This is a genomic window from Paenibacillus faecalis (assembly GCF_900289175.1).
Taxonomy (GTDB): domain Bacteria; phylum Bacillota; class Bacilli; order Paenibacillales; family Paenibacillaceae; genus Paenibacillus_AQ; species Paenibacillus_AQ faecalis.
Genome location: NZ_LT985747.1, coordinates 1006472 through 1051744, shown reverse-complemented (window position 1 = coordinate 1051744; position 45273 = coordinate 1006472). Strand labels below are relative to the sequence as shown.

General features: G+C 47.5%; 41 protein-coding genes and 1 riboswitch (1 of these 42 running past the window's edge). Of the genes, 31 read left to right on the top strand and 10 right to left on the bottom strand.

Annotated elements, in window-relative coordinates; translation table 11 throughout:
* From C8268_RS22610 to tkt, 3 genes are all read left to right on the top strand, one after another.
* Positions 1–210, top strand: a 210-nt coding sequence (locus C8268_RS22610) for a hypothetical protein (protein ID WP_158702678.1), incomplete at its 5' end; no start/stop codon positions are given.
* A gap of 171 nt (positions 211–381) precedes the next feature.
* Positions 382–1425 (top strand): 2,3-butanediol dehydrogenase, encoded by a 1044-nt coding sequence (locus C8268_RS05110; RefSeq protein ID WP_106766684.1) that lies wholly within the window; start codon positions 382–384, stop codon positions 1423–1425.
* A 317-nt stretch (positions 1426–1742) separates the two neighbouring features.
* Entirely contained in the window at positions 1743–3758 is a 2016-nt protein-coding gene (tkt, locus tag C8268_RS05105; RefSeq protein ID WP_106766683.1) for a transketolase, read from the top strand.
* A gap of 90 nt (positions 3759–3848) precedes the next feature.
* Here the strand turns inward: tkt and C8268_RS05100 are convergent, their stop codons facing one another.
* Entirely contained in the window at positions 3849–4799 is a 951-nt protein-coding gene (locus tag C8268_RS05100) for a copper amine oxidase N-terminal domain-containing protein (RefSeq protein WP_106766682.1), read from the bottom strand.
* Between the two features lie 150 nt (positions 4800–4949).
* Positions 4950–5843, bottom strand: a complete 894-nt coding sequence (locus tag C8268_RS05095) for an NAD(P)-dependent oxidoreductase (RefSeq protein ID WP_106766681.1) — start codon at positions 5841–5843, stop codon at positions 4950–4952.
* 214 nt (positions 5844–6057) lie between these two features.
* On the opposite strand from C8268_RS05095, the gene C8268_RS05090 reads away from it, so the two are divergent.
* From C8268_RS05090 to C8268_RS05080, 3 genes are all read left to right on the top strand, one after another.
* The gene (locus C8268_RS05090; RefSeq protein WP_106766680.1) at positions 6058–7413 is read left to right on the top strand and encodes a glucose-6-phosphate isomerase; all 1356 of its coding nucleotides are present in this window, start codon (positions 6058–6060) and stop codon (positions 7411–7413) included.
* A gap of 100 nt (positions 7414–7513) precedes the next feature.
* Positions 7514–8146: a YigZ family protein gene (locus tag C8268_RS05085; RefSeq protein ID WP_106766679.1), complete on the top strand. Its 633-nt coding sequence runs from the start codon at positions 7514–7516 to the stop codon at positions 8144–8146.
* A gap of 6 nt (positions 8147–8152) precedes the next feature.
* Complete coding sequence (locus C8268_RS05080; RefSeq protein WP_106766678.1) at positions 8153–8746, top strand: TetR/AcrR family transcriptional regulator; 594 nt, start codon at positions 8153–8155, stop codon at positions 8744–8746.
* A 220-nt stretch (positions 8747–8966) separates the two neighbouring features.
* Here C8268_RS05080 and C8268_RS05075 read toward each other — a convergent pair whose 3' ends face one another.
* Entirely contained in the window at positions 8967–9368 is a 402-nt protein-coding gene (locus C8268_RS05075) for a secondary thiamine-phosphate synthase enzyme YjbQ (RefSeq protein ID WP_106766677.1), read from the bottom strand.
* Between the two features lie 194 nt (positions 9369–9562).
* Between C8268_RS05075 and cysT the strand changes: the two genes are divergently transcribed.
* From cysT to C8268_RS05055, 4 genes are all read left to right on the top strand, one after another.
* Positions 9563–10375, top strand: coding sequence for a sulfate ABC transporter permease subunit CysT (cysT, locus tag C8268_RS05070; protein ID WP_106766676.1), 813 nt, complete (start codon positions 9563–9565; stop codon positions 10373–10375).
* On the top strand, positions 10372–11169 hold the full coding sequence (locus tag C8268_RS05065) for a sulfate ABC transporter permease subunit (protein ID WP_106766675.1): 798 nt from the start codon (positions 10372–10374) through the stop codon (positions 11167–11169). Before cysT ends, C8268_RS05065 begins: the two co-directional genes overlap by 4 nt.
* Before the next feature lies 1 nt (position 11170).
* Complete coding sequence (locus C8268_RS05060; RefSeq protein ID WP_106766674.1) at positions 11171–12235, top strand: sulfate/molybdate ABC transporter ATP-binding protein; 1065 nt, start codon at positions 11171–11173, stop codon at positions 12233–12235.
* 130 nt (positions 12236–12365) lie between these two features.
* The gene (locus C8268_RS05055; protein ID WP_420094270.1) at positions 12366–13379 is read left to right on the top strand and encodes a sulfate ABC transporter substrate-binding protein; all 1014 of its coding nucleotides are present in this window, start codon (positions 12366–12368) and stop codon (positions 13377–13379) included.
* Positions 13380–13570: 191 nt separating this feature from the next.
* On the opposite strand, the gene C8268_RS05050 is transcribed toward C8268_RS05055, so the two are convergent.
* On the bottom strand, positions 13571–14140 hold the full coding sequence (locus C8268_RS05050) for a GNAT family N-acetyltransferase (RefSeq protein ID WP_106766673.1): 570 nt from the start codon (positions 14138–14140) through the stop codon (positions 13571–13573).
* Positions 14141–14378: 238 nt separating this feature from the next.
* Between C8268_RS05050 and C8268_RS05045 the strand changes: the two genes are divergently transcribed.
* Positions 14379–15410 carry a TIR domain-containing protein gene (locus C8268_RS05045; protein ID WP_106769839.1) on the top strand — a complete coding sequence of 344 codons (1032 nt, stop codon included), beginning with the start codon at positions 14379–14381 and terminating at the stop codon, positions 15408–15410.
* Positions 15407–15637 carry a hypothetical protein gene (locus C8268_RS05040; protein ID WP_106766672.1) on the top strand — a complete coding sequence of 77 codons (231 nt, stop codon included), beginning with the start codon at positions 15407–15409 and terminating at the stop codon, positions 15635–15637. The genes C8268_RS05045 and C8268_RS05040 overlap by 4 nt, the downstream gene beginning before the upstream one ends.
* A gap of 77 nt (positions 15638–15714) precedes the next feature.
* Here the strand turns inward: C8268_RS05040 and C8268_RS05035 are convergent, their stop codons facing one another.
* Positions 15715–16518, bottom strand: a complete 804-nt coding sequence (locus C8268_RS05035) for a Cof-type HAD-IIB family hydrolase (protein WP_106766671.1) — start codon at positions 16516–16518, stop codon at positions 15715–15717.
* A gap of 372 nt (positions 16519–16890) precedes the next feature.
* Here C8268_RS05035 and C8268_RS05030 point away from each other — a divergent pair, with 372 nt between their 5' ends.
* Positions 16891–17604 carry a metal-dependent hydrolase gene (locus tag C8268_RS05030; protein WP_106766670.1) on the top strand — a complete coding sequence of 238 codons (714 nt, stop codon included), beginning with the start codon at positions 16891–16893 and terminating at the stop codon, positions 17602–17604.
* Between the two features lie 167 nt (positions 17605–17771).
* On the opposite strand, the gene C8268_RS05025 is transcribed toward C8268_RS05030, so the two are convergent.
* On the bottom strand, positions 17772–18773 hold the full coding sequence (locus C8268_RS05025; protein ID WP_106766669.1) for a lipoate--protein ligase: 1002 nt from the start codon (positions 18771–18773) through the stop codon (positions 17772–17774).
* Between the two features lie 285 nt (positions 18774–19058).
* On the opposite strand from C8268_RS05025, the gene C8268_RS05020 reads away from it, so the two are divergent.
* The 8 genes from C8268_RS05020 to C8268_RS04985 all read left to right on the top strand — a co-directional run bounded on the left by C8268_RS05020 (position 19059) and on the right by C8268_RS04985 (position 29232).
* Positions 19059–20495 carry a PTS mannitol transporter subunit IIBC gene (locus C8268_RS05020; protein ID WP_106766668.1) on the top strand — a complete coding sequence of 479 codons (1437 nt, stop codon included), beginning with the start codon at positions 19059–19061 and terminating at the stop codon, positions 20493–20495.
* 56 nt (positions 20496–20551) lie between these two features.
* The gene (locus tag C8268_RS05015; protein ID WP_106766667.1) at positions 20552–22621 is read left to right on the top strand and encodes a BglG family transcription antiterminator; all 2070 of its coding nucleotides are present in this window, start codon (positions 20552–20554) and stop codon (positions 22619–22621) included.
* A gap of 25 nt (positions 22622–22646) precedes the next feature.
* Positions 22647–23084 carry a PTS mannitol transporter subunit IIA gene (locus C8268_RS05010; RefSeq protein ID WP_106766666.1) on the top strand — a complete coding sequence of 146 codons (438 nt, stop codon included), beginning with the start codon at positions 22647–22649 and terminating at the stop codon, positions 23082–23084.
* Positions 23081–24238 carry a mannitol-1-phosphate 5-dehydrogenase gene (locus C8268_RS05005; protein ID WP_106766665.1) on the top strand — a complete coding sequence of 386 codons (1158 nt, stop codon included), beginning with the start codon at positions 23081–23083 and terminating at the stop codon, positions 24236–24238. The genes C8268_RS05010 and C8268_RS05005 overlap by 4 nt, the downstream gene beginning before the upstream one ends.
* Positions 24239–24328: 90 nt before the next feature.
* A riboswitch (cobalamin riboswitch) is annotated at positions 24329–24533 on the top strand.
* Positions 24534–24813: 280 nt separating this feature from the next.
* Complete coding sequence (locus C8268_RS05000; RefSeq protein WP_106766664.1) at positions 24814–25815, top strand: ABC transporter substrate-binding protein; 1002 nt, start codon at positions 24814–24816, stop codon at positions 25813–25815.
* Positions 25812–26858: a FecCD family ABC transporter permease gene (locus C8268_RS04995; protein WP_106766663.1), complete on the top strand. Its 1047-nt coding sequence runs from the start codon at positions 25812–25814 to the stop codon at positions 26856–26858. The genes C8268_RS05000 and C8268_RS04995 overlap by 4 nt, the downstream gene beginning before the upstream one ends.
* Positions 26855–27637 carry an ABC transporter ATP-binding protein gene (locus tag C8268_RS04990; RefSeq protein WP_106766662.1) on the top strand — a complete coding sequence of 261 codons (783 nt, stop codon included), beginning with the start codon at positions 26855–26857 and terminating at the stop codon, positions 27635–27637. Before C8268_RS04995 ends, C8268_RS04990 begins: the two co-directional genes overlap by 4 nt.
* 200 nt (positions 27638–27837) lie before the next feature.
* A complete protein-coding gene (locus tag C8268_RS04985; protein ID WP_106766661.1) occupies positions 27838–29232 on the top strand; it encodes an L-cystine transporter in 1395 nt (464 codons plus the stop codon).
* A 146-nt stretch (positions 29233–29378) separates the two neighbouring features.
* On the opposite strand, the gene C8268_RS04980 is transcribed toward C8268_RS04985, so the two are convergent.
* Entirely contained in the window at positions 29379–30467 is a 1089-nt protein-coding gene (locus C8268_RS04980; RefSeq protein ID WP_106766660.1) for a M24 family metallopeptidase, read from the bottom strand.
* A 173-nt stretch (positions 30468–30640) separates the two neighbouring features.
* On the opposite strand from C8268_RS04980, the gene C8268_RS04975 reads away from it, so the two are divergent.
* From C8268_RS04975 to C8268_RS04965, 3 genes are all read left to right on the top strand, one after another.
* Entirely contained in the window at positions 30641–31216 is a 576-nt protein-coding gene (locus C8268_RS04975; RefSeq protein WP_106766659.1) for a GNAT family N-acetyltransferase, read from the top strand.
* Positions 31217–31304: 88 nt separating this feature from the next.
* Complete coding sequence (locus tag C8268_RS04970) at positions 31305–31778, top strand: Rrf2 family transcriptional regulator (protein ID WP_106766658.1); 474 nt, start codon at positions 31305–31307, stop codon at positions 31776–31778.
* A 156-nt stretch (positions 31779–31934) separates the two neighbouring features.
* Entirely contained in the window at positions 31935–32801 is an 867-nt protein-coding gene (locus C8268_RS04965) for a VOC family protein (RefSeq protein ID WP_106766657.1), read from the top strand.
* Between the two features lie 63 nt (positions 32802–32864).
* Here C8268_RS04965 and C8268_RS04960 read toward each other — a convergent pair whose 3' ends face one another.
* Positions 32865–33380 carry a hypothetical protein gene (locus tag C8268_RS04960; protein ID WP_106766656.1) on the bottom strand — a complete coding sequence of 172 codons (516 nt, stop codon included), beginning with the start codon at positions 33378–33380 and terminating at the stop codon, positions 32865–32867.
* A 192-nt stretch (positions 33381–33572) separates the two neighbouring features.
* On the opposite strand from C8268_RS04960, the gene C8268_RS04955 reads away from it, so the two are divergent.
* The 7 genes from C8268_RS04955 (at position 33573) to C8268_RS04925 (ending at position 43661) form a co-directional block, all read left to right on the top strand.
* Positions 33573–34370, top strand: coding sequence for an MBL fold metallo-hydrolase (locus C8268_RS04955; RefSeq protein WP_106766655.1), 798 nt, complete (start codon positions 33573–33575; stop codon positions 34368–34370).
* 194 nt (positions 34371–34564) lie between these two features.
* Entirely contained in the window at positions 34565–36826 is a 2262-nt protein-coding gene (locus C8268_RS04950; protein ID WP_106766654.1) for a helix-turn-helix domain-containing protein, read from the top strand.
* Between the two features lie 171 nt (positions 36827–36997).
* Positions 36998–37933 carry an ABC transporter permease gene (locus C8268_RS04945; RefSeq protein WP_106766653.1) on the top strand — a complete coding sequence of 312 codons (936 nt, stop codon included), beginning with the start codon at positions 36998–37000 and terminating at the stop codon, positions 37931–37933.
* Positions 37934–37950: 17 nt separating this feature from the next.
* Entirely contained in the window at positions 37951–38835 is an 885-nt protein-coding gene (locus C8268_RS04940) for a carbohydrate ABC transporter permease (RefSeq protein ID WP_420094234.1), read from the top strand.
* A 51-nt stretch (positions 38836–38886) separates the two neighbouring features.
* On the top strand, positions 38887–40509 hold the full coding sequence (locus C8268_RS04935; RefSeq protein ID WP_106766652.1) for a type 2 periplasmic-binding domain-containing protein: 1623 nt from the start codon (positions 38887–38889) through the stop codon (positions 40507–40509).
* Positions 40510–40590: 81 nt separating this feature from the next.
* Positions 40591–42099, top strand: coding sequence for a sulfatase family protein (locus C8268_RS04930; RefSeq protein WP_106766651.1), 1509 nt, complete (start codon positions 40591–40593; stop codon positions 42097–42099).
* A gap of 62 nt (positions 42100–42161) precedes the next feature.
* The gene (locus tag C8268_RS04925) at positions 42162–43661 is read left to right on the top strand and encodes an arylsulfatase (protein ID WP_106766650.1); all 1500 of its coding nucleotides are present in this window, start codon (positions 42162–42164) and stop codon (positions 43659–43661) included.
* Between the two features lie 100 nt (positions 43662–43761).
* Here the strand turns inward: C8268_RS04925 and speD are convergent, their stop codons facing one another.
* Entirely contained in the window at positions 43762–44574 is an 813-nt protein-coding gene (gene speD, locus C8268_RS04920) for an adenosylmethionine decarboxylase (RefSeq protein WP_106766649.1), read from the bottom strand.
* A 230-nt stretch (positions 44575–44804) separates the two neighbouring features.
* On the bottom strand, positions 44805–45273 hold the end of the coding sequence (locus tag C8268_RS04915) for an RluA family pseudouridine synthase (RefSeq protein WP_106766648.1). 599 nt of this gene lie beyond the right edge of the window; only the last 469 of its 1068 coding nucleotides appear in the window; its start codon lies beyond the right edge, outside the window; it ends in the stop codon at positions 44805–44807.

Genomic DNA, 45273 nt, shown 5'->3' with positions numbered 1-45273 from the left:
GCAGCGGCGGGCGCTCGGCAAGCCCGCCGCCGAAGCCATCCGGCGGCAAGGCGCAGGCTGCGGATGAGCAGGGCGAATCCGCAATGGATCGCCTGCTCAGAGCGAAAAATCGGAATTCACGTTAAATATGGTGGGATAGCTTATCGTCATTTTCTACTCCCGTCTTTGCAGGTAGGTTCATCCACTTGCAAGGGCGGGAGTTTTTTTTGAATAATGTGTGAAGTGCGTCGATTTTTAAATGATTTTGTCGATATTAAACAATTAAATGTAAAAAATTGAACTTAATTAACATTAGTATAATAAATTGCATTTGTTTATTTTTTAAATAGTTAGTAGAGTTATTATTGTGAGCGTTCAAAAAATAATCGGGAGATGATTTTAATGAAAGCTTTGAGATGGCATGCTGCTAAGGATTTGAGATTGGACAACATTGAGGAGCCAAAGCCCTCCAAAGGCCAAGTTAAAATAAAAGTGGAATGGTGCGGTATATGCGGCAGTGATTTGCACGAATATACGGCCGGGCCGATCTTTATCCCTACTGAGAATCATCCGCTTAGCGGCGATAAAGCTCCGATTGTCATGGGGCATGAATTTTCCGGACAAGTCGTTGAGGTGGGTGAAGGTGTAACAAGAGCAAGCGTTGGGGACCGCGTCGTGGTTGAGCCGATTTATTCATGCGGAACATGTGATGCGTGCAGACAAGGCAAGTATAATCTGTGCGATAAGATGGGCTTTTATGGATTGGCGGGCGGTGGCGGCGGATTTTCTGAATATGCATCCATACCAGAAGTGATGATACATAAAATTCCGGAGGCGATCTCTTTTGAGCAGGGAGCCCTGGTTGAGCCAGCTGCCGTTGCTCTGCACTCGGTGCGAAGCAGTAAGCTCAAAGTGGGTGACAAGGCGGTTGTATTTGGAACAGGCCCGATCGGTTTGCTTGTCATTGAGGCGCTGAAAGCATCCGGAGCATCCGAGATTTATGCGGTAGAGCTTTCGGAGGAGCGGAAGCAGAAAGCTGCGGAATTCGGTGCGATTGTTATTGATCCAAAGCAATATGATGTGGTGGAAGAATTACATAAGCGGACCGATGGCGGTGTCGATGTCGCCTTTGAAGTTACCGGTGTTCCAGCGGTATTGAGTCAGGCGATCCATTCCACTAAAATTGGCGGAGAAACGATGATTGTCAGCATTTTTGAACAGGAAGCATCCATCCAGCCGAATATTATCGTGAACAAAGAACGCTCTGTAACCGGGATTATCGGATATCGGGATGTATTCCCGGCTGTGATCAGCTTGATGGAGAAAGGTTTCTTCTCCGCTGATAAACTGGTAACCAAGAAAATTACATTGGACGAAGTGATTGATCAAGGCTTTGAAGCATTGCTCAAAGAGAAAAATCAAGTGAAAATTCTTGTTAAAGCGTAAATAAGGGATATGACAGACCGGGATTCCAGAAGATGGGGTTCCGGTTTTTTGCTGGATCGAAGCCGCCCTTTGCTTCAAATGGTTCTCTTCCGGTTATAACCCCTCATATAAAGGACATAATGCATGAAGGATGTTCCTAGTCCGTATAGAAATTAATATCGTATTGTGGAAAAGAATCCATACAGATGGTACAATAAGAGTCAAAATGATATACTCAACTTTCCTAATTGCTTTTATACCCGAATGAACAGTTTTCGGGTAACCTGGGCGAAGTGTAAGAAGCTTGTAATGAGCAACGTAATTGAGGAGGACGAATCATGACAACCAATACAAAAATTGACAACCTGTCCATTGCTACGATCCGGACGCTGGCTATCGATGCTATCGAAAAAGCAAAATCCGGTCATCCCGGCATGCCGATGGGTTCGGCACCTATGGGCTACCAGCTGTTTGCCAAAACGATGAAGCATAACCCGGACCAGCCTGAATGGATCAACCGCGACCGCTTTGTATTATCCGCTGGCCACGGCTCGATGCTGTTGTACAGCCTGCTTCATCTATGCGGATATGATCTTTCGATTGAGGATTTGAAGCAGTTCCGTCAGTGGGGCAGCAAAACACCAGGCCATCCGGAATACGGGCACACAGCTGGCGTTGATGCAACGACAGGTCCGCTGGGGCAAGGTATTGCTATGGCTGTCGGTATGGCAATGGCGGAAGCGCATATGGGTGCAGTTTACAACAAAGATGACTTTAAGGTTATCGATCATTTCACGTACGGTATTTGCGGTGACGGCGATTTGATGGAAGGTGTGTCAGCAGAAGCCGCTTCTATGGCTGGTCATATGAAGCTTGGCAAGCTGATTATGCTGTATGATTCCAATGATATTTCACTTGATGGTGAACTGAATCTTGCTTTCTCCGAAAATGTAGCTAAGCGCTTTGAAGCCTACGGCTGGCAAGTGCTCCGCGTAGAAGATGGAAACGATTTGCCTGCGATCGAAAAGGCGATTGAAGAAGCGAAAGCTGATCTGAGCCGTCCGACATTGATTGAAGTGAAGACGATCATCGGTTACGGAAGCCCGAACAAGCAAGGTAAAGGTGGCCACGGCGGTACGCACGGTTCTCCGCTTGGAGCCGAGGAAGCCAAGCTGACGAAGGAATTTTACAATTGGGTTTATGAAGAGGATTTCTATGTGCCTGAAGAGGTTCGTGAGCATTTCAACCAGGTGAAGGAGCAAGGTATCGCATCCTTTAAAGCATGGGAAGAGCAGTTTGCGAAATACAAAGCGGCTTATCCGGAGCTTGCAGCACAGTTTGAACGGGCGGTAGCAGGTGAACTGGCTGAAGGCTGGGATAAGGACTTGCCTAAATATACGGTGGAAGATAAAGCGATGTCTACCCGTATTGCTTCCGGTAAAGCCTTAAACGGTTTGATTGAAGGCGTACCGAATCTGCTGGGCGGCTCTGCTGACCTGGAGAGCTCCACGATGACGCATCTGAACGGCCTCGCTTCCTTCACGGCAAACAGCTACGAAGGACGCAACATTTATTATGGAGTTCGCGAATTTGCGATGGCAGCAGCTATGAATGGTATTGCCCTGCATGGCGGACTGAAAATTTTCGGCGGTACATTCTTCGTATTTACCGATTACTTGCGTCCGGCTGTACGTTTGGCTGCGCTTATGAAGCTGCCTGTCACGTATGTGTTGACACATGACAGCATTGCGGTTGGGGAAGACGGTCCGACTCACGAACCGATCGAGCAGCTTGCATCCTTGCGCATCATTCCAGGTTTGACTGTACTCCGTCCTGCTGATGCGAATGAAACATCGGCTGCATGGGCTTATGCGGTTCAGAATCAGGATCGTCCTGTAGCGCTTGTACTCACTCGTCAAAACTTGCCGATTCTTGAAGCTACGGCTGAAAAAGCACGTGAAGGTATTAAGCGAGGGGCTTATGTAGTCGCGGATGCGAAGGAAGGCAAGCCGCAAGCGCAAATTATTGCAACAGGTTCCGAAGTTCAATTGGCGGTAAAAGCACAAGAAGCGCTTGCTAAGGAAGGTATTCAAGTTCGCGTGATCAGCATGCCAAGCTGGGATCTCTTTGATCAGCAGGATCAGGCTTACAAAGATTCCGTTCTGCTGCCTGATGTGAAGGCCCGTCTGGCTGTCGAAATGGCTCATCCGTTCGGATGGGAGCGTTATGTCGGTGAAAAAGGCGACATCATGGGTATCTCCACATTTGGCGCTTCCGCTCCTGGCGATCGTGTAATTGCAGAGTACGGATTTACAGTAGAAAATGTGGTTAGCCGCGTGAAATCGCTGCTCTAATCACCAAAATCGATCAATATCATGATTAGATAGCTATCGGCACTCGCAATTTTGCGGGTGCCGATCTATCTATTGCTTATTTAGAGGTTGTTATTTGCTTTCAGACTCCTCAGGAATATCGACGATCACGCCTTTGTAGGATGGATCATCTTTATTCAATTCGATCCAGCCGCTGGTGATTGTACCTTGGCTGTTGATCAACTCGTAGGAGGTCACACCGACCGGATAGCGGAAAGTAAATTCGGCAATCGTCCAATTTTTCACGTTAGGCTGGGTGCCGATTTCTTTCTTGATATCGGTCTTCAGAAAGAATAAGTTACTGTGCTTTTTGCTTTTGTTATCAAGTTTGGCCTGCCATTTCAGTTCAGCTATATTTCCCTGAATTTCATAATAGCTGACAAGATCGTTGTCTAGAATAAAGTATTTATCCCATTCGTTTTTAGGGAAATAATAATTTACACCCTGCATTTCCATATAGGTTCTTTCTAACTCTGCCTGAGGCAGCTTCGATATATGTGGAAGTGTAATAACTGCATTTCTTGCGGTGGCAAGATCCTTGCTCTTTAAATCGGCAATGGTCTCGGAACGAGGCTTGGTGATATACGCGGTTTTGGCAGGACCGTTCCAATATACATATGCGTCAAAGGCATCAGCTACGGCGCGTAGCGGAATCATCATTTTACCTTTGTGAAGAAACGGCGCGACCTTTAACGGTACTTTGCTGCCGTTGTTCTGCATGGTTTTGCTGCCGGCGGTAACCATGACCGTCGTACCTTTTCCGGTAATGGTTACTTCCTTTTTCACGTTATCGTATTGGTAGACGTAGTCTCCGAGTTGTTTAAGATCGGTTAGCGTGACAAAGGTGTTTCCTTCACGAATCAACACTACACCGTGGGCTTGATTGCCGTTTATGTAAGCCTGTGGAGCTGTGGTTGAAATCGTGTTCGAGGCTGCCTGCGCATGCAGGGGACGGAGCGAGGGGATCAGCATAGCTGCGGATAAGACGGCTGCGGCCAATATTTTGAATCTCTTGGTTTTCATTTTGTTCATTCCTCCCTGTAGTATTAATGACGTAATATTCCACAAAATGTTACAGTCAGGCAAAAGAAAAAACCTGCCGTCTCGGGCGACAGCCTTTAAAAGTCAAGGATACAATCGCAGAAAGCAGGTATGGGCTGTTAATTTATGATTTCATTTTTGTCCGCCGATGGTTTGGCCGATCCATGCTTCGTAGCATTTCACGACAGCCGAAAGATCTTCTTCACTATAGCCTTCGGTTGCACCGGCTTGGAACAAGCTTTTTGCCAGGTTCAACATAGGTGAAGGCATGCCGATGCCGTCTGTAAGGGAAGAGGCAAGCTTCAGATCTTTTAGCATCAGGCCAAGAGAGAACTGGTTGCTGAAATCACCTTCGATGATTTTATGGCCCTTGAGTTCAGCAGCTTTGCTTCCAGCAGAGCCGAGCTTAACCAGCTCAAGGAAGTTGTCCGCTGGAATGCCGGATTTCGCAGCAATGGCAAATCCTTCGGCCAGAGCGAGATTGTTGATTCCAACGACTGTATTATGGGCCAGCTTGGCTACAGCTCCGCTGCCGTTTGGTCCCATATGAATGACCTTTTGCCCGAGGGTATCGAACAGATCAGCTTGAGCTTCAATCACGTTTGCATCTCCGCCGACCATAAAGACAAGGGAGCCATCAATCGCCGCAGGTTTGCTGCCTGTAACAGGAGCATCCAGGAAGGAAGCGCCGTGAGACGATACTTCTGCAGCGATTTCTTTCACAAGGCTCGGGGAGATCGTGCTGCAATCGATCACGGTCATGCCCTCGGTTAATGAGGAAAGGATGCCGTTATCGCTGTAAAAAATATCGCGTATGGAGTCATCGTTACTTACCATCGTAATAACGACATCTGCACCTTTAGCAGCTTCGCGAGGGGTTGGCGCAGTAGCAGCGCCTTGTTCCGCAAGCGGGAAGCATTTCTCCGTCGTGCGGTTGTAAACCGTTACTTTGTAATTTTGTTTTAGCAGGTTGGAGGCCATAGGAGCGCCCATCGTGCCAAGGCCGATAAATCCGATTTTTTTCATGAGTACCACCTCTAAGCGTATTTTTTCTCGGATATGTTCATCTTAACACGGTGTTATCGTATATTCTACACGCTATACACCGCTGTAAGGCGGATTATGCCTTCATGGCTAAAGCTTGACAGTTCCGAGGCGAAACTTGATCGCTTGAAAAAATTAAAGTATCCTATTATAAATGTTGACTCTCTACAAGACAAATACAGGAGGCTCTAAACTAATGTCCAAAAAAGTGAAGTTTGATTACAGCAAAGCCCTTTCTTTTATTCATCAGCATGAGATCGATTATTTGGCTGAGCCGATTCGTTTAGCTCATGATCAATTACATAATCAAACCGGTGCCGGTTCGGACTATCTCGGATGGATCGACCTGCCGACTCAATATGATAAAGAGGAATTCGCACGCATTCAAAAAGCGGCAGCCAAGATTCAAAGTGACTCCGATGTTTTGATCGTAATTGGTATCGGCGGTTCTTACCTTGGTGCGCGCGCAGCCATTGAAATGCTGTCCCATTCCTTCTATAACGTACTTCCGAAGGATAAGCGGAAAACGCCAGAAATTTATTTTGCAGGGAACAATATCAGTTCCACTTATGTTAACCATCTGCTTGAGGCCATTGAAGGCAAAGACTTTTCCGTCAATATCATTTCCAAATCCGGTACAACGACGGAGCCGGCGATCGCTTTCCGTATTTTCCGTGCAGCTTTGGAGAAGAAGTATGGCAAGGAAGAAGCGCGCAAGCGCATCTATGCTACAACGGACAGAGAAAAAGGAGCGCTCAAAAAGCTGGCTAATGAGGAAGGTTATGAATCCTTTATCATTCCAGATGACGTAGGTGGACGTTATTCCGTTCTGACGGCTGTAGGCTTGCTGCCGATTGCAACAGCAGGCATCAATATTGAAGAGATGATGCAGGGTGCTGCTGACGCTGCGAAAGAGTACAGCAACCCGAACGTTGCGGAGAACGAAGCTTATCAATATGCAGCTGTCCGCAACATGCTGTACCGCAAAGGGAAAGGCATTGAGATTTTGGTCAATTATGAGCCGTCCCTGCACTTTGTTTCCGAATGGTGGAAGCAGCTGTACGGCGAGAGCGAAGGAAAGGACTTCAAAGGAATCTATCCGGCGTCTGTGGACTTCTCTACCGATCTGCACTCCATGGGTCAATTCGTACAGGAAGGCAGCCGTAACATTTTTGAAACCGTCATTCAGGTAGAGAATGTATCGAGCCATATTACGATTGAATCCGATCCGGAAGATCTCGATGGACTTAACTTCCTGGCTGGAAAAACGATGGATTTTGTCAACAAAAAAGCATTCCAGGGAACGATGCTGGCGCATACGGATGGTCAGGTTCCTAACTTGATTGTTACAATTCCAGATTTTTCTCCCTATTCCTTTGGATATCTGGTATACTTTTTCGAAAAGGCCTGCGGAATCAGCGGTTATCTGTTAGGTGTGAACCCGTTTGACCAGCCAGGAGTAGAAGCGTACAAGAAGAACATGTTCGCTTTGCTTGGCAAGCCGGGTTACGAGAAAGAAAAAGCAGAGCTTGAAGCCAGACTTTCCGAATAACACCATCTAACACATAAGACAGAACAAGCTGAAGGAAGCAGTTTTCCGGTTGATAGGGCCGGGGACTGCTTTCTTGGCAATAAGGGGTTGATATCGGCATATGCTGGAACGTTACAAAACGGTGCGGTCGTCGGGTTCGAAAGAAATCGTCATTAAAAAATCCCGGTTTATTGGGCATGTAATGCCTGTAGAGACTGAGGAGGCCGCAGTCGCATTCATTGAGGAAATAAAGAAGAAGCACTGGAACGCAACTCATAACTGTTCCGCTTATATGATTGGGGAACGGGATGAGATCCAGAAGCAGTCAGACGATGGAGAGCCAAGCGGAACGGCAGGCAAGCCGATTCTGGAAGTGATCCGAAATCAGGGGCTTAAAAATGTAGCCATTGTTGTCACACGTTATTTTGGCGGCATCATGCTCGGGGCAGGCGGGCTGATCAGGGCCTACACCGACGGAGCGGTAGCGGCTATTGAAGCCGGGGAAGCTATTACACGCGTGCTTCACAGAGAAGTGTTTGTTGAGCTGGATTATACTTGGCTTGGCAAGGTGGAGAATGAGCTGCACAGCCGGAATATTCGAATGGGTGAGACGATGTTTGCAGACAAGGTTACACTCACTTGCTTGCCATTGAATGAAGGAAAAGATGATTTTATCGCATGGATGGTCGATTTAACACAGGGACAGTCCGTCATTACGGAGGGAGAGCGGCTCTACTTTACTGAAGGGGAATAAAATGAGATGGCAAGAAGAGCGGTAGAACGGGAGTTGTCTAGAGAGCGTATATTGGAAGCGGCCAGGCATTTGTTTATTACTAAAGGATACCGGGCCATCTCGATGCGAGGCATCGGGCAGCACCTGGGTTACAGCCACGGGTCCTTATATTATCATTTTAAGGAAAAGGCGGAGCTTTTCTACGCCATTGTCATGAAAGACTTCAACGATCTTACTATACTGCTGAATGAAGCAGCCGGAAGAGCACCTACAGAAGGCTTCTCCAAGGTGGAACAATTATTGCTTGAATTTGTACGGTTCGGACTCAGCAATCCTTACCAGTACGAGATTATGTTTATGATCAGGGACGAAGAGCTGCTTGCTTACTGTCGTACCGAACAAAGCCGATGTTTTGAATTGTTCTCGGCATTGGTACGGCAGCATTTGCGGGATGATGTTTATTGTGAGGAGGAGAGGCGCAACCTGCCCCTCACTTTGTTCTTATCCATACACGGCTTTGTTTCGTTTTATATTCAAGACAGGATTAGCTTTGAGGAGATTAAACCAGCCGCTGTCTCTCACGTAAGAGTACTGTGCCGAAGCTTATACAGCAGGGTGTAACCCCCGCTTGTATACGTAAAAGGCGAATTTTTTTAAGCTTTCACTTCACTGAATTACTCCGTTGTTGCGTTGAAACGTCAATTTCCTAATGAATGTAAAGACAGGCAGCAGTGAACTGTTTTCAAATGTTACCCACGTATAACATTTGGGATTTAGTTCGAACCAGCCGCCTGTCTTTTTTTGTTTTCGGTAACCTTTGCTATTCCCTTTATTACTGAGATTACCCCTGCATGATTTTGACGTAGTACTCTCGATTTCGCGGCCCGTCAAACTCGCAGAAATAAATTCCCTGCCACCGTCCGAGAAGAAGCTTTCCTTCTGCAATAATGATCTGCTGTGAGGGGCCGCAGGTGATGGATTTCAGATGGGAGGCGGTGTTGCCCTCAGCATGATGATATTTCGGATGCTCCCATGGAAAGACTTCGTCAAGACGCATCAAGACGTCACGTTTAACGTCAGGGTCAGCATTTTCGTTAATGGCGATTCCTGCGGTTGTGTGCGGGCAGTAAATAAGCACAGTTCCATTTTGTACACTGCTCTCTTTTACCAGGGCGGAAACTTCACGTGTAATATCTCTCATTTCATCCCGTTTTACAGTTGACAGCTCCATATGATGCAGCATGGATATGATCCACTCCTTTCATCGCTTTAATGGTTTCTGCTATTATTTTACCCGAATAAGTCTAAAAGATGGATTGACGATCATAATCTTCTTTTGGTAAAGTGTTAAATAACATTTAATACCAAGTATACTAATAGGAAATGTTAGTTTATAAAAATGGGACCGGTTTACCCGGAGTCAGGAGGGAACGAAGTTTGGCAACGCTGATCCGTCATAAAAGTTGGCTGTGGGGATTTAGAAGCACGATTCTTCTTTATTTTGGTGTACTTATTGTTCTTCCGGTATTTGGGGTGTATGTGCAATCATTTTCCGACGGATGGGAGTCATTTGCAGCCAGTTTGCTTGATCCGATTGCTTGGAAAGCTGTACTGCTGACCTTAAAGCTGGGCCTTGTTGCAGCGTTGATCAACATCGTTGTCGGTACGATGGTTGCATGGGTGCTGACCCGGTATCGTTTTTTCGGAAGGATGGCGCTAAACAGTCTTGTGGATTTGCCTTTTGCTTTGCCTACGGCCGTTGGAGGGCTGATGATTCTCCTTTTGCTTGGGCCGGGCAGCTGGCTCGGGAGGGCTGCAGAAGCTATAGGCGTTGAAATCGTATTTCATCAACCGGCTATTGTCATTGCCATGGTATTTGTAACCTTCCCTTTTGTTATACGGGCGGTGCAGCCGCTGCTTGAGGAACTGGAAACATCCCAGGAAGAAGCGGCTTATACGCTGGGAGCCTCGAAGGCTCATACGTTCTTTCATGTGATTCTTCCATCCATGAGATCAGGGATTATTAGCGGCGGGATGCTGGCCTTTTCCAGGGCTATCGCTGAATTTGGCGCTGTTGTGCTAGTGGCAGGAAACATTCCAGGCCGCACACTGGTGGCGTCTGTATTCATCTACGGTGAAATCGAAAGCGATAATCCAGTCGGCGCAGCGTCAGTCTCTGTCATTTTGCTGACTCTGTCTTTTATCGTTTTATGGTTAATGAACCGGGTGCAGAGGGGGAAGCGGGGATGAGAAGGTTAACGATTGGCCTGACCTACGCAGTGTTTTTCGTGCTTCTGATTGCCCCTCTGTCCAGGATCATTGCGGAGTCCTTCAGCGGCGGGATCGCCGGATTAGGTAAAGCTCTTGGAAGGCCAGAGGCGGTTCATGCACTGCTGATGACCGGATCGATTGTTGTCATTGTAACCGTGCTTAACGCCCTGTTTGGCATTATGCTGTCTTTGTATCTCGTTCGGGCAAAGTGGCTTAGCGGGAAATTGAAAAGACTGCTGAATAGCATTGTCGATCTCCCCTTCGCAGTCTCTCCCGTCATCGGTGGCTTGATGATTGTTCTGATCTTGGGACCGGATAGCATTATCGGCGGCTTTCTGGAAGGCATTGGCTTTAAGGTGGTCTATGCGTTTCCCGGTATGGTCATAGCGACATTGTTTGTTACCTTTCCGCTGATGGTTCGTGAAGTGATGCCTGTTTTACAGGAAATCGGATTGGAGCAGGAGCAGGCGGCCTCTACGCTTGGGGCATATGGCTGGCTGACGTTTTGGAAAGTAACCTGGCCTATGATCCGGTGGGCCGTTGTTTACGGTATGGTCTTGACGATTGCCCGCTCATTGGGCGAATTTGGCGCTGTCCTCGTTGTTTCTGGAAACATCATGAACAAGACACAGACGGCAACAACGCTCGTGTATCAGGATGTCGAAAATTTTAATGTGGCGGCGGCAAGCAGCGTTGCTCTAGTACTGGTTACTATATCAGCCGGACTTTTACTTTTGATGGAATGGGTCAAAAAGAGAAAGGAAGTGCTTTGAGATGCATGTGCTGGTCCGTGATCTAAATAAACACTTTGGTACCTTTCATGCTGTAAAGGATGTATGCTTTGAGATCGAAAAAGGACATTTAATCGGTCTTCTCGGTCCGAGCGGAGGCGGAAAAACGTCTATTTTGCGTATGTTGGCCGGGCTTGAAGCCCCGGACTCCGGTGAAATCTGTTTTCACGGCCAGGTTGTAAACGACATTCCGCCGCAAGAGCGCGGCATCGGGTTTGTTTTTCAGAACTATGCGCTGTTTAAGCACATGACGGTGTATGATAATATCGCTTTCGGATTGAAGGTGAAGAAAGTACCCAAAACCCGGATTAAAGAGAGAGTGATGGAGCTGGTGGAACTGACGGGCCTTCGTGGTTTTGAAAAGCGGTATCCGCATCAATTATCTGGTGGACAGCGACAGCGTGTTGCTTTTGCCCGCGCTCTGGCACCAGAGCCGCAGCTGCTGCTGCTCGATGAGCCTTTCGCCGCTATTGATGCAAAAATCCGTCAGGAGCTTCGCTCTTGGCTGCGGGAGCTCATTGAACGGGTGGGCATTACATCTATTTTTGTAACTCACGATCAGGATGAAGCGATTGAGGTTGCTGATGAGATTATGATCATCAATCAGGGACGGGTGGAGCAGATGGGGACGCCATGGGACATTTACAAAGAGCCGGCAACCCCGTTTGTCGCAACCTTTATCGGAGAATCGACCATGGTGGAACGTGCGGCGGACTTGAAAGGGTTTGATGAAGCAGCGGAAGGAATACAAGTGCGCGCACTCATTCGTCCTGAATATATCGAAATTGGCGATGAACAAGACTTTCCTATTCTTTCAGCGACGGAGAAGGGCATCGTCAAACATTTGCATTTTCGCGGAAGCGAGTGGCTGGTTGAGGTTGAGGTGAACGGACTGAATCTGATGACCTATCGTTCTTTGGAGAAAGAAACGCTTCAGCCCGGGCAGGCGGTTCGAGTACTTGTACATCGCGTTTATCTATTTAATGACGAGAACAGTTGGATAGAGGAGAACAGGCTTAAGGTAGATCCGATGCCGATCATGATCTGAAAAAAATACGGGTGGAGGTGGGAAGGTGAAGACGCAGTATCGATATCGGATGTTGAAGATTTTTAGACAAACATTCCCGCCTAATCCAAAGGCTGCTGGAGCTGTTTATTCTTATCGTATTGGAACGGGGATGCTGTTTATGCTGTTGATCGCACTGCTGACTGGATGTGCGGGCGATGCAGAGCAGGGCAAGGCAGCTGCTAAATCCGGAGAGCGGACGCTGGTCATTGGCGCTTACAGTGTAGCACGGGATGCGATGTCTGAAATTGTACCGGCTTTCGGAAAAAAGTGGCTTGAGGAGAATGGCGAAAAAATTAACTTTCAGGAGTCCTATGAGGCGTCTGGTACTCAGGCCCGCTCGATTGCAGGCGGCTTTGAAGCAGACGTTACTTTGCTGGCACTGGAAGGAGATGTGGATAAGCTGGTGAAGTCAGGTCTTGTGAAAAAGGACTGGAAGAATCAACCCTACAGCGGGATGGTCACCCGTTCGATTGTAGTTCTGGGTACTCGGGAGGGAAACCCGAAAAATATAAAGGATTTCGATGATCTAGCCAAGCCTGGTGTAAAAGTGTTGTATCCGAACCCGAAAACATCCGGCGGTGCTCAGTGGGATATCAATGCGATCTATGGGGCAGGCCTGAAACGTTCCGAAGAACAGGGACATAAGGACCCCGCTGCGGCAAAAGCTTTTTTGGAGCAAGTCCATCGTAACGTAGAGTCGCTCGACAAGAGCGGCCGCGCCTCCATGGCTGCGTTTGAGTATGGTGTAGGCGATGTGATCGTTACCTATGAAAATGAGCTGCTTGCACGCATTGCGCAAGGGGTAAAGTATGAGATTGTGATTCCGGAATACACGATGCTGATCGAGAATCCAGCTACTGTTGTCCACCGTTATGCAGAAGAACATGGAACCCTTGATGTGGCGGAAGCATTTGTCTCGTATTTGCAGTCGCCTGAAGCGCAGCGTGTATTTATGAAATACGGCTTTAGGCCAGTAGAGGAATCGGTATACCGTGAAGGCGGGCAGCAATTTCCGCAGCCTCCTGGACTTTTTGATATTGAATATCTTGGTGGGTGGGAGCATGTACGTGAAACACTTTATTCCAAGCGCGGCATTTGGTATCAGGTTTTGGCGGGGATATAAGAGCGATGAGGATGCGTGCCCTAAGGAGATTTTCCAAAGTATGAATAAGGTGGTACCCGGTATTGGAAAGTAGTACCGATGAGACTGACAAGGGCGATACAGGAATTTTTCTGTACCGCCATTTTTTTGCGTTTTGTCCAAGTGGACGTTGCCTTCGATAAGTTCATGACTCTTTGAACGACTCGCTATTTTTAGAGTGTTGTTTGTTTTCTGCTTTCCCATTCTTCCCGTGTCATCCCCATCCGAATGGAGTCATAATATATACCATTATAATACCGGCATTTACGCATTCGGCCTTCCATTTGCATACCGACTTTCTCGGCACATCGCATCATTCGGGGGTTCCCCGACCAGGTTGTAATCCCGACTCGGCCAATTTCCAGATGTTCAAACAAGAAATCGACCCATAGAGAAAGGGCATCTGTTCCGTATCCGCCGCTCCAATGATCAGGGGAATAGATGACGATCCCTGCTTCCAGCCAGCGTGTCGGTTTATATTCCCAATAATAAGTGACTGTTCCGACAATTTGATCGTCTGCTTCAATGAGCAAGTCATTCGGAAGCTTATCCGATGTGAAATCGGTACCCCACTGCTTTAAAAACTGTTCATAGGTTAGGTGTTCGTGTGGGAAGTAAGGAGCGTCAAACTTTTTCCATTCCGGCTGCTCACATCCATAGATAAGATCATACAGCACAGGCATATCTTCTACCGCACGCGTTCTCAGAACAACGCGCTGGCCTTGCAATCGTATTTTTTTCATTATTGAAAAAATCCTCCAACCGCTTTCATTTTAGATAAAATAAGATTTCTGCATACCCGCCCGTAACTCCTTTTTCATTTTTGTTATCTCAGTACACAAAACTATGGCTATTATCACAGTCTGTTTATTCATTGTTTACATATAATGAATAAACAAATAATTCCCAAAAAATAGTTAACTTTGTTATAATAGTCGAATAAAAGTAAATTGAACAACAAGGGGAGTATATGATGTGCCTATGTCTAATCCAAAACCGAATTTATTTATTGGTTCCTCCCGAGAAGCCATCAAGTATGCTCGCGCCATTCATGAACAAATCAAGAGATCAGCTCAGGTAACACCGTGGTATGGCGGCACCTTTGAAACGAATGCGTATACGATGGAGGCATTGGAGAGGCAGTTGGAGCGAAGTGATTTTGGGATATTTGTATTTTCTCCTGATGATGTGGCTCTCATCCGAGGCAAGCCAGTTTTTGTAACAAGGGATAACACTTTGTTTGAGATGGGGCTGTTCTGGGGAAGGTTGGGCAGGCAGAGAGTCTTTTGCATCGTTCCCGATCAGGTGGAGCCGAATGATCAATTGATTAAAGATGTTACGATAAAAGAATATCATCTTCTAACGGACCTGCAGGGGCTTACCTTGCTGGAATATGAGCTGAGAAACGATCAGGATTACAAGTCAGCGGTGGATGTCGCATGCGGTCATATTATTAATGCGATCGCGGCGGAGTCGTTTTTTGAAACCCCGGCCGAAGTCATAGAGTCAAAGAAAACGGAGCTAAAGCGTAAGCAAAGTGTACTCCATTTTTTCTGGGAATATAATCGTAATATTCATGTGAAGGATCTTTCCGAAAAATTTCATGCGCTTAGTGAAGCGGTGCGTAATTCATTGCTTCCGCCTGCACGCGGCGACTTTCGGGTCACCGGAGCTGCATTTTGGGCGAAGTCCGGAAATGATGGAATTGCTCAAATCGGGGGTAATGTAGGGAGAGGACGTTTTTTTTCGTTTGACGCAAATGACATTAAATCAGGTACCCAGCAAGAAATATATATTGTAGATGTCTATAACAGCGGTAAATGGGCATTTTATCACGAAGAGGAAGTTGCGCAGGTGTATGTGTTCTGCTATCCTTTAGGTGTAAATCATGTATTATCGGTTCATTTTACAGGACATCAGATACTATCTGATGAAGAGCTTGGAGAAGTGGTTGAGCATAATCGTGAATTGCTCCGAACCATCAGACATTTAGTTGGAGGAGATTCCATATGAGCAGGAATGGCAAGAAGAAAGTCGCGGGAAATCTTGGGTCCGCCAGCGGTCATTGGGTGGTCCGCGGAAATATTCCTGTTGAGGGGTCTTTAAAAGCGCGAGAGCGTCTAGCAAGACGACAGAAGCAATCAAGCATTTATATTGGTCCTTCTGTAGAAGGTACAGATAAGAAATATGTGAAGGTCATTAGCGGATCAGTTGATGACAAGAAGCCCTCATTTGCATAAAGATAAACTTAATAAAAAGGCCCGAACCTTAAGGATGCAAACCTTAGGTACGGGCCTTTTACTGATATAAAAAGTTATTATGTGTTCAGCACAAACTTTTCGATAACATGCTTCACGCCATCTTCATTATTACTGAGCGTTACATAATCAGCCAATTCCTTGAGCGGCTCGATCGCATTGCCCATAGCAACGCCAAGTCCAGCGCATTCAAGCATTTCATGATCATTCCAGGAATCACCGATCGCAATCGTCTGTTCCAAAGCGCAGTTGAAATGATTGGCAAGGAATTTCAGGGCATGGCCTTTCGTACCCTCTTTATGCATGAACTCCAAAAATTGCGGTTTGGATTTCGTAATATGCATTTGATCGCCAAGCATTTCCTGGAACACTGGAATGAGCTCGTCGAGATAAGCAGGGTCGTCGATAATAAGCATTTTTGGTGTAGGCTGCTCCACCATTTTGATAAAGTCAGGCTCAATATAATAAGGTGTGCGGTTCAGTCCACAGTAATCAATCAGCTTCTGGTTCTCTTCCCGTGAATACAGCTTGTCCTCAACATAGGTTTGCAGATGTAGATTGTGCAAAACACAATACTCATAGAGCTTTTTGGCTGCATCAACAGGAACATAACGCTCATAGAGAACCTGCTCATCCATCAAGTTTTTGATCAAAGCCCCTTGATAAGTGATGATCGGTACATTAAGTCCGGTTTGTCGGGCAATCGCTTGTGCGGATGCATAGGCTCGTCCGGTCGCCAGTGTTACGATGACGCCCTGTTCGATAGCTTGCTCCAACGCTTGCTGAACTCCAGGGGTAACTTCCTTATCGTCATTGATGAGGGTATCATCGATGTCGATGGCGATCAGTTTGTAATCGGTCATGGTTTTCTCTCCTTTTTGACTGTATCTCTATCTATTTAACTCTATTGTACCGCCAGTCGTGCAGAATTCAATTTCGGCATAGACAAGTCTAACATGTAATACATAAGCAAGGCAGGTCTATGTCCTGTTCTGCCTGACGCTTCTTCAGCATAAAGAACTCCATTAAACAGCGCAATAACATTTATCGGCAAGGGAAGGTCTTTACTAAGTATTTGTTCAGATCATGAACTTTGAGCGAAGAGAGAAAATGGTAGACAAACGAAAGAGGTTTTTGTTATACTAAAATACCGAACATATATTCCCATATATCTGGAAGATTAAATCGAACGGGCTCTAACAAGACAACATGAGCATGAAAGGAAGTAGTTTACTATGATGGGAAGAGCCCATTTAATGATTGGCACGGGCGTTACATTGTCGGTTATGGGGCTGGCCGGAATTCCCGTTACACTTCCTGCAGCGGCTGTAGCTGCTGTCAGTTCGCTGCTGCCTGACATCGATGAGCCGAACTCCATTTTGGTCAGGACCGTTCTTCCTGCCGGAGTGCTTCGAGTCATGCAGTTGGCATTGATTGCAGGAGCGGTATTTGTTTATTATTACGGACAGGATTATGCCCCGTGGAATTTGTTTTTGGCTGGCCTGATCGGCGTTGTGTCCTTTCTGCCCGGACGGACGCTGCGTCATATTGTCATGTTTATGATCGGTTTGGGGCTTCTTCAATTCGGACAAGCCTTTAGTCCGTGGAATACCATCGCCGGATGTGTGCTGATTATTTCTACGCTGGTGTCCCATCGAGGGCTGACACATTCGGTATATGCTGCGGTTGGCTGGACCATGCTGCTCTATTTTGCTGCACAAGGAACGATGGAGGAGAGAAGCTTGTGGATTGCAGGTGGAATGTCCTACACTCTTCATTTGGTCGCTGATATGCTGACGAACCGGGGGATACGACCGCTGCCTCCGTTGAAATTCAGATTGAGGTTAAAACTGATGAGCACCGGAAGCAAGTGGGGAACGTTGGTAGAGAATGTGTGCATTATGCTAACACTGGTTTTACTCTGGTACACGTTTATCGCTTCACGCTAAAGCATAGCTGGCTGGAGAAAGAAAGGCACAGTATCCGACAATAATGGCAGTGAAAATAACACTTTTGCCCGTTATTTGTGCTCGTTACAGTTAGAACAGGTACATAAACAGAATTAGAGGCCGTCCTTTGAGGACGGCCTCTTTTGTGCTGCCGCATGAAGATAAGACTATTCTTCCAGGAAGATCAGGCCGATCAAATCTTCAAGCTCCAGATTTCCGAAATAATGCTTGACGTCAATAGAAGAGAGGGCTTCCCTTACTGTTTTTTCCTCGTAACGCTTGCCTCGAAGGGCGTTCTCGATATCGGCTACATCGCCTACGCCGAAGAAATCGCCATATATTTTAATCTCTCTGATGTGCCCGTCCTTGATATCCATCCGAATATCGATAATGCCAATCGGAAATTTTTTCGCATGTTTTACGTTGCTTTCCGGAGATAAGCCATAGTTCCAATCCCAGTTCTGGTAACGCTCTTTGGAAATTTGATGGATCTTTTCCCAGTCTTTCTCTTGCAGAACATATTGCGGAACCTGATCGGGTTCCATGCCAAAAATTGAACGCAGCAGTTCCGAACGGAACTGTTCAATTGTCATATCTGTACCCAGCAGCTCTTTGATGTTTGCTACCCGGCTGCGAACAGACTTCGTGCTCTTCGATTTGAATTTCTCTGGATTCGCACGAAGTGAGGCTTGTACATTGTTCAAATCCAGGTCGAACATGAGGGTTCCGTGGCTGAACATGCGCCCTCTTGTGGAGAATTGGGCATTTCCGGAAATTTTCTTCTCTCCAACTTGCAGGTCATTGCGGCCGCTCAGCTCAGCAGGGACCCCCATTTTTTGCAGGAAGTCAATAACTGGCTGGGTGAATTTGAGAAAATTATGGAATGATTGTCCATCGTCTTTGGTAATAAAGCTGAAATTCAGGTTGCCGAGGTCATGATAAACTGCGCCGCCTCCGGACAGTCGACGAACGACCTGGATGTTGTTGTCACGGACAAATTCCTGATTGATTTCTTCTATCGTATTTTGGTGCTTGCCAATAATGATGGACGGACGGTTGATGTAAAAGAGAAGGTAGCTGTCTTCCATCGGTAGATGCTTCAAAGCATATTCCTCAATCGCCAAATTAATGGCGGGATCATGAATTCCCTGATTGTCGATAAAAAGCATAGGTACGCCTCCATGTGATTTATGTACGGTGATAGGTTACACCAAGATGACTACAGATTTATTGTAAACCAATGTCCCGCCTCAGGGCAAAGGGTAAGGGGCAATTGTGGAATCGGTGCTCAGCTATAGGCTGAATTATATTTAAAATTGTCAACATTATTGATGACGAAACTGCGTTTTCATTTCGTTGAGGCTTCGTGCGGGATAACATACGATAAATATGTGAGATATCCATACTGGAGTTCGGCTAACTCCGATCTGAATAAATATTACAGGAGGTTAATCATGAGTAACGAGGCAGCAAGCAACAAAGCAGCTAGCGGCGTTCGCGTTAAAGTGCAGCAGCTGGGCCGTCTGCTTAGCGGTATGGTTATGCCGAATATCGGCGCGTTTATCGCGTGGGGACTAATTACGGCGCTCTTTATCCCGACAGGCTGGTTTCCAAATGAAAAACTCGGTGAACTCGTCGACCCGATGATCACGTATCTGCTTCCTCTGCTGATCGGATACACCGGAGGGCAGATGGTTCACGCCAAGCGAGGGGGAGTGATCGGTGCCGTTGCAACCATCGGTGTCATCGTTGGTTCAGACATTCCGATGTTCCTTGGGGCCATGATTGTCGGACCGCTGGCGGCATGGGTACTGCAGTTGTTCGATAAGCGGATGGAAGGCAAGGTTAAATCCGGCTTCGAAATGCTGGTCAACAATTTCTCTCTTGGCATTATCGGTGGCGCATTGACACTGGTCACTTATGCAGGAATCGGCCCTCTTGTGCAAGCGATTACAAAAGCGCTTTCGGCGAGTGTAGATTTCCTGGTCAATGCCAACATGCTCCCGCTAGTTAACATCATTATAGAGCCTGCTAAGGTTTTGTTTCTGAATAACGCGATCAATCATGGCATTCTGAGCCCGATTGCAACTGAGGAAGCGGCACGCCTGGGACAATCCGTGTTGTATATGCTGGAGACGAATCCCGGCCCGGGCCTCGGTATCCTGCTGGCTTATTGGCTTGTGGGACGGGGAACGGCCAAAGCATCCGCTCCAGGAGCAGTCGTCATTCATTTCTTCGGTGGTATTCATGAAATCTATTTTCCGTATATTTTGATGAAGCCGGTGCTGATTCTTGCTGCGATCGCCGGCGGCGTTGCCGGAACGTTCACATTTCAGATTCTTGGCGCAGGCCTTGTCGGTCCGGCGTCGCCGGGCAGTATTTTCGCGTACTTTGCCATGGCTCCGAAAGGCGGACTCATTCCGGTGCTTGCCGGTGTCCTGTCCGCGACCATCGTGTCCTTCCTGGTTGCCGCACTATTGCTGAAGACAGGGAAGAAAGGCGAAGAGGAGCTTAATCTGGAGGAAGCGGCCGCCAAAATAAAAGAGATGAAAACAGGCGGAAGCAGTGGTCAGACCACGCCTGCGGCCGAAGCTGCAGCTTCGATCCAGAAGCAGGAAGTCAGCAAAATCGTATTTGCCTGCGATGCCGGGATGGGCTCAAGCGCTATGGGAGCTTCGGTCCTTCGCAGGAAGCTTCAGCAAGCAGGCGTCAATATCACGGTCATTAACGCGGCGGTCAGCGAAATTCCGTCGGATGCGGATATCGTCATCACCCAGCAGACATTGACGGATCGCGCGAAAGGGGTAAATCCCGATGCGGAGCATATATCTATTGACAATTTCCTGAAAAGTCCGCGCTATGACGAGCTTGTACAACGGCTAAAAAGCTAATTTCACTGCAATTTCAAGACACGCTTGGTCTGTCATTTCTAAAGAAAGGAGCCGCCATGAGACAAATTACAGCCCGCCAGCGTCAAATTGTTCTGTTATTGCTCGACCGGAGGGAAGGCATGACGGCTGCCGAAATTGCGGCCGAGGTTGGTGTCAGTGTACGGACAATTCACCGTGAAATGGAAGAAATCGAGAAGAAGCTGGATGCCTATGGACTATATGTTTACAAAAAATCGGGAACCGGGATTTGGATTGAGGGAGCGGATGATGAGGAAATAGCCACTTTCCGGAACCGGCTCCTGTCCGACAAGCCCTCGGATTTCTCGGGTGAGGAGCGAGGGGTATTCGTTCTTTGTGATCTGCTGGATGCGGAGGAGCCTGTTAAACTGTTTGCCCTCGCACACAGTCTGAAAGTGACGGAAGCTACCATCAGCAACGACTTGGATGAGCTGGAGTTATGGGTGAAGCGCTTCAATCTGGAGCTGATCCGGCGTCGGGGGTATGGCGTGGAGATTGAAGGCGAAGAAGCCGATAAACGGAACGCGATCGGACAGTTAGCGATCGAACATTTGGATTATTCGAATCTGGTCGGCAAGAACGAGACTTATCAAACCAATCCGGTGGTTGCCCGTCTTCTGGCCATGATCAGCAAGTCTGTTTTGCTGGATGTGGAGAAGACATTATGGGATATGGACTGGGCCAGGACGAGTGAGCTGAACGAAGCCGCATACACCCATCTGCTGATAGATTTGTCCGTCACGGTGAAACGAATCAGGCAGGGGCTTAGAATCAAGGCTGGCAGTATGCATGCCCGGTATCCGGCAAGCGAGGAGATCAGGGTGTTTACCGGCCGGCTTGAAGCGAAACTTCAGATCTCGTTTACGGAGGATGAAATTCGGTATGTCACTTCACTGTTCGACAGGGCGGCTGCTGCTTCAGCTCATTCCGAGCTGGTGCTTACGGATATGGAAATGGCCGAAAATGTGCGGAAGCTGATCGAACGCTTGATGAAGCTTACAGGCATGCCGTTTCCAGAGGACCGGTCGCTCCGTGAGGGGCTGTTGGAGCATATGGGAGCTGCGATGAAGCGGATCAGGGAAGGGGCACGAATCCGCAATCCACTTCTTGGAGCAATCAGGAAGGATTATGAGGATCTTTTCCGGATGGTTCGGGAATCCGTAGACGAGATTATCCGGGATCTTGATGTTCCGGATGAGGAGATCGGCTTTTTGGTCATGCATTTCGGGGCATCCATTGAACGCCTTCAGCAGTTGAGCCGAAATGTCCGGGCGATTCTGGTGTGCTCCAGCGGACTAAGCTCTTCAAGGCTGCTGGGCATACGGCTGGCGAAGGAGGTGCCGCAAATTGAAGTGCTTGGCAATGTGTCCTGGTATGAGGCAACCCGTCTTTCCGCGTCCGATTACGATCTGATCATATCTACAATTAATCTGCCTCTGGCAGAGGATCAATATGTGAAGCTCAGTCCGCTGCTGACTTCCGAAGATATCGAGAAGCTGCTGAAATATATCCAGAATACGATATTAACCCCGAAAACTTCAGAAGCAGACAGTACGATGCGGGAATTGGCGGAAGCCAGGACAGCCCCGTCGATGGAGTCGCTTCGCATTCGGGCTGCCTTGATGAATGAGATTGTGTCTCTCTTGGATAGATTTCAGGTAAACGATGTGGACAATGATGGCAGCCTGGAAGGGGTTCTTAAACAGATGATAGGCATTGTCAGTCGAAATGGAGGGGTCAGCGATCCGGAGACAATTATCGCCAGGCTGCTTGAGCGGGAGCGGATGGGCAGCCAGCTTATTCCCGACACATCGCTGGCATTGTTTCACACACGCAGTCGGCTGATTCCCCAGCCGTTACTCCATTTATTCAGACTTCGCAATGCTGTATCTCTTGCTGATGAAGCGCGAGCTTCTGCCATCTTGCTTATGCTGGCCCCCAAAGAGCTACCTCGCGAAAGTCTGGAGGTGCTCAGCGAGATTAGTGCCATGCTGCTGAGAACGGAACTGATCGATCTGATGGACAGAGGTGCAGAGGAAGAAATCCGGTCTTACTTGGCGGAAGAACTACAGCATTATTTTCATATTCACTTACCAATGACTCACTAACCAATATAAGGAAGAGGAGAACGAAATGAACATACTGTCTAAAGATAAAGTCATCCTGAACGGCACAGCTAGCGACAAGTCCGAAGCGATTAAACTGGCGGGAAGCCTTCTTGTTCAAGCGGGGCATGTTGAGGAGGGTTATGTGGAGAAAATGCAGGAGCGGGAAGAAATGGTTTCAACTTATATGGGAGGCGGATTGGCGATACCGCATGGAACGAAGGAAGCAAAGAGCATGGTGCTCTCCACGGGCCTGTCCATCGTTCGCTTTCTGGAGGGGGTTGACTTTGGAGGCGATGAGCCGGCATTTGTAGTCATCGGAATTGCTGCAGCAGGTGGAGATCATATGGAAATATTGACGAATGTTGCGATGATCTTTACAGAGGACGAAAGTATTGAGCGTGTCATGAACGCATCGACGGAAGAGGAAATACTGGCTATATTCGAGGGAGGATTACAGACATGAAGGCGGTTCATTTCGGTGCGGGGAACATCGGACGCGGCTTTATCGGGCTGATGCTCTCGAAGGCAGGGTATGAGGTTTGTTTCATCGATGTAAACCAAGATGTGGTAGCCGCTCTTCAGGCGCGCGGAGAGTATCCGGTTGAGGTGGCCAGTAAAAGTGGGGAGACCTTCACGGTCAGGGGCGTCTCAGCCATCAACAGTGCGACAGACCCCGCCGCTGCTGCCCGGGCAGTGGCGGGGGCGGATCTCGTAACGACTGCCGTCGGAGTGGATATATTGAAACATATTGCAGGCACGATTGCGGAGGGATTGTCCATGCGGCTGAAAGCAGGCGGCTCCAAGCTTCATGTGATCGCCTGCGAAAATGCCATCGGAGGCAGCACCCGCCTCAAAGGGCATGTGTATGACCAGATTGAGAAGGATACCCGCCTTCTCGCGGAACAATGCGTGGCCTTTCCGGATGCCGCTGTGGACCGGATCGTGCCGTTACAGCAGCATGAGGACCCGTTAAAGGTGGTCGTGGAGCCTTTCTATGAGTGGGCTGTGGACCGTTCACAGATGTTTGACGATTATGTGCCCGTGGAAGGCGTGAATTATGTAGAGCATCTAGAGCCTTATATTGAGCGGAAGCTGTTTACGGTGAATACCGGGCACTGCTCGGCGGCCTACATGGGATTTCTGAAAGGCTTCGATACGATCCAAGAGGCCATAAACGACAGCGATGTCGCAGAGCATGTGGCTGCTGTGCTGGAAGAGACCGGAGCACTGCTAGTAAGCAAGCACGGCTTTGATTGGAAAGAACATCAGGAGTATATTCAAACGATTCTCGGACGCCTTCGTAACCCGTCACTGGCCGATGAGGTATCTCGCGTCGGCCGCTCGCCGATCCGTAAAATTTCACCAGGCGAACGTTTGGTCTTGCCCGCCGTGCAGGCCTGTGAGCTGAATCTTTCTTACACGGCTTTGGCCAAGTCGATAGCGACTGCACTTCTATTTAACGAACCGGGTGATCCGGAAAGCATCGAGCTGCTGAGCTCGGTCCGCGAGTCTGGCGTCTTGGAGACGGCTATCAAATATACCGGGTTTCCGGCAGCGCACCCCGTCATGAACGAAATTATGCAGCAGTACAATGCTCTTCAGCCGCTGTTAAGGTAGCCAAGGGGCAGGGCAGTCTATGAAAATAGGTTGTAACCTGAGAGGAAATCTCATATAATCGTCAACAGAGAGGCAAGCTTGTCAAATAGAATATTCAATAACCCGCGAGGTCCTGGGAAAGCAGTGAATGATATGCTGTTCCCGGGTTAAAAGGGAAGCCGGTGCAAATCCGGCGCGGTCCCGCCACTGTGAAACAGGGAGACTTCCATTCTAGCCACTGGCCTGCTATTCAGGCTGGGAAGGCGGAAGTATCATTTAACCTGTAAGTCAGGAGACCTGCCCGCGTAACTGACTGACGGTCCTTCGAGGAGAGGATTACGTTTGGCGAACCTGCTAAGGGTAAGCTGCTTTATACAGCACTCCTTCCCCTTATTCGATGAATAAAGGTTCATTACTACCGAAACGTAGCTCCTGATTCTTATGCGAAGAGATCAGGGGCTTTTTAATATTGTTCTATGAAAAGGACGATCAGCCTTGTTTTGTGAAGCAGATTACTTCGTCAGTAATCAGGATTATTGAGTACTTCAGACAAGCTAGTATTCTTAAAAAAGGGGTTTATTAAGGAGAGAGAATCGATGAAGAAAATATGGAAGTCTTGGTCTCTGATGCTGGCTGCACTCATGCTTGTGCTGGCGTTGACTTCTTGCGGGGGAGAAGAAGCGGCCAAAGAGGCGACACCTGAACCGGCTCCGGCGGCTGAACAAGAGGAGAAAGCGGAAGCACCTGCTGATGATTCTGCCAAAACCGTATATCCGTTAACGTTAACGGATGCTACCGGCGAGGAGATGACATTTGATAAAGCTCCGGAAAAAATTGTCTCATTGTCTCCTTCTGAAACGGAAAAGCTGTTCGCACTTGGCCTGGATGAAGAAATTGTGGGGGTATCTGAAGTAGACGACTATCCGGAGGCAGCCAAGTCCAAACCGAAGATGGGCGGATATGAAATGGATGTTGAGGCGATCGTTGCTTCAGAGGCAGATGTTGTATTCACAGCGGCGATGAATGAACAGAACGTACAGAAGCTGCGTGACCTTGATATCAAACTTTTCGTGATTGATCCGAAGACGATTTCTGAAGTGATGGACAGCATCAAGGTTGTTGGAGAAATTACGGATCGTCAGGCTGAAGCTCAAGGCATTGTTGATCAAATGCAGAAGGATATTGACCTGGTGAAGGAAGCGGTCAAATCCGTAAAAGATGAGGAAAAGAAAAAAGTATATGTAGAGTTTTCACCAGGTTGGACCGTAGGTAAAGGTACGTATTTGGATGAAATGCTGAATATGAGCAATGCAGTCAACGTGGCTGCGGACAAAGAAGGCTGGTTCGAGATCAGTGAAGAGAACATCATCGCTGCAAACCCGGATGTGATTTTGTATTCTGGAAATGTTGTAGATGAATCTCAAAAAACGTTGGATCAAATTATTAAAGAGCGCAGCGGCTGGGATCAGATCGAAGCGGTGAAAAACGACAAGATTGTGAAAGTAGATGACAACTTGATCAGCCGGCCGGGACCTCGTGTAACGCAAGGATTGATTGAAGTAGCCAAGGCGGTTTATCCGGAATTGATGACTCCATGAGTAAAAAGCTTGCAGGTTATGGAACGGCGGGAATACTCATCTTATTGCTGACGCTGGTCGTCAGTCTTGGCATCGGCTCCGTTCATTTACCTGTCAAGGATATTGGAGCTATGCTGCTTCATCGATTGCCCTGGGTAGGCGACCTGATCACTGCCGATTGGGAGGTTTCTTCCGAGCAGATCATTATGCAGGTGCGTCTTCCCCGAATATTGCTAGGCATGCTGGTAGGCGCATCCTTTGCGGTGGCAGGTGCGGCTTTTCAAGGGGTTCTTAGAAATCCGCTTGCCGATCCGTTTACCCTTGGAGTATCCTCTGGTTCATCTTTGGGTGCAGCAATTTTGATTTTTTATGGATTGCAGTATTCATTTGCAGGCGAATGGACGCTGCCGATCGTTGCTTTTACCACCGGAGCTGCGACGCTCTGGGTCGTACTGCTTCTTGCGCGGGATCATGGAAAAATACCGATTCACTCCTTGATTCTGTCAGGGGTGGTGATGCAGTCTTTTTTAGGAGCGGTCGTTTCTTTCCTGACGGTTATGTCACGGGATACGCTGACCGATATTCTGTTTTGGACGATGGGAAGCTTAAGCATGAGAGGATGGTCTTATGTAGCCGTTCTTTTGCCTTATTTTATTGCCGGACTTTTATATTTATGGAGCCGGGCGCGTACCCTTAATTTGTTGTCACTTGGTGAGCGTCAAGCGGCACATATGGGACTTCATGTAGATCGGCTGAAGACCAGCGTGCTATTGGTTGCTACTCTTCTAACCGCGGCTGCTGTTTCGGTGTCTGGCGTGATCGGCTTTGTGGGATTGGTCGTTCCTCATATGATCCGACTGATTACCGGCTCGGACTACCGGATTATCATTCCATTATCGGCATTAGGCGGAGCGATCTTCATGGTTTGGTCCGATACGGCTGCTCGAACCTTGTTGTCACCCTCCGAGATTCCGATCGGTGTTGTGACAGCGTTTGTGGGCGCCCCGTTCTTTGCTTATTTGCTGTACCGAAACAAAAAGCAGCGCAGGGAGGGAAGCCGATGATAACACTTCACAACGTAAGCAAACGCTATGATCGGGTGAATGCGGTAACCGGTATCGACTGGAATGTAAGCGCCGGGCAGTGGTGGGGTGTCATCGGCCCGAACGGAAGCGGAAAATCTACACTGCTTCATCTGGTGTCAGGAGTGGAGAAGCCATCGTCCGGGCAGCTGCAGTTTCGCGGGAAAGCTATATCAAGCTACGGCAGAAAGGAGCTTGCCCGCTCTATTGCAGTGCTGCAACAGGATGGACTTGCCCCGACTGATTTCACGGTACGCGAGGTGCTCGAAATGGGCCGTTATCCGTTTCAAGACTGGCTTGGACGGGAGAAAAAGGACTTCGGGCCGTTTCTTGATGATATCGTCCATAAGCTGGAGCTGAAGGACTTTGAATCGAGGCGGCTTGATCAGCTGAGCGGGGGACAGCGCCAGCGTGCTGCTCTTGGTAAAGTCATGGCTCAGGAACCGGAGCTGCTTTTGCTTGATGAGCCGACAACGTATCTGGATATCCATTACCAGCTGCAATTTATGAACTTGGTTGCGAAATGGCGTCAAGATACCGGTATAACGGTAGTTAGCGTGCTTCATGATTTGAATTTGGCGGCTCAGTTCTGTGACCGGCTGTTGGTGCTTCAGGATGGGAAGATTGCGGGAGAAGGAGCTCCGGCCGACATACTAACGGAAGACTTTATCCGGGAGGTTTTCCGGGTGAATCCATCTGTTGTCAGCCATCCCGAAAACGGGGCTCCGCAGGTCCTCCTTACAGCCAATGCTCCATCCTGAATTGGATGAATCGCACCTGGAAAAACGAAAAATATTTACTATGAAAAGACGGAGATCTGCCGTCTTTTTTATATGTATTATGCATAACTTTTGTTAAAATGGATGTTGAATCGGATTTGAAAGGGTAATGTTTAAAGTACATTCGTATTTGGAAATGAATACGTAGTATTACATATTAAGAAAAGGAGGCATCAAGCGCGATGGATACACTATGGATATTAGTGAATGTCCTTGTATTACTTTTGCTTATGGGTATATTGTATTGGATGCAAAAGAAACATTATTCCTTTACAAAGCGGGTGTTCGCCGGGCTCGCTCTCGGTGTGCTTTTTGGCGCAGTTTTGCAGTACATATTTACGGCTGACTCACCTGTTATCGCAGAGTCGTCACAGTGGTTTAACCTGGTAGGGTACGGCTATGTCCGTCTGTTGCAAATGATGGTCATACCGCTGATCATGGTATCGATTATCTCTGCCATCATGAATCTTAAGGGCGGGCGCAATCTGGGGAAAATGAGCGGACTTATTATTGCTGTTCTGATTTTAACCACAGGGGTGGCTGCATCTGTCGGCATTGTAACGACGCTGACGTTCGATCTGTCGGCTGAGAATATTCAGGCCGGTGTGGCAGAAGAAGAGCAGGGCGCACTGTTAGAGGAAAGGCTGGGAGAGGTGGAGGACCAAACCTTGCCGCAGCAAATTTTAGAATTTATTCCTTCAAATCCATTCGCTGATATGACAGGTGCGAGAAAATCGTCCACGATAGCGGTTGTCATCTTCTCCGCTTTCATTGGCGTTGCTGTGTTGGGGATCGACCGGAAGTATCCGGAGCAAGCGGAAACGTTCCGCGGTATGGTCCGTGCAGTTTATGCAGTAGTGATGCGGATTGTAACCTTGGTCCTAAGGCTGACACCGTATGGGATTCTGGCATTGATGGCCAAGACGATAGCAGGAACGGATCTTCGGGTTATTCTGGATCTCGTTGATTTTGTTCTGGCATCTTATGTGGCTCTGATCGTCATGTTTATTATCCATTTGATTGTATTAGCCGTCTTCGGATTTAACCCGTTGACATATCTCAAAAAGGCGCTGCCTGTTCTAACCTTTGCTTTCACATCCCGTTCGAGCGCAGCATCTATTCCGCTGAATGTACAGACCCAGAACAAGAAACTGGGCGTTCAGGAAGGGATCGCGAATCTGTCAGCTTCCCTGGGTGCTACCATGGGGCAGAACGGTTGCGCGGGCATCTATCCTGCCATGCTGGCGGTCATGATTGCGCCAACCGTAGACATTAATCCGCTTGACTGGTCATTTATACTGACCCTTATCGTTGTGGTGATGATCGGCTCGTTCGGCGTTGCCGGAGTAGGTGGGGGAGCAACATTTGCATCTTTGATTGTGCTGTCCACGATGAATCTGCCTGTAGCTTTGGCAGGGCTTCTGATTTCGGTTGAACCGCTGATTGATATGGGGCGAACCGCGCTTAATGTCAACGGTTCTATAACGGCAGGGTTGGTTACGGGGAAAGTGATGAAAGAAGTGAATACTGACGTTTATAAGGATCAGAATCAAGATATTGATGTGATGCCGACATAAACGAAATTAAACTTTGAATGTGTCCCAAAGGTCTGCTGACCTGGGGCACTTTTTTTTCTGGTAAGACCGTCAAATATCAAAAAGATAGATGAAAGACGGCCGCTTCCCCAAAATGTCTTGGGAAAGCGGCCGAGTCTTTATCAGGATTAGCCGATGACCGTCAACTTTTTAGGAAAAGAAGTCAGCACTTCGACACCATTGTCTGTCACATAAACATCATCCTCGATCCGGACGCCGCCTACCCCCGGCACATAGATACCTGGTTCGATTGTAAATACAGCCCCGGACTGGAGCAGTTCTTCATTGAGACCGTGAACGGACGGATACTCATGCACATCCATCCCCAGCCCGTGGCCTAAACGGTGCAAGAACGCAGGTCCATAACCAGCCTCTTCAATGACTGCCCGGGCAGCCTGATCGATTGAACCGTATGTAACGCCGGGTTTAACAGCATGTATAGCAGCTTCATTAGCGGCCAGAACCGTATTGTAAATACGCTCCTGCTCGCTATTGATCTGCCCGACTGCAAAGGTTCGGGTAATGTCTGAAGCGTATCCGCCTGCATACACACCGAGATCAAACATCAGCAAGTCGCCTTGTTCAATCGGCCTTGAGCCCGGTACACCGTGAGGCAGAGCTGTGTTTGTTCCTGTCAGGACCATTGTATCAAAAGAGGGACCGTCAGCCCCTAGCTTTTTCATCAAATATTCCAGTTCGGCTACAAGCTCGATTTCACGCATACCGATCTTGACCTGCTTCAAACCTTGGGCGAGCACCTCTTCAACGAGTACAGCGGCTCGTTTCAGCTTGTTGATTTCATCCTCGGATTTTTTTACACGCATCTCACGCAGCACTTTACCTGCGTCTTCAAAGGCACGAGCGTTTAGAAAATGCTGCAGCTGCTCATATCGGGATACGGTAAGCTGATCCTTTTCCAGTGCCATCGTGCCGATCGCACCTTTAATCTGTTTGCTGAGCAGTTCATACGGGTTATCTGTATCCTGATGGGTAATGATTTGGTTGACGGATGAAGCTGCTGCCGCTGCCTCACCATCAAGCGCTGGAACGATCAGGAGGGGCTCTTCTCCCCGAGCCAGCAATAGGCCGAGAAAGCGTTCGTGCGGATCACAGGCAAAGCCTGTCAAGTAATACACGTGCTTGGGATCTGTAATTAACAACACATCCCATCCTTGATGGTTCATAGCGTTCGATAATTGCTCCAGTCTGTTATTCATTTTTCGTTCATCCTTTCGATTGCATCCTGGGCGATTTACTTTCACTATTTAGCGTAGCTTTTTATGATACGGCTGTAAAGTTATGTCTGTATCAACTGTCGGAAATACTTCAAGTGTAATTCCTTGTTATAATATAGACGCTTAACCAAAAATTAAAAATCAGGGGGGGTATTATGGATTCGAGGTTATGGACCACGCAGCCGGTTCGCTTTCTGGAAGGAGAGCGAGTATATTTAAGACCGATTGGGATAGAGGACGCAGAAGGGTATTTTCATATGTTGTTTAACCCGGAAGTTCGGAGGTTAACCGGAACGAAGAAGCCTTTCACGTTGGAAGGCATTCGCCGCTATATTGAGGGCAAGTCAACGGATGACTCCACAGTCCTCCTGCTTATCGCATTAGCGGATACGGATGAAGTGATTGGGGATATCGCCTTACAGGATATCGATCATATCAACCGAAATGCCAATATGCGGATTGCTATTGATTCGGATAACCATCAGGGTAAGGGATATGGGCCGGAGTCAATCCGTCTTCTGTTGGAGTACAGCTTTGGAGTTCTTAATCTGCACCGGATTGAGTTGCAGGTGTTTACATACAACGACCGCGCGATTAGGGCTTATGAAAAGGTCGGATTTCGTAAAGAAGGCATACAGCGGGATGCGTTATATTATGAACATCAGTATCATGATTCGATCATGATGAGCATGTTGGAGGATGAGTATAGAGCTCTTTATCATAATCCATAAGGCGTCTCGTATGTATTGACTTTTTCCGTTTGATGTAACTATGATAGTTACAATTTCATTTGAGAAGCTACGATGGGGGAGAGTCACCTTGAGTTTAAGCACCCGTTTTGCGGTCGCCATTCATATTTTGTCTGTGTTGGAGATGAACAAGTCTGAACCGAGCACCTCAGATTATGTTGCAAGAAGTGTCAATACGAATCCGGTAGTCATTCGAAGGCTTACAAGTATGCTGAATAAAGCGGGTCTTGTTGAAGTACGTCCAGGAGTAGCCGGCGCCAAGCTTAAGAAGCCCGCTGCGGAAATATCGTTGTTGGATATATATCGTGCAGTTCACGTAGTTCAGGAGAATAATCTGTTTGCGGTTCATGAGCATCCAAATGTGAAATGTCCTGTGGGAAAAAATATTCAAGATGTCATCCTGCCTGTGTTTCAGCTTGCCCAACAAGCGATGGAAAGAGTACTTCAGGAAGTTACGCTTCATGACGTCGTACAGAGTATATCATTGATGGATGCAGAAAATGAGGGCAGACACCCCTCCTTAGACCCGAAGGTTAAGGATTGACGACATTTCATGAAAAAATGTAATTGACTTTACTTTTGTTAGCTAATATAATCAGTCATATACAACCTGTAACTATTGTTGTTACATCCAATGACTTGTTATACTATTAAAACGTAAATTCAATTCATGATTTGATGAAAATAAGGAGTGGTGATGATGTCAGCAGCGCTTCATCCGTCCACAGAGCTTGGACAAGTTTCTTTGCGTATACGTAACTTGGCGAGATCCGTTACGTTTTATACTAAGGTTATCGGCTTGAAAGTGCTTCGACAGCAAGGAAGAGTCGCCGAATTGACGGCCGACGGCAAGCATCCATTGCTTGTGCTTGAAGAGGTGGAGGGATTAATCCGGCAGCCGGAGCGAACAGCGGCAGGGCTGTATCATTTTGCGATTCTTGTGCCAGATCGTAAAACACTTGGACTTGTGTTGCGAAACTTATCAGCTCATCAAATTCCGGTTGGGCAAGGAGATCATCTTGTTAGCGAAGCTCTTTATCTCAGTGACCCGGACAATAATGGCATTGAAATTTATGCAGATCGACCGAGGGACACATGGAAGCGGGATGCAAAGGGCGAAATCATGATGACTACAGAACCTGTAGATGTGGACGGTTTGCTGGCGGTATCCGAAGGATTGGAGTGGGCCGGACTTCCGGCAGAAACGGTAATTGGTCATGTGCATTTCCATGTATCGAATCTTCAAGAAGCGCAGCGTTTTTATTGCGACGTGATTGGATTTGAGCTGACGGCGCATTACGGCCGAGCTGCACTCTTCGTTTCGGCAGGTGGGTACCATCACCATCTCGGATTGAATGTATGGGCTGGTGTGGGCGTGCCGAATACACCTCGTCATGCGGCGGGTATGAATTATTTTACCGTTGTTCTTCCAACCGAAGAAGAGCTTGAGGTGGTCAGCAGTAGAATCCGTGCGGCAGGGTTGACGTTGGAGAAGCGTGATGACGGTGCTTCTTATGTAACCGATCCTTCCGATATTGAAGTTCGGTTTGTCGTTCAATCGAAATAAGAGCAAGCCACTTGAAGAGTCAATCCTTCAAGTGGCTTATTTGCTAAACACTTAAATATGAAATTACAGCTCGGTTAATCCCTCAAGCGTTCGGATCATATGCTCCACCAGATTGGGGAGTTCAGACATGTTATTTTCGTTGATTTTATGCGGGAATTTAAGTTCTATCGTATTTTTGAAAACGGCAGGGTCTTCACCGAAAACACAGCTTAGTGTCTGTACCGGGGTGATCTGAGGGTCCCATATGGCCTCTATCAGTTCAGCAATACGTCGGCACTGCTCGGGTACAATTCTAACTTGTGTATAGAAACGAAGGGATAGCGCGCAGCCGGGCTGTTCCCCGGGAGTTTCCAATATTTCAGCGGCCAGATCCTTTAAAAAAGCCTCAAGCCGAATCTCAGCCTCTGCTCCCGTTTTTGGAACAAGCTCGAATTTGAGACTGAAATGCCGTGACATGACGGCCATATCTATCCGGTCTGTCCGGTCGGTGACCAAAATCCGTTTATCCAGATTATCCAGATCATAGACTATATTCTCCACCGCAACCTTCAAATTTTCAAATATGGTTGGATCGAACATACAGGCACTTCCTTCTGACATTGATGATAATTACACGAATGTGGATAATATACCATAACCAAGAGCAGAGAGGAAACAATATAAGCTATATTCTTATGTTAACATAGCTACAGTGAACAAAAGAGTGGATTGTTCTAATCCAGACGATGACAGTGACATTACCATTCAATAGTGAAATGGCGGGGGATACGTATGAACAATGAGATTGTTATTGATGATGCATGGTTTACAGTTTCGCAGATCGATGCTGAGACGTTTGCGATCAGTGAGTTTGGCCACTGGGAGAAAGTTCACTCCTTCCTTTTGCTTGGACAAGAAAGAGCGGCGCTGATTGACACGGGACTTGGTATTGACCAGATCAAACGGATGACCGATCAGCTCACCGACTTGCCGATTATCGTTCTGACGACACATGTGCACGCGGATCATATTGGAAGCCACGGTCAATTCGAGGAGATATATGTGCATGAAGCTGAGGAAGATTGGCTGGTAAGCGGTATTAAGGGGCTCGGAATCGAGCAGATTCGAAAAGACATGTCGAGAGATATTACAAGGCCGGTCCCAGAGACGTTTGACCCGACGTCTTATAAGCCATATCAAGGGAAGCCGACAGGATTGCTGCGTGACGGGGATGTGGTTGAACTTGGAGGACGAAGCCTGAAAATTTATCATACGCCGGGTCATTCACCAGGCCATATCGCTCTGTTTGATCCGAGTCGAGGCTATCTGTTTACAGGAGATTTACTGTACGATGAGACACCGGTTTATGCTTTTTATCCGACAACAGACCCTGAAGCTCTTCTGAACTCACTCGACACAATTTCGCGTATTCCCGAAGTGAAGCGAATATTCGGAAGCCATAACACTATCGGGCTTGATCCAAGCTGGCTCAAGGTCGCACAACACGCGGCACAGGATTTGCGGGAAAAAGATCTTGTTCGCTACGGCACAGGTATTCATACATATGAAGGATTGCGAATTCAATTCTAATCTAGATTTTAAAAAGGGGCGTTTCCACTGTAGTTACGAGCTGGAAGCGCCCTTTAAGTTTATTTGATTGTTGCTTTCGGAATAGAGATGGTATGGGTTCCAGCAATATGATAATATAATTTAATGCTTCATGGTGGAAGCGCTTACTATACTATCTATCATTTGTGTAATGTAGCAAGGGGGAATGGATTTAAATGAAAGAGATGCCGTTATTTTATAAATATTTGATTTCCTACTTGTCGTTGCTCATTATTCCGGTACTGCTTATTGGATTGCTTGTATTTCGGTATTCTGTAGACATTTTGAAGGAAGAGATAGTATCCAACCACCAGCGAATGCTTGAACAAATCCAAGGTTCTTTCGATACGAAAATAAAGGAAATGAACAAGATCTCAGCTGAGATTGCTTCAAAGCCTGAGCTGACGCCTTATCAGTTAAATCAAAACATGTATAACGCAGTCAAAGCGAAACAATGGTTTCGCACATATACATCTGCCAACAATTTTATAAAAGAAGTTTTTCTTTATTTCAAAGGACAGCCATACATTTATTCCGGCTCCAGTACCTACCCGACGTCCAAGTTCATCGATACGTTCTACCCGTATGAGAATTGGAGCTTCGAGCAGTTTATGAAAGACTTGGGCGAGCTTGATCGTCCTGTCTTGCGACATTCAGAACCGATCGTATCTTCTCGATTGACAGATGATCGCGTGCTGACATATATCGTGCCGCTTCCATTGAATTCGGCGTCACCCTATGGATCGGTTCTATTCATGATCGAGGAGAAGACTGTGCGCATCATGCTGCAGGGGCTGTTGGAAGACAATAGGGGAAATACGATCATTATAGACGATGACGGAGAACGGATTGTCTCCTTGCGCGATGAGGCTTACTTGGAACAGCCGGAATTTCATCAACTGGTCGAGTCACTGCCATTCGGGATGAGTACGGGGACGTTGGAAGGGGAAGAGTTGGCATTTTCCAAGGTGAAATCGGATCAATTCAATTGGACATATATAACGTTAGTTCCCGTCGAGCAATATATGGAGCGCGTGAACGAAGTGAAATCGAGAGCGCTGTTGTCGCTCGGCCTGGTCCTTGTCGTCGGTTGTGGACTCATATTTGTCATGCTGAAATTCAATTATCATCCACTTCGGCGTTTTCTGCTGTTTACCGGTAAACAATGGGGTGAATCGTATCGTAATTTAAACGAAGTGCTGCAAGCTGTACATAAAATAACGAATGAGAAACAGAAGTTGGGGGATGCATTGCACGACAGTCGGCCTGCGGTCCAGGAGCATCTGCTGCTCACGTTGATGACGGGAAAAATAAATGAACCAGAACCGTTTCTGAAGAAAGCAGAGGAAGTAGGAATCCGGTTCATGAAGTCTGGGTTGTTTGTTGTTCGATTATCAGTTAGACATATTGATCAATTGCCGTGGAAACAGCAATCCGACTTGCTGGCAGGAATAGAAGAGATGATGCGCCAGCAGTTCAACTGTTATCGAGTCGAGGGGTTAGAAGGACAAATTATTAATTTTATTTGTGCCGTTGATCCCGAGGACAGACAATGGATGGATGAGATGAAGATGCTGCATGGAAAAATGCGTGAGCGTTACGGCATCGGCATTACAGTAGGCGTTGGCGATCTCCGGCAGGATATCCGTCAGCTTGGCAAATCATTCATCGAAGCTTCGGCCGCTCTCGATTTCAGGTTGCTGAAAGGCTATAACGAAGTAATTCTATATTCGGAAATTTCCAACCAGTCGAGTCCTGGATTCGAATATCCGAGGCAGGACATTGAAGCAATGGAGATGTTGATCCGCAAAGGAGATACCGAATCGCTGAAGCAGGTTGTTAGTGATGTCCTGACCTATATCGAATCGAGCGCTATACCTCTGCATATGGTCCGATGTATTTGTTACGACATGATCAATTGCATCGTCAAGGAGACTTATCGGTTAAAGGGGGCGCTTGAGACCGAGGACAATCCATATCCAGATGTTTTCAGTCTGACCAGCTTCGATACGATTCAGGAGCTGGCTGATGTCATCGGATTCATGTGCGAGCGACTGTGTGCAGATATTGTACACTCTCAGACAGAAGTAAAGTCAAATAGCCAAAGACAGGAGATGCTGGCGTATATTCAGGCTCACTACAGTGACCAGCAGTTCTCAGTTCAGAATATGGCCGATCACTTCGCGGTTTCCTTATCGTACCTAAAGCGACATTTCAAGGAACTGACCGGCCAGACCGTTACCGACTATCTGACCTATTGTCGGATGGAAAGGGCGAAGTATCTGCTGGAAACGACCGATATGAAGCTCAAAGACATCGTCGAGCAAGTCGGTTACTTGGATGTGCCGAACTTTATTCGGAAGTTCAAGCAGGTGTTTAAGGTAACGCCAGGTGATTATCGCAAGCTTTACCTATCGCAAAAGGATATCGGTGGTTAGGAGATCCTCGCTATAGAAACACCAAGTATGTGGAATGTCTTTCCGGTTGTCAAATCAGGCTGAAACCAACGATTTGACAATTGGATAGACGATTTGCATATTTACGATCCATGTATATCCCCTTAACGTTGTATATGCCGCGGTATCAACAGGTCGACATGAGAGGGGAGAATGACAACGAAATCAACAAACTCGACAAGTCTTTCGTATAAATGGAAGCGCATACGTAAACATCACCAGTTGTATCTAATTTTATTTCCGACGATATTGTACTTTTTGATCTTTCACTATGTTCCGATGTACGGCGTTATCATCGCATTCAAAAACTTTATGGCTAGTAAAGGGATTCTTGGCAGCCCGTGGGTCGGTTTCGAACATTTCGAGCGCTTTTTTTCTTCCTACAAATTCGGCACTGTGATTTGGAATACGCTGGCTATCAATTTGTATGAGCTGCTTGTCGCTTTTCCAATCCCGATCATTTTGGCTTTACTGCTGAACCAAGTAGCAAACAGTAGATTCAAGAAACTCGTGCAGACGGTGACGTATGCACCGCATTTTATATCGGTCGTCGTCATCGTCGGGATGCTTTTCTTGTTTCTCTCCCCGAGGAACGGTTTGATCAATCAGCTGATCTCATGGTTCGGTGGCGATCCTGTCTTCTTCATGGCTAGCGCAGACTGGTTCAAGACGATATTCGTATTTTCAGGAATATGGCAGAACGCTGGCTGGTCGATGATCATCTACTTGGCAGCGTTGACATCCGTCAGCCCAGACCTTCATGAGGCGGCGATTGTCGACGGTGCGAACAAGCTGGACCGCATTTGGTATATCGATCTGCCATCTATTTTACCGACGATCATGATTTTGCTCATCTTGAATATTGGAAGCTTTATGGCTGTTGGCTTTGAGAAAATGTATTTGATGCAAAATCCGCTCAATATGAGCTCTTCGGAAGTTATTCAAACTTACGTTTATAAAACCGGTCTGTTAAGCGCCCAGTACAGTTATTCGGCAGCGGTTGGCTTGTTCAATTCCGTCATCAATTTCCTGCTGCTTATCGGGTTCAATCAATTGGCGAAATCGACAAAGCAAGCAAGTTTATGGTAGAGGAGTTGACATAGATATTGCAGGTGAAATCAAGCGCGGCGGACCGATGGTTCGATGCATTGAATTACACGTTTCTTACAGTGCTCATGTTGGTTGTCCTGTATCCTTTGTACGTCATCGTTATCTCTTCTATCAGCGATCCGAACAGCGTTAATGCCGGACATGTCTGGCTGCTGCCTAAAGGGCTGACGTTTGAAGGATATGAGCGAATTTTTCAAGACGAACGGATCTGGAGGGGATATCGCAATTCACTGATCTACACGGCGCTTGGTACATCTATCAACGTTGTCTTGACGATCACGGCGGGGTACGCGCTTTCGCGAAACCTTGTTGGTCGTAACGTATTCATGTTTTTAATCGTATTCACGATGTTCTTCAGCGGAGGTCTCATCCCGTCTTACCTGTTGATCAAGGAGTTGGGTATGTACAACTCGATCTGGTCACAGGTGATTCCGACAGCGGTCGGCGCATGGAATGTCATCATTACACGGACGTTCTTTCAGACGACCATTCCGGACGAACTTTACGAAGCATCTGAAATAGATGGCTGTTCGGATGTCGTTTTCTTTTGGAAAATCGCGCTGCCTCTGTCGATGCCGATCATTGCAGTGATGGTTTTGTTCAGTGCGGTCGGACATTGGAATTCATATTTTCAGGCTCTTATTTATTTACAGGACGAAGCGCTTCAGCCGCTACAAATTGTGTTAAGGGAAATTTTGATCGTGAACGAAACGCAGGAGAATATGCTGACAGTTGGGCAGGACGATTCCGAAATGCTTCGGATCGTCGATGTGATGAAATACGGGATCATTATTGTCGCCTCGCTGCCGGTATTAATGATATACCCGTTCTTGCAACGCTACTTTGTGAAGGGTGTCATGATTGGCTCCATCAAAGGGTAGATACGGCCGGGCACGAGAGAAAACATATATTTTAAAGGGGAGCTTTATGCTATGAAATCAAAAGGATGGATTGCACTCGGACTTTCACTGACACTTGCATTTTCACTTTTGCTGTCAGCCTGTTCTTCGGAACAAGAAGGGAAAGACAAAGACGGCGATCAACCAGAGGATGCAGCAGAGGTCAATTTGACTGGGCTTCCGATTGTAGAGGATAAGGTAACGCTAAAATTTATGACAACGAGAGCGGCTCAACAGAAGAAATCGCATGAAGAGATGAAAGTTGTTCAAGATTTCGAAGCGGCAACAAATGTCCATATCGAATGGGATGCAACTGTCGAAGGATATGAAGAGAAGAAAAACTTGATGTTCGCCGGTGGCGAGCTGCCCGATGTCTTTTTCGGCGCGGAGAGTCTGACAGACGATGATCTGATGAAATACGGACCACAGGGCATGTTGATCGCGCTCGAAGATCTGATTCCGACCTATGCCCCACATATTCACAAGTTGTTAGAAGAGAACCCAGAGATTAAGAAGATGATAACGGCGCCGGACGGCCACATCTACTCTATCCCGCAAATCCAAGAAGGACCGGAGCAAGCGCTTGGCGAAGTTATGTTTATCAACAAGGTCTGGCTTGACAAACTCGGGTTGCCGCTGCCGACGACGACGGATGAATTCGAGGCTACGCTCAAGGCGTTCAAAGATCAGGACCCGAACGGAAACGGCAAAGCGGACGAAATTCCATTTAGCTTTCTATATGACAACATGTTGAATGGCATCTCTTCCTTACATGGCGCATTCGGCCTATTGGATACGCCTTCTCATATTTCGGTTAATGATGGAAAGGTGATCTTTAATCCTTCTCAACCGGAATATAAAGAGGCAACTGCCTACTTGGGAAGGCTGTTTACACAAGGGTTGATCGACAAGGAAGTGTTCACGCATGACCGAAACGTCTATTTCGCCAAAGGCAAGAACGAAGGTGCGCCGCTGTATGGTGTCTTTAGCGGATTTCGTGCGGTTAACGTTGCCGGGGTTGAATATATGGATGAATATGTGCCGCTGCCGCCGCTGAAAGGACCGAAAGGTGATCAGTTATGGAATGAGTATAATCCACATTACTTTACTCGAGCAGGATTCGCTATTACGTCGGCGAACCCCCATCCAGAACTGTCGCTTCGCTGGGTGGATGAATTGTATAAAGAGAAAAATGCGCTGCAATGGGCTTATGGCCCGATCGGTACAACCATGAAGGAAAACGCGGACGGTACTTACTCTTTCCTGCCGACACCGGATGGCATGAATTTTGATGAGTTCAGGCATAGTGAAGCGCCGGGCAATACGACGGCGACTGCGATTTTGATGGATACGGCGAACAGGATAGAGAGTAATGAAGCAAAATTGGAGCGGATGGAGTACATGAAAGTATATGAACCGTTCATGGAAAACACGGCGTATCCAAACATGCTCTTCACCGCGGAAGACATGGAACGAATGGCGATACTAAAAGCGGATATCATGAGCTACGTGCTGCAGATGCAGCCAAACTGGATCATGAATGGGACGGTAGACAAGGAGTGGGACGCTTACCTCAAGAAGCTTGATGATATGGGCCTTGGCGAAATGATGAACATTCTTCAATCCAATTATGAACGTTATCAATCAGGGAGTTAGGCATTCTAGACGTCCCCGATATCGGTTATCCGCTGTCGGGGCATACTTAATTGATGAGTATGAGGAGGATAAATCGGAAAAATGGCTCAAAAACCAAACATTCTGTTGATTACAAGCGACCAGCAGCATTGGAATACGATCGGTGCGTTTAACGATGAGATTTCGACGCCGAATCTTGACCGTCTCGCAAGAGAAGGGACCGTGTTTTCGCGTGCTTATTGCCCGAATCCGACCTGCACACCAAGCCGGTCGTCGATCATTACGGGCATGTACCCGAGCCAGCATGGCGCTTGGGCGCTCGGGACCAGGTTGTCCGAGAACGTTCCCACTGTTGGAGATGCTCTTCAGGAGGCAGGCTACCGAACTTCGCTGATCGGCAAAGCGCATTTTCAACCGCTCGTCTCAACCGAAGCGTATCCTTCCGTCGAAGCTGTGCCGAAGTTGCAAGATCTCGACTTTTGGCGGGACTACACAGGACCTTTCTATGGTTTTGAGCAAGCGGAAATGTTGCGCAATCACGCGCATGAGCATCTAGTCGGCCAGCATTACGCTATCTGGATGGAAGAGCGGGGATTCGATTGGAAAGCACATTACGCTGAGCCAACCGGTAGTCTTCCGTATTCTACGGAACATCGGTGGTCGCTTCCGGAGGAATACCACTATAACGCGTGGATCGCGGAACGGACGAATGACCTGATGGAAGGGTATGCCGCAAACGAAGAGCCTTTCTTCCTATGGGCCAGCTTCCCTGATCCGCATCCACCGTATCTTGTACCGGAACCTTGGGATACGATGTATGATCCAAAGAAGCTTACGCTTCCAGAGATGATGCCTGGTGAGCATGACGCCAATCCTCCTCATTTCGGCATGACACAGCTTCATCATCCGGATTTCTCTGCATATCAAGAAACCGGCAAAGGAGTACATGGACTATATACCCATGTTATTCCCAGAGACAAACAACAGAAGAACATGGCTGTTTATTACGGCATGATTAGCTTCATGGACAAGTATGTGGGGCGGATTCTGGATAAGCTGGATGAACTCGGACTGTCCGAAAATACGATCGTAGTTTATACGACAGATCACGGCCATTTTTTCGGACAGCATGGCTTACAATACAAGGGGGCATTCCATTACGAAGATTTGTTGAGACTACCGTATATCGTCCGGTATCCGGGCAAGGTTCCTGCCGTGCAGACAGAATCGGCGCTGCAGTCTCTTGTTGATCTGGCACCGACATTTCTCTCTTTCGCTGGCGTCAAGGCTCCGCGTACGATGACGGGGGTGGATCAGAGCCGGGTATGGCAAGGGGAACAATCTGCCGCAAGAAACCATATCATCTGCGAGAATCGAAATGAACCGACTTTCATGCATGTCAAGACGTATGTCGATGAAAGATACAAGCTGACTGTGTATTATGAACGTCCTTACGGGGAACTATTCGACTTGCAGGAAGATCCGAGCGAGCTTCATAATCTGTGGGATGATCCGCGATATAGCAACCTGAAGACCCAGCTCCTGCACCGATTTTTATGGGCTGAGATGGGAAAGGAACCGATGCCGATGCCTCGTCTTCATCATGCCTGAACATAAGGGAAGCCTTGGATTCGGATCGGCACGGTCTTTCATGAAAGGGGAGACATACATAAATGCCTGCCGCACAACGGCCAAATATATTGATGATCATGACCGATCAGCAGCGATGGGATACGCTGGGTTGTTACGGTAATGAAGTGATCGAAACCGTTAATTTGGACGCGCTGGCCGCAGATGGCACCGTATTTGAGCACGCATATTCACCGTCGCCATCCTGTGTCCCTGCTAGAGCGAGTCTGTTAACGGGCATGGACCCTTGGCATACGGGAATATTGGGCATGGGTGCCGGTCAAGGCCCGATGGAGACCGGGTTTGTCAGCACACTTCCCGGTGTATTGGCAGACGCCGGATACCATACGCAAGGAGTCGGCAAAATGCATTTTTACCCGCAGCGTTCTTTAAACGGTTTTCATCATACGGTACTTGATGAATCCGGTCGCGTTGAAGATCCTAACTTTGTCTCCGATTATCGGCTTTGGTTCGAACAGAATAAGACGGGTCCTTATGATTATGTCGAGCATGGTATTCACTGGAACTCGTGGATGGCAAGGCCGTATCATGCTCCCGAATATTTGCATCCGACCAATTGGACCGTAAATGAGTCGATTGCATTCCTTAAGCGGAGAGATCCACGGAAGCCGTTTTTTCTGAAAACTTCATTTGCACGACCGCATTCACCTTATGACGCACCATCGTTTTATTTTGATCTGTATGAGAACAAGTCATTGCCGGGGCCTTTTGTGGGGGATTGGGCTCATATTCATGATAAGTCGTATGATGCGGCAAGCCCCGTTGCCTGGCGAGGTGTTCGCAAGCCGGAGGAAATTCATCGCGCTCGCGCAGGTTATTATGGATTAATCCACCATATCGATCATCAGATCGGGCGATTAATCCAGTATCTGCAACGTGAAGGATTGTATGGAAACACGATGATTGTGTTTCTATCGGATCATGGAGATATGCTAGGCGACCACCATCTCTGGCGTAAAACATACGGTTATGAAGGCTCGGCGCATATTCCAATGATTATTAAGCCGCCGCAGTCATTTGGCAAGGTGAAATCTAGAGTTGGGAAGCCGGTTACGATTCAGGACGTGATGCCTACAATACTGGAATTTTCCGGTCTTGCCATACCGGAAACCGTCAACGGTCAAAGCATGAAGAGGCTGATGCAAGGAGAGAACGCTGCGGCAGAGGAGTGGCGCACTTTCGTTCACGGTGAGCATTGTGCTTGTTATTCGGATGAACAGGAGATGCATTACCTGACGGATGGCCAATTTAAATATATATGGTTTCCACGCCTTCACAGCGAGCAGCTGTTTGATCTGAGCGGCGATCCAGGCGAATGCCGGGACTTGGCAGGGCGAGAGGATGCTCGTCCTCTCCTGCTGCAGTGGAGGCAGAGATTGGTTCAGCTGCTTTCAGAGCGGAATGTGGGGCTTACAAATGGGACGGAATTGGTCGGTCAAGCCGGCAAACCGTATGTAGTGTCTCCACATTACAAAGCGAGGGTAAATGCTCTAACTGACAAGGAAGCAGCCGAAAAAACATAGGCAAAAAGAAGGCTGGGCTCGTGTGAGCCCAGCCTATCTGTATATTTGAAAACCTTGCAGACGGCTGCTGGCAACTAACCGATAATGATGCAGTCTTTTGTCAGTTCCGATCCATATTTTTGCCATAATAAATTTCATCCATCTCAAGCTTTAGTCGAGCTGTAATTTCTTCCCGCTCTTCCGCAGTGAGCTTGTCTTTCGTGTAGCCGAACAAATAGTTGTCCAGGTCGAACTGTTTTAGCTTGCATTTGGTGTGAAAAATATGTTCCTGATAGACATTGACATCGATCATGTCATACCGTGCTTGAATCTCGTCCGGGATATAGTTCTGGATGGAGCTGATTTCATGATCGATAAACAGTTTCTGTCCGCTGATGTCTCGCGTAAATCCTCGTGTTCGATAGTCGATCGTCATAATATCTGTATCAAACGAATGGATAAGATAATTCAATGCCTTGAGCGGTGATATTTCCCCGCAGGTGGATACATCAATATCAGCCCGGAAGGTGCTGATGCCTTCATTCGGATGATATTCGGGATAGGTGTGAACGGTAATGTGGCTCTTGTCCAATTGAAGAACGATATTATCAGGCAACGGCCCCGGTGACTCATCAAGGGATGCGTCGGGGACCTCGATAACAGGACCCTCGGATACGAGCACCGTTACACTGGCTCCTTGCGGTACATAGTCCTGTTGAGCGATATTGAGTACATGAGCTCCAATAATATCGGATACATTTTTCAAAATTCCAGTGAGCCGGTCCGCATTATATTGTTCATCGATATATTCAATGTAAGCTTCGCGTTCTTCCTTGGTCCTGGTATAGCATATATCATACATATTAAAACTGAGTGTTTTGGTGAGGTTGTTGAATCCGTGCAAGGTGATATGTTGTATCGGATCAGGTTTCATCGCTCATTTCCCCTTATAATCAAGTATTGGATAAGCCAAGATATGCCCTTAAATTTTCCAGAATAATGCGTTCTTACTCTTGAGGAGCGAAAATGCTAAATAAGGTCATGTTTAACTATGTTTTTACCCAATCCCTTAAGGTCCATAACATAACTGCCCTTGCACGGTACCGAACATATTCCCTTCTTGCTTTCATGCTGCAAAATATAGAAAGAGATTATGATTGTTGCTTATGAGCGACTTTTCCGAAACGTTCTCATGAACGAATGGGGGATGCTGCTCTCAAAGCGCATAAGTTCTCCGCTTGTCGGGTGGATAAAGGCCAATGCTTTGGCATGAAGACCGAGTCTGCCGAGGATTTTGGATTTTGAACCGTATTTTTTGTCGCCTACGATGGGATGTCCGATGTCTTCCATATGTACACGGATTTGATTTTTTCGTCCGGTTTCCAGGTTGACCTCCAGCAGTGAAAAATCCCGATTGGTCTCCATCGTCTTGTAGTGGGTTACTGCATGCTGTCCGTCATTCGGATAAGGGCTGGAGTACATTTTCAGAGTGCTGCTCTCTTTCAGCCATGACGTAATGGTTCCCTCGGCTTTTCTCACCGCACCTTCAACCAGGGCTATATAAGTACGCTCTTTGACAGTGTTCCGCCAGTTATTTTGCAAGGTTTGCTGAATGCTCTCACTTTTGGCGAAC

What these genes read in the sequence shown, in the direction of transcription:
- C8268_RS05065 (WP_106766675.1), top strand. Translation starts at nt 10,372, where the DNA reads ATGAGAAGGTTAACGATTGGCCTGACCTACGCAGTGTTTTTCGTGCTT.
- C8268_RS05015 (WP_106766667.1), top strand. Translation starts at nt 20,552, where the DNA reads ATGAGACAAATTACAGCCCGCCAGCGTCAAATTGTTCTGTTATTGCTC.
- C8268_RS04995 (WP_106766663.1), top strand. Translation starts at nt 25,812, where the DNA reads ATGAGTAAAAAGCTTGCAGGTTATGGAACGGCGGGAATACTCATCTTA.
- C8268_RS05045 (WP_106769839.1), top strand. Translation starts at nt 14,379, where the DNA reads ATGTCTAATCCAAAACCGAATTTATTTATTGGTTCCTCCCGAGAAGCC.
- C8268_RS04945 (WP_106766653.1), top strand. Translation starts at nt 36,998, where the DNA reads ATGACAACGAAATCAACAAACTCGACAAGTCTTTCGTATAAATGGAAG.
- C8268_RS05000 (WP_106766664.1), top strand. Translation starts at nt 24,814, where the DNA reads ATGAAGAAAATATGGAAGTCTTGGTCTCTGATGCTGGCTGCACTCATG.
- C8268_RS04930 (WP_106766651.1), top strand. Translation starts at nt 40,591, where the DNA reads ATGGCTCAAAAACCAAACATTCTGTTGATTACAAGCGACCAGCAGCAT.
- C8268_RS04960 (WP_106766656.1), bottom strand. Translation starts at nt 33,380, where the DNA reads ATGTTCGATCCAACCATATTTGAAAATTTGAAGGTTGCGGTGGAGAAT.
- C8268_RS04950 (WP_106766654.1), top strand. Translation starts at nt 34,565, where the DNA reads ATGAAAGAGATGCCGTTATTTTATAAATATTTGATTTCCTACTTGTCG.
- C8268_RS05035 (WP_106766671.1), bottom strand. Translation starts at nt 16,518, where the DNA reads ATGACCGATTACAAACTGATCGCCATCGACATCGATGATACCCTCATC.
- tkt (WP_106766683.1), top strand. Translation starts at nt 1,743, where the DNA reads ATGACAACCAATACAAAAATTGACAACCTGTCCATTGCTACGATCCGG.
- C8268_RS04935 (WP_106766652.1), top strand. Translation starts at nt 38,887, where the DNA reads ATGAAATCAAAAGGATGGATTGCACTCGGACTTTCACTGACACTTGCA.
- speD (WP_106766649.1), bottom strand. Translation starts at nt 44,574, where the DNA reads ATGAAACCTGATCCGATACAACATATCACCTTGCACGGATTCAACAAC.
- C8268_RS04965 (WP_106766657.1), top strand. Translation starts at nt 31,935, where the DNA reads ATGTCAGCAGCGCTTCATCCGTCCACAGAGCTTGGACAAGTTTCTTTG.
- C8268_RS05010 (WP_106766666.1), top strand. Translation starts at nt 22,647, where the DNA reads ATGAACATACTGTCTAAAGATAAAGTCATCCTGAACGGCACAGCTAGC.
- C8268_RS05020 (WP_106766668.1), top strand. Translation starts at nt 19,059, where the DNA reads ATGAGTAACGAGGCAGCAAGCAACAAAGCAGCTAGCGGCGTTCGCGTT.
- C8268_RS04990 (WP_106766662.1), top strand. Translation starts at nt 26,855, where the DNA reads ATGATAACACTTCACAACGTAAGCAAACGCTATGATCGGGTGAATGCG.
- C8268_RS05075 (WP_106766677.1), bottom strand. Translation starts at nt 9,368, where the DNA reads ATGCTGCATCATATGGAGCTGTCAACTGTAAAACGGGATGAAATGAGA.
- C8268_RS05080 (WP_106766678.1), top strand. Translation starts at nt 8,153, where the DNA reads ATGGCAAGAAGAGCGGTAGAACGGGAGTTGTCTAGAGAGCGTATATTG.
- C8268_RS04955 (WP_106766655.1), top strand. Translation starts at nt 33,573, where the DNA reads ATGAACAATGAGATTGTTATTGATGATGCATGGTTTACAGTTTCGCAG.
- C8268_RS05025 (WP_106766669.1), bottom strand. Translation starts at nt 18,773, where the DNA reads ATGCTTTTTATCGACAATCAGGGAATTCATGATCCCGCCATTAATTTG.
- C8268_RS05085 (WP_106766679.1), top strand. Translation starts at nt 7,514, where the DNA reads ATGCTGGAACGTTACAAAACGGTGCGGTCGTCGGGTTCGAAAGAAATC.
- C8268_RS04925 (WP_106766650.1), top strand. Translation starts at nt 42,162, where the DNA reads ATGCCTGCCGCACAACGGCCAAATATATTGATGATCATGACCGATCAG.
- C8268_RS05100 (WP_106766682.1), bottom strand. Translation starts at nt 4,799, where the DNA reads ATGAAAACCAAGAGATTCAAAATATTGGCCGCAGCCGTCTTATCCGCA.
- C8268_RS04975 (WP_106766659.1), top strand. Translation starts at nt 30,641, where the DNA reads ATGGATTCGAGGTTATGGACCACGCAGCCGGTTCGCTTTCTGGAAGGA.
- C8268_RS05055 (WP_420094270.1), top strand. Translation starts at nt 12,366, where the DNA reads ATGCTGTTTATGCTGTTGATCGCACTGCTGACTGGATGTGCGGGCGAT.
- C8268_RS05040 (WP_106766672.1), top strand. Translation starts at nt 15,407, where the DNA reads ATGAGCAGGAATGGCAAGAAGAAAGTCGCGGGAAATCTTGGGTCCGCC.
- C8268_RS05095 (WP_106766681.1), bottom strand. Translation starts at nt 5,843, where the DNA reads ATGAAAAAAATCGGATTTATCGGCCTTGGCACGATGGGCGCTCCTATG.
- C8268_RS04980 (WP_106766660.1), bottom strand. Translation starts at nt 30,467, where the DNA reads ATGAATAACAGACTGGAGCAATTATCGAACGCTATGAACCATCAAGGA.
- C8268_RS05050 (WP_106766673.1), bottom strand. Translation starts at nt 14,140, where the DNA reads ATGAAAAAAATACGATTGCAAGGCCAGCGCGTTGTTCTGAGAACGCGT.
- C8268_RS04985 (WP_106766661.1), top strand. Translation starts at nt 27,838, where the DNA reads ATGGATACACTATGGATATTAGTGAATGTCCTTGTATTACTTTTGCTT.
- C8268_RS05110 (WP_106766684.1), top strand. Translation starts at nt 382, where the DNA reads ATGAAAGCTTTGAGATGGCATGCTGCTAAGGATTTGAGATTGGACAAC.
- C8268_RS05060 (WP_106766674.1), top strand. Translation starts at nt 11,171, where the DNA reads ATGCATGTGCTGGTCCGTGATCTAAATAAACACTTTGGTACCTTTCAT.
- C8268_RS05030 (WP_106766670.1), top strand. Translation starts at nt 16,891, where the DNA reads ATGATGGGAAGAGCCCATTTAATGATTGGCACGGGCGTTACATTGTCG.
- C8268_RS05090 (WP_106766680.1), top strand. Translation starts at nt 6,058, where the DNA reads ATGTCCAAAAAAGTGAAGTTTGATTACAGCAAAGCCCTTTCTTTTATT.
- C8268_RS05005 (WP_106766665.1), top strand. Translation starts at nt 23,081, where the DNA reads ATGAAGGCGGTTCATTTCGGTGCGGGGAACATCGGACGCGGCTTTATC.